This is a genomic window from Halomonas sp. MCCC 1A11062 (assembly GCF_021404355.1).
GTDB lineage: Bacteria > Pseudomonadota > Gammaproteobacteria > Pseudomonadales > Halomonadaceae > Halomonas > Halomonas aerodenitrificans.
Window position 1 is genome coordinate 1 of sequence record NZ_JABFTW010000025.1, and the last position, 55848, is coordinate 55848.

General features: G+C 64.9%; 52 protein-coding genes. 31 read left to right on the forward strand and 21 right to left on the reverse strand.

Annotation, left to right across the window (positions count from 1 at the left end; genetic code table 11):
• Window positions 1-203 precede the first annotated feature (203 nt).
• Both HOP58_RS19365 and HOP58_RS19370 read left to right on the forward strand, forming a co-directional pair.
• Window positions 204-653, forward strand: coding sequence for a GNAT family N-acetyltransferase (locus HOP58_RS19365; RefSeq protein ID WP_010629938.1), 450 nt, complete (start codon window positions 204-206; stop codon window positions 651-653).
• Window positions 654-795: 142 nt separating this feature from the next.
• Window positions 796-1134 (forward strand): zinc ribbon domain-containing protein YjdM, encoded by a 339-nt coding sequence (locus HOP58_RS19370; RefSeq protein ID WP_010629937.1) that lies wholly within the window; start codon window positions 796-798, stop codon window positions 1132-1134.
• Window positions 1135-1250: 116 nt separating this feature from the next.
• On the opposite strand, the gene HOP58_RS19375 is transcribed toward HOP58_RS19370, so the two are convergent.
• From HOP58_RS19375 to HOP58_RS19385, 3 genes are all read right to left on the reverse strand, one after another.
• The gene (locus HOP58_RS19375; RefSeq protein ID WP_010629936.1) at window positions 1251-1490 is read right to left on the reverse strand and encodes a hypothetical protein; all 240 of its coding nucleotides are present in this window, start codon (window positions 1488-1490) and stop codon (window positions 1251-1253) included.
• Window positions 1491-1657: 167 nt separating this feature from the next.
• Window positions 1658-2038, reverse strand: coding sequence for a septal ring lytic transglycosylase RlpA family protein (locus tag HOP58_RS19380; protein WP_026038304.1), 381 nt, complete (start codon window positions 2036-2038; stop codon window positions 1658-1660).
• A gap of 198 nt (window positions 2039-2236) precedes the next feature.
• A complete protein-coding gene (locus HOP58_RS19385) occupies window positions 2237-3127 on the reverse strand; it encodes a diguanylate cyclase (protein ID WP_158409670.1) in 891 nt (296 codons plus the stop codon).
• A gap of 636 nt (window positions 3128-3763) precedes the next feature.
• On the opposite strand from HOP58_RS19385, the gene HOP58_RS19390 reads away from it, so the two are divergent.
• A complete protein-coding gene (locus HOP58_RS19390; RefSeq protein WP_234261263.1) occupies window positions 3764-4156 on the forward strand; it encodes an HIT family protein in 393 nt (130 codons plus the stop codon).
• A 166-nt stretch (window positions 4157-4322) separates the two neighbouring features.
• Entirely contained in the window at window positions 4323-4706 is a 384-nt protein-coding gene (locus HOP58_RS19395; RefSeq protein ID WP_158409669.1) for a nuclear transport factor 2 family protein, read from the forward strand.
• Window positions 4707-4759: 53 nt separating this feature from the next.
• On the opposite strand, the gene HOP58_RS19400 is transcribed toward HOP58_RS19395, so the two are convergent.
• The 8 genes from HOP58_RS19400 to HOP58_RS19435 form a co-directional block, all read right to left on the reverse strand.
• Window positions 4760-6073 (reverse strand): glycerophosphodiester phosphodiesterase family protein, encoded by a 1314-nt coding sequence (locus tag HOP58_RS19400; protein WP_234261264.1) that lies wholly within the window; start codon window positions 6071-6073, stop codon window positions 4760-4762.
• Between the two features lie 86 nt (window positions 6074-6159).
• A complete protein-coding gene (locus HOP58_RS19405) occupies window positions 6160-6768 on the reverse strand; it encodes a LysE family translocator (protein ID WP_010629930.1) in 609 nt (202 codons plus the stop codon).
• Window positions 6769-6842: 74 nt separating this feature from the next.
• Entirely contained in the window at window positions 6843-7700 is an 858-nt protein-coding gene (locus HOP58_RS19410) for an AraC family transcriptional regulator (protein WP_234261265.1), read from the reverse strand.
• 51 nt (window positions 7701-7751) lie between these two features.
• Window positions 7752-7916: a hypothetical protein gene (locus tag HOP58_RS19415; RefSeq protein ID WP_234261266.1), complete on the reverse strand. Its 165-nt coding sequence runs from the start codon at window positions 7914-7916 to the stop codon at window positions 7752-7754.
• A 111-nt stretch (window positions 7917-8027) separates the two neighbouring features.
• Window positions 8028-8327 carry a methyl-accepting chemotaxis protein gene (locus HOP58_RS19420; protein WP_234261267.1) on the reverse strand — a complete coding sequence of 100 codons (300 nt, stop codon included), beginning with the start codon at window positions 8325-8327 and terminating at the stop codon, window positions 8028-8030.
• A gap of 55 nt (window positions 8328-8382) precedes the next feature.
• Complete coding sequence (locus tag HOP58_RS19425; protein ID WP_234252526.1) at window positions 8383-8547, reverse strand: hypothetical protein; 165 nt, start codon at window positions 8545-8547, stop codon at window positions 8383-8385.
• A 171-nt stretch (window positions 8548-8718) separates the two neighbouring features.
• On the reverse strand, window positions 8719-9030 hold the full coding sequence (locus HOP58_RS19430; RefSeq protein WP_234252527.1) for a hypothetical protein: 312 nt from the start codon (window positions 9028-9030) through the stop codon (window positions 8719-8721).
• A gap of 323 nt (window positions 9031-9353) precedes the next feature.
• Entirely contained in the window at window positions 9354-9668 is a 315-nt protein-coding gene (locus tag HOP58_RS19435) for a hypothetical protein (RefSeq protein ID WP_010629926.1), read from the reverse strand.
• Window positions 9669-9900: 232 nt separating this feature from the next.
• On the opposite strand from HOP58_RS19435, the gene HOP58_RS19440 reads away from it, so the two are divergent.
• Window positions 9901-13200, forward strand: a complete 3300-nt coding sequence (locus HOP58_RS19440; protein WP_234261268.1) for an AsmA family protein — start codon at window positions 9901-9903, stop codon at window positions 13198-13200.
• Window positions 13201-13210: 10 nt separating this feature from the next.
• Here the strand turns inward: HOP58_RS19440 and HOP58_RS19445 are convergent, their stop codons facing one another.
• From HOP58_RS19445 to HOP58_RS19455, 3 genes are all read right to left on the reverse strand, one after another.
• Entirely contained in the window at window positions 13211-13552 is a 342-nt protein-coding gene (locus HOP58_RS19445; protein ID WP_010629924.1) for a hypothetical protein, read from the reverse strand.
• Window positions 13553-13650: 98 nt separating this feature from the next.
• A complete protein-coding gene (locus HOP58_RS19450; RefSeq protein ID WP_234261269.1) occupies window positions 13651-15114 on the reverse strand; it encodes a dihydrolipoyl dehydrogenase in 1464 nt (487 codons plus the stop codon).
• 93 nt (window positions 15115-15207) lie between these two features.
• The gene (locus HOP58_RS19455; RefSeq protein WP_010629922.1) at window positions 15208-15396 is read right to left on the reverse strand and encodes a DUF3008 family protein; all 189 of its coding nucleotides are present in this window, start codon (window positions 15394-15396) and stop codon (window positions 15208-15210) included.
• 526 nt (window positions 15397-15922) lie between these two features.
• On the opposite strand from HOP58_RS19455, the gene HOP58_RS19460 reads away from it, so the two are divergent.
• The 7 genes from HOP58_RS19460 (at window position 15923) to HOP58_RS19490 (ending at window position 21488) form a co-directional block, all read left to right on the forward strand.
• Window positions 15923-17230: a bifunctional diguanylate cyclase/phosphodiesterase gene (locus tag HOP58_RS19460; RefSeq protein WP_234261270.1), complete on the forward strand. Its 1308-nt coding sequence runs from the start codon at window positions 15923-15925 to the stop codon at window positions 17228-17230.
• A gap of 109 nt (window positions 17231-17339) precedes the next feature.
• Complete coding sequence (locus tag HOP58_RS19465; protein ID WP_234261271.1) at window positions 17340-17537, forward strand: 4-oxalocrotonate tautomerase family protein; 198 nt, start codon at window positions 17340-17342, stop codon at window positions 17535-17537.
• Window positions 17538-17553: 16 nt separating this feature from the next.
• On the forward strand, window positions 17554-18300 hold the full coding sequence (locus tag HOP58_RS19470; RefSeq protein ID WP_234261272.1) for a creatininase family protein: 747 nt from the start codon (window positions 17554-17556) through the stop codon (window positions 18298-18300).
• 8 nt (window positions 18301-18308) lie between these two features.
• A complete protein-coding gene (locus HOP58_RS19475) occupies window positions 18309-19142 on the forward strand; it encodes an alpha/beta hydrolase (RefSeq protein ID WP_234261273.1) in 834 nt (277 codons plus the stop codon).
• A 271-nt stretch (window positions 19143-19413) separates the two neighbouring features.
• The gene (locus tag HOP58_RS19480) at window positions 19414-19902 is read left to right on the forward strand and encodes a hypothetical protein (RefSeq protein ID WP_234261274.1); all 489 of its coding nucleotides are present in this window, start codon (window positions 19414-19416) and stop codon (window positions 19900-19902) included.
• Window positions 19903-19953: 51 nt separating this feature from the next.
• Complete coding sequence (locus HOP58_RS19485) at window positions 19954-20409, forward strand: phage holin family protein (RefSeq protein WP_010629916.1); 456 nt, start codon at window positions 19954-19956, stop codon at window positions 20407-20409.
• Window positions 20406-21488, forward strand: coding sequence for a DUF3618 domain-containing protein (locus HOP58_RS19490; RefSeq protein ID WP_234261275.1), 1083 nt, complete (start codon window positions 20406-20408; stop codon window positions 21486-21488). Before HOP58_RS19485 ends, HOP58_RS19490 begins: the two co-directional genes overlap by 4 nt.
• Before the next feature lie 86 nt (window positions 21489-21574).
• Here the strand turns inward: HOP58_RS19490 and HOP58_RS19495 are convergent, their stop codons facing one another.
• Window positions 21575-22297: a YebC/PmpR family DNA-binding transcriptional regulator gene (locus HOP58_RS19495; RefSeq protein ID WP_010629914.1), complete on the reverse strand. Its 723-nt coding sequence runs from the start codon at window positions 22295-22297 to the stop codon at window positions 21575-21577.
• Between the two features lie 144 nt (window positions 22298-22441).
• On the opposite strand from HOP58_RS19495, the gene HOP58_RS19500 reads away from it, so the two are divergent.
• Together HOP58_RS19500 and HOP58_RS19505 are read left to right on the forward strand one after the other, a co-directional pair.
• Window positions 22442-23632, forward strand: a complete 1191-nt coding sequence (locus tag HOP58_RS19500) for a Xaa-Pro peptidase family protein (RefSeq protein WP_234261276.1) — start codon at window positions 22442-22444, stop codon at window positions 23630-23632.
• Window positions 23633-23735: 103 nt separating this feature from the next.
• Window positions 23736-23957 carry a hypothetical protein gene (locus HOP58_RS19505; RefSeq protein WP_234261277.1) on the forward strand — a complete coding sequence of 74 codons (222 nt, stop codon included), beginning with the start codon at window positions 23736-23738 and terminating at the stop codon, window positions 23955-23957.
• A 52-nt stretch (window positions 23958-24009) separates the two neighbouring features.
• Here the strand turns inward: HOP58_RS19505 and HOP58_RS19510 are convergent, their stop codons facing one another.
• Together HOP58_RS19510 and soxR are read right to left on the reverse strand one after the other, a co-directional pair.
• Window positions 24010-24633 carry a glutathione S-transferase family protein gene (locus tag HOP58_RS19510; protein WP_234261278.1) on the reverse strand — a complete coding sequence of 208 codons (624 nt, stop codon included), beginning with the start codon at window positions 24631-24633 and terminating at the stop codon, window positions 24010-24012.
• Between the two features lie 74 nt (window positions 24634-24707).
• Window positions 24708-25220, reverse strand: coding sequence for a redox-sensitive transcriptional activator SoxR (gene soxR / locus HOP58_RS19515; protein WP_234252543.1), 513 nt, complete (start codon window positions 25218-25220; stop codon window positions 24708-24710).
• Between the two features lie 256 nt (window positions 25221-25476).
• Here soxR and HOP58_RS19520 point away from each other — a divergent pair, with 256 nt between their 5' ends.
• Window positions 25477-27360, forward strand: coding sequence for an ABC transporter ATP-binding protein (locus HOP58_RS19520; RefSeq protein ID WP_010629909.1), 1884 nt, complete (start codon window positions 25477-25479; stop codon window positions 27358-27360).
• A 37-nt stretch (window positions 27361-27397) separates the two neighbouring features.
• Complete coding sequence (locus HOP58_RS19525) at window positions 27398-27814, forward strand: RidA family protein (RefSeq protein WP_010629908.1); 417 nt, start codon at window positions 27398-27400, stop codon at window positions 27812-27814.
• Between the two features lie 30 nt (window positions 27815-27844).
• Here HOP58_RS19525 and HOP58_RS19530 read toward each other — a convergent pair whose 3' ends face one another.
• The gene (locus tag HOP58_RS19530; RefSeq protein WP_010629907.1) at window positions 27845-28819 is read right to left on the reverse strand and encodes a LysR family transcriptional regulator; all 975 of its coding nucleotides are present in this window, start codon (window positions 28817-28819) and stop codon (window positions 27845-27847) included.
• A gap of 328 nt (window positions 28820-29147) precedes the next feature.
• Between HOP58_RS19530 and HOP58_RS19535 the strand changes: the two genes are divergently transcribed.
• The 7 genes from HOP58_RS19535 (at window position 29148) to aroQ (ending at window position 40384) form a co-directional block, all read left to right on the forward strand.
• Window positions 29148-30356 (forward strand): efflux RND transporter periplasmic adaptor subunit, encoded by a 1209-nt coding sequence (locus HOP58_RS19535; RefSeq protein ID WP_234261279.1) that lies wholly within the window; start codon window positions 29148-29150, stop codon window positions 30354-30356.
• A gap of 90 nt (window positions 30357-30446) precedes the next feature.
• Window positions 30447-33620 carry a multidrug efflux RND transporter permease subunit gene (locus HOP58_RS19540; RefSeq protein ID WP_234261280.1) on the forward strand — a complete coding sequence of 1058 codons (3174 nt, stop codon included), beginning with the start codon at window positions 30447-30449 and terminating at the stop codon, window positions 33618-33620.
• Window positions 33613-35091, forward strand: coding sequence for a TolC family protein (locus tag HOP58_RS19545; protein WP_234261281.1), 1479 nt, complete (start codon window positions 33613-33615; stop codon window positions 35089-35091). The genes HOP58_RS19540 and HOP58_RS19545 overlap by 8 nt, the downstream gene beginning before the upstream one ends.
• 232 nt (window positions 35092-35323) lie before the next feature.
• Window positions 35324-36724 (forward strand): ATP-dependent RNA helicase DbpA, encoded by a 1401-nt coding sequence (gene dbpA / locus HOP58_RS19550; protein ID WP_234261282.1) that lies wholly within the window; start codon window positions 35324-35326, stop codon window positions 36722-36724.
• 27 nt (window positions 36725-36751) lie between these two features.
• Window positions 36752-37654, forward strand: a complete 903-nt coding sequence (locus HOP58_RS19555) for a PA4780 family RIO1-like protein kinase (protein WP_234252551.1) — start codon at window positions 36752-36754, stop codon at window positions 37652-37654.
• A 131-nt stretch (window positions 37655-37785) separates the two neighbouring features.
• Window positions 37786-39558, forward strand: a complete 1773-nt coding sequence (locus HOP58_RS19560) for a sensor domain-containing phosphodiesterase (RefSeq protein ID WP_234261283.1) — start codon at window positions 37786-37788, stop codon at window positions 39556-39558.
• A 286-nt stretch (window positions 39559-39844) separates the two neighbouring features.
• On the forward strand, window positions 39845-40384 hold the full coding sequence (gene aroQ / locus HOP58_RS19565) for a gamma subclass chorismate mutase AroQ (RefSeq protein ID WP_234261284.1): 540 nt from the start codon (window positions 39845-39847) through the stop codon (window positions 40382-40384).
• A gap of 28 nt (window positions 40385-40412) precedes the next feature.
• Here aroQ and HOP58_RS19570 read toward each other — a convergent pair whose 3' ends face one another.
• A complete protein-coding gene (locus tag HOP58_RS19570; RefSeq protein ID WP_234261285.1) occupies window positions 40413-41177 on the reverse strand; it encodes an NAD(P)H-dependent oxidoreductase in 765 nt (254 codons plus the stop codon).
• Between the two features lie 94 nt (window positions 41178-41271).
• Here HOP58_RS19570 and HOP58_RS19575 point away from each other — a divergent pair, with 94 nt between their 5' ends.
• Window positions 41272-42171, forward strand: a complete 900-nt coding sequence (locus HOP58_RS19575; RefSeq protein ID WP_234261286.1) for a LysR family transcriptional regulator — start codon at window positions 41272-41274, stop codon at window positions 42169-42171.
• Here HOP58_RS19575 and HOP58_RS19580 read toward each other — a convergent pair.
• A complete protein-coding gene (locus tag HOP58_RS19580; RefSeq protein ID WP_234261287.1) occupies window positions 42150-44588 on the reverse strand; it encodes a membrane-bound PQQ-dependent dehydrogenase, glucose/quinate/shikimate family in 2439 nt (812 codons plus the stop codon). The two genes, HOP58_RS19575 and HOP58_RS19580, sit on opposite strands and share 22 nt — an antisense overlap.
• 176 nt (window positions 44589-44764) lie before the next feature.
• On the opposite strand from HOP58_RS19580, the gene HOP58_RS19585 reads away from it, so the two are divergent.
• From HOP58_RS19585 to HOP58_RS19600, 4 genes are read left to right on the forward strand one after another with little or no spacing between them, the layout of a single operon-like run.
• Window positions 44765-46702 carry a TonB-dependent receptor gene (locus HOP58_RS19585; RefSeq protein ID WP_234261288.1) on the forward strand — a complete coding sequence of 646 codons (1938 nt, stop codon included), beginning with the start codon at window positions 44765-44767 and terminating at the stop codon, window positions 46700-46702.
• Window position 46703: 1 nt separating this feature from the next.
• Window positions 46704-50675: a cobaltochelatase subunit CobN gene (gene cobN / locus HOP58_RS19590; RefSeq protein ID WP_234261289.1), complete on the forward strand. Its 3972-nt coding sequence runs from the start codon at window positions 46704-46706 to the stop codon at window positions 50673-50675.
• Complete coding sequence (locus tag HOP58_RS19595; RefSeq protein WP_010629892.1) at window positions 50672-51151, forward strand: MotA/TolQ/ExbB proton channel family protein; 480 nt, start codon at window positions 50672-50674, stop codon at window positions 51149-51151. The genes cobN and HOP58_RS19595 overlap by 4 nt, the downstream gene beginning before the upstream one ends.
• Window positions 51148-51441 (forward strand): DUF2149 domain-containing protein, encoded by a 294-nt coding sequence (locus tag HOP58_RS19600; protein WP_010629891.1) that lies wholly within the window; start codon window positions 51148-51150, stop codon window positions 51439-51441. Before HOP58_RS19595 ends, HOP58_RS19600 begins: the two co-directional genes overlap by 4 nt.
• A gap of 10 nt (window positions 51442-51451) precedes the next feature.
• On the opposite strand, the gene HOP58_RS19605 is transcribed toward HOP58_RS19600, so the two are convergent.
• A complete protein-coding gene (locus HOP58_RS19605) occupies window positions 51452-52261 on the reverse strand; it encodes a helix-turn-helix transcriptional regulator (RefSeq protein WP_234261290.1) in 810 nt (269 codons plus the stop codon).
• Between the two features lie 94 nt (window positions 52262-52355).
• Between HOP58_RS19605 and HOP58_RS19610 the strand changes: the two genes are divergently transcribed.
• From HOP58_RS19610 to HOP58_RS19620, 3 genes are all read left to right on the forward strand, one after another.
• Window positions 52356-53558 carry an MFS transporter gene (locus HOP58_RS19610; RefSeq protein ID WP_234261291.1) on the forward strand — a complete coding sequence of 401 codons (1203 nt, stop codon included), beginning with the start codon at window positions 52356-52358 and terminating at the stop codon, window positions 53556-53558.
• A gap of 56 nt (window positions 53559-53614) precedes the next feature.
• Window positions 53615-54394, forward strand: coding sequence for an aminoglycoside adenylyltransferase family protein (locus HOP58_RS19615; RefSeq protein WP_234261292.1), 780 nt, complete (start codon window positions 53615-53617; stop codon window positions 54392-54394).
• Between the two features lie 67 nt (window positions 54395-54461).
• Window positions 54462-55469: an NAD(P)-dependent alcohol dehydrogenase gene (locus HOP58_RS19620; RefSeq protein WP_234261293.1), complete on the forward strand. Its 1008-nt coding sequence runs from the start codon at window positions 54462-54464 to the stop codon at window positions 55467-55469.
• Window positions 55470-55848: the final 379 nt, after the last annotated feature.

Here is a 55848-nt window from a genome sequence, read left to right on the forward strand (position 1 = left end):
CTCTGATTTCCACTGACTGCTCCTGGATCAACATCGCGGCGGCTCAAAAGCCACCATCTTCGCCCAAGGGGGTCAGATTTACCTCGGCGTCAGGGGGTCAGTTTTACATCGGCGGTGACATGCACGAGCGTCATGACGCCAGCGACTTCGAGACCAATACTCAGGACAAGCGTTAGCCCCGATCCTTTTCTTTCGAGAAAACCATGCAATCAAGACGCCTGGAACGGTGTGATCTGGAAGCCTGCGCGGCGCTCTTCGCGCAGGTGTTCTCCACCGCCCCCTGGAACGAGCCCTGGCATGCAGATGGCGCACTGGCGCGGCTCGAACACTTCTTCGAGTCGCCAGGTGCCGTGGGCGTAGTGGGGTTGGGTGAGAGTGAGGAGCTCGAGGGGTTTCTGCTGGGCAACCTCGAACCGTATCTGGATGGCAAGCTGTTCTACCTGCGGGAGATGTGCGTGGCCACGCATCGCCAGGGGCAAGGTATCGGCTCGCAGCTCTATGGGGTGCTCGAGGAAGCGTTGGCCACCAGAGATGTGCGTGCGGTGTACCTGGCCACGGGGCGGGACATCCCCGCGGCCCGCTTCTATCAGCAGCTCGGCTTTCGCTGCAGCGAAGGGATGGCCTTCTATGCCAAGGGTTTCAGGGGAGACTGAGCGCCTCGTCATCACGCCGCGCGAGACGGTTTTGACATGAGGGCGCGATTGGACTCCCCCGGGGAGCTCTGGCAAGCTGCATGCCCTTTTCAATTCGACAGCTTTTGAACCCGACGGTTTTAGACCCTACAGAGAGATCGCCATGAGCGCCTTGCCGAACTGCCCCGCCTGTCAATCCGAATACACCTACGAAGTGGCCGGCATGTACGCCTGCCCCGAGTGCGGCCACGAATGGTCCGTTCAGGTGGAGAGCGAGGCTGGCGACGGCAAGGTGGTGCGCGACGCCAACGGCAATGAGCTGCAGGACGGCGACAGTGTCACCGTGATCAAGGACCTCAAGGTCAAGGGCACTTCCTCGGTGGTCAAGGTGGGCACCAAGGTGAAGGGCATTCGCCTGGTAGAGGGCGATCACGACATCGACTGCAAGATCGACGGCTTCGGGCCGATGAAGCTGAAGTCGGAGTTCGTCAAGAAGGTGTGAGTATCGAAAGCATTACCGGTCATCTGATGGCACCAAGCCACACTGGCAACGGCCAGACAACCGAAAACAGGCCGAAGCGGGGCCGGGGCTCGGCTCCGCTTTTTTATCGTGGCCGATCAGGTGTGGCTGGGGGCGTCCGAAGCTTCCTGAGCGATCAGTGCATCGGCCAGTGCCCGTGAGGCGAGAGCGAACTCCACGCGTGCTGCGCTGAGTGCACTCAGGTCTTTGCAGGTGCCGTCTTGCTCGAGTCGGTCGAGCTGAATCTTGGCCAGGACCAGACGCTTGCAGAGAACCGCATTGCTTGACGCCTCTCCCCGCTCTTCCGACAGCTCGATCTGTGCATTGAGACTGTTCATGTTTTTCCCTACGTCATGCGATAGCAAAAAGCGCTTCGGCTCTTACGGTCGATCGTCGCTTGTTATGAATATCGTCCAAAACTGGGAAAACTGTAATTTTCGGTACATTCACACGAAATGGCTACCGGCCCGACAGGCGCGGTAGAGGTAAGAAGCTGCTGGCAGGATTACTGAATGGTGGTGACCATGACCGGCGCCACGCCCCGGTTCAGCATGCCGAGTTCGCGTGCCGCGCGCTTGGAGAGATCGATGATCCGCCCTTCGACGAAGGGGCCGCGATCGTTGATCAGGACCTCTACCTCTTGCCCGGTATCGGCCCGGGTGACGATCACCTTGGTACCGAGGGGAAGGCTGGGGTGGGCTGCGGTCAGTGCCTGCTGATCGAAGGGTTCACCGCTGGCCGTGGTGGCGCCCTGGAAGCGGTCGCTGTAGAAGGAGGCGATGCCTTCCTCCTGGACCTCAGGCTCGTGGGCAGAAGCGTGGGCTGCGAATACCGCCAACATCCCTGCCAGGCCACAAGCGAGCAACTTCTTTGGTAGAGCTCCCATGGTTTTACCTCGGGTTGATCGTGTTGGCGGTTATCGCTTCCATCGATGAGGTGCTGGTGAGCGTTATGGATAGTACCCGGCGTGGCACCATGAGGCAACCCACCAATTTCGCACTATTGCATGTTTGCAGAAGAAGGCTGCTTGATGGGCGGTGTTTGGCGATGTTGGCTGAAAGAGACAATTGCAGCACTGTGGCGCTCAGGCTCTCTGCTCCTGGCTGGCCCAGGTTGCGCTGCCGTCCGCCGCATGCAGAAGGCGCAGGTGGGGAACGCTGGCAGTTCGGTTGCGACCTGCTTCCTTGGCCATGTAAAGCCCCTCGTCGGCCTGCTGTACGAGGGTGGCGCGGTTGGCATCACGCACGGGCAGCAGTGAAGCGACGCCGATGCTGACGGTGACATGGGCTGCTACGGGAGAGTCGGGGAAAGGCAGGGCGCGCTCCGTCAGCATGGTATGGATGCGTTCGGCCATGAGGTTGGCGCCTTCGAGTGAGGTATGCGGCATCAGAACGACCATCTCCTCGCCACCATAGCGGGCCACCAGATCGCCAGGCCGAGCGGCGGCGGCCTTCAGTACGCTAGCCACTGCGCGCAGGCAGGTGTCGCCATGCTGATGGCCGTAACTGTCGTTGAAGCGCTTGAAGCAGTCGATGTCGATCATCAGCAGGCCGAGCGGCTGGCGTTCGCGTGCCGCCCGGCGCCACTCCAGCTTGAGTACCCGCTCGAATTCACGACGATTGGCAATGCCCAACAGACCGTCGCTGGCGGCTCGATGGGCGAGCTTGGCGTTGTGGGCCTCGAGGCGTTCGCGCTCGCGCAGCAGTCGAGCTTCTCGGGCACGATAGACCCGCTGCATGGGGATCAGGATCAGCGATACCGCCAGCACCATGCCGCTGGTGAAGGCAATGAGTGCCGTACCGGCGTGGAGTCTCTCGGCGATCTGGGTGTCGAGGAAGTGGGCAAGTGCGGGGAAGAGGCTGGCTTGGTCCGGCACCAGGCCTTGGATGGAGAGTGCGGCATCGAACAGCAGAGCAACCGCCAAGGCCAGGCCGGCTAGGCTGGGGGTATTGATCAGCGGAGACTGTGGCTTCATGCGCATGTTCGTCTCATCCCTGACTGCTGATGAAGGTATCTGTGAACAGGGCTCCGTTACTGCTTCGCTGCGAAAAAAAAGGGCCGCAGAGCGGCCCAAGTACGCAGGGAACTAAAGGATAGTGCTAACTCAATCGCAAAGCGTGCCTTCGACCGGTGGAAACCATAAGAGACTCGGCGGATTCCTTCCCGCATCCTGCCATGCCTTGGCAAGGAGCCTCCGGATACGTGGCCTGGATTGCCATTCGGGCCGCAGTATCGCTCTGTCGGTATAATAGCGAAAATAGTGCCATAATTCTTATTATTCATCTATAAACAATGGGTTATGGTTTTTTCTGGAAGGCGGAATACGGGAAGGTTCGGCTTTATGAGTCGACTTTTGCGCCGAAGTGTAGGTATATGGCGACACAAACTGAGCGATGTCATGAAAAAGCAATAAAAACAGCTATTTAAATGTCTCTTTTTGGAGACGGTTGGGCCGGTGTAGCTGGATCGTCAAGCGTCACCTGAGGGTTGACGGCTCGTGGGGGCGAGGGCGGTCGCTGGAAGCGCAATGCAAAGAGATATCGGCTCCATACGCAGGAGACGGGATCTCAAGGTTATGGCATCTTGAGGTTTTCGAACAGGGAGTAGCGAAATGGCGAGTGTCTTTTCCCGCATCATTCGAGGTGAATTGCCGGCTGAGTTCGTCTGGTCCGATGAGCGCTGTGTAGCGATCATGACCCTCAACCCCATGAAGCCAGGTCATCTGCTGGTCATTCCGCGCGAGGAGATCGACCACTGGGATGACATGCCGATAGACTTGAGCGCCCATCTCATGACGGTTTCGCAGAAGCTGGCCAAGGCGCTGAAACGAGCCTTTCCCTGCGAGCGGGTGGGCATGATGATCGTCGGCCTCGAAGTGCCCCATGTGCACCTGCATTTGGTGCCTATCGATGCCATGCAGGATATCCGGGTCGAAGGACTGCCCCAGGCAAGCTCCGAAGAGCTGGCCGAGAATGCCGATCGGATTCGTGGGGCCCTGGTTTGAAATGCGCACCGGGCTTTGTCGAGCGTGTAAGCATTGGCTTACACGCTGCTGCGTCAATGTCTGATACCGCTCCCTGGCCACTGCACTATCATGAATCCTTTGTCTAAGTCCGCCGTGCTTGCGGCGGGCCTTTGCCGGTCCAAGAGGCTGGCTCATGGAGGACAGGGTGCAAGAGATACAGCTGCTGGAGACCCGTCGCCAGTGGTACGCCGCTTACATTGATGGCAACGTCGGTCTGCTGGATCATATCGAGAGCGACGATTTCGTGCTGATCAATGAGGTGGGGCTGCTGGGTAAGCTGGATCAGCTCGGCAGCATTGCCGAGGCGGTGGCGGGTGGCAAGTGGTTCGCCCGCGGTAGTCGGGCCGAGGATGACATCGTCAAGTTGATGCCGTTCGGCGAACTGGTGTCCATCTACGGACAAGGGCGAGTCGTGGGAGATGCGCGAGCTCGCCCGAACCTCTTTTTCAGCGAGCTGTGGCAGAAGCTGGACGGTCAGTGGCGCGTGCTGTCACTGCATTTCACGCGTGCTGCCACGCAGCCGCTTTGAGGCCCGCCCGGCATGACAACGCCGACGGCTCTGCCGCCGGCGTTTCCACTCGTTCAATCTCGCTGAATGCAATTGGCATAGAAGCTCACGGTGGCGGGCCAGTCGGTGAAGATGCCGATAATACCGACGTCCTGCACCAAGGTGTCGAGGGTGATCAGTTTGTCGCCTTCGCGCCGGATGACCTCTTCCGTGGTCTGGTGATACCACTGCCCACCTTCCGCCAGCGGACCGGAGCGTTCCAGCGTCCAGGTGATCAGCTGCAGCCCCGCCTCCTGGGCTCGCTCGGCATACGTTGAGGGCACGATTCTGCTCTCGTTCTCGGTGAACTCCGGGTTGGCCGCCAATAGCATCCAGGTCGGCGGCGCCAGAATGCGCACGCCCCGTTCGGCCAGCTCCTCCATGCTCGGCGACCAGGTCTCGGGATCGGTATGGTCGAAGCCTTCATCGCCATAGCGACCGTCGAGGTAGACCGCCTGCTCGCCGAACTCGGGTTCGTGCTCGATCCAGTAGAGCACGTCATCCAGATTGAAGGACTGGGCGAAGACATCGCTTGGCGGTACGTCCGCCATCTTGTATTCGTCGATCAGCTTCTGGGCGTAGTCTTCCTGACTCATGCCGTTGAAGGGCATCTCCACCTCGGGCTCCTTGAGTTCCGGGGTCATCTTCACTCCCAGATCCTTGAACAGCGCGACGGTGTCGGCGTGGCTCATCAGGGTGCCACGCGTGGCGTAGAGATCGGTACGCCAGGCGGGCGTGCCAGCCAGATACTCCTCGATACTACGCGCTTCCCGATTGGCGCCTTCCATGGTGCCACGCAGCGTGCGGAACTCGGCCAGGGTAATGTCGCTGGTACAGCAGCGAATCTCGGCGGCATTGGTCAGTTCGCCGCTGTCGGGGTCGATCTCAGGCGGAACGCTGCACTTCTCGGCCAGCTTCGTCTCGACGATGTTGGTGGTGTAGTGCAGGTCGCATTGGGCATGGCGGCATACGAGTTCGTTGTCGCCGGTAAAGGTCACGTCGCACTCCACGATACCGGCACCGCCCTGAACGCCGGCCAGGTAGGATTCGAGCGTGTGCTCGGGAAACTGCAGCGGTGCGCCGCGATGGGAAATGACCAGGTCGTCCGGCTGCCAGTCGGTGTGCTGTGCGGCGCACTCCAGCAGTTCGGCCTTGAGCTCGCGCTCGCGTTCGGTCTCCTCGCTCATGTCGTTGACCAGGAACAGCGGCCGTGGGCCGAGCGTCACCTGACTGGCGGCTTCCAGTAGTGCATCGCTCCATGCGGGAACGTTCTCGTCAGTGTTCTGGGCCAACGCCGGGGCGGCGGCCAGCAGGCCCAGGCAGGCCAGGGTGGGGAGTGTCTTGTGCATGACGTATCTCGCTATCTTCCTTGTTGGCGTGGGCCACGGCTGTTGCCGCGACCAGACTTGAGCGTAGCCAGCTGCAACGGCATCTTCTAGCGCTCGGTGAGGGCCAGGCGCACCGCCAGCGCGAGAAAGCCTGCGGCGAAGCCCCGCCGTAGCCAGATGAGCACGCTCGGCCGTGCGATGACCTGCCGGCGTGCGGCGGCGGCACTGGCGCCATACAGCGTAAAGACGGCAAATGTCATCAGCATGAACAGCACGCTGAGTTCGAGCATCTGGGTCAGAGCCGCCTCGTCGGCAACGACGAACTGGGGCAGGAAGGCAAGAAAGAACAGCGTGAGCTTGGGATTGAGCAGGTTTAGCAGCACGCCGGTGCCGATCAATTTTCTGGCCGGCAAGGTGGGCAGAGCTGTCACTGGAAGCGGCTCATCCTCGGCTCTCAGTACGCTCCAGGCGATATATAACAGGTAGGCGATGCCCAGCAGCTTGAGCGCTTGGAAGGCTGTCGCGCTGGTGTGCAGCAGCGAGGCCAGCCCCGTAATGGCGGCGGCGATATGCGGCACTATCCCGAGCGTGCAGCCGAAGGCGGCGATGGTGCCGGCACGTGCGCCGTGGGTCAGACCCGTGGAGAGAGTGTAGAGCACGCCGGTGCCGGGAGAGGCGACGACGACGAGCGAGGTCAGGAGAAATTCCGGGTTCATGGGGCAGGCTCCGATGACGAATCCTCGTCATCGTGACGCTGAAAGACCCTGGCAATCTTGAACGAAATTGCAGCTCAGGACGGCTGCATGGCGCGTCGGTAACGGCCCGGGGGGAGACCGAGCTGGCGATTGAAGGCTCGGCTCATGTGACTCTGGTCAGCAAAGCCCGCAGCTAGGGCTGCCTGGCTTAGGGAGTGGCCGCCAGCGATCAGGTACCTGGCGATCTGCACGCGGCGTTGCACCAGGTAGGCATGCGGGGTGATGCCCAGAGCGCGAGAGAAACTGCGCAGCAACTGGTAACGGCTCAGGCCGGCCATATCGGCCAGTTCACCAAGACTGACAGACAGCTGTGGGGTATCGTCGAGGCGCTGGCGCACCTTGGCGATAGCGCCGGGAATGCGCGACTCGTGGCTGAGGGTACGAGAGCCATGGCGGGAAAAGGCGGCGCCAAGCAGTTTGCAGCTTTGCTCCTCCAAGGCCAGCGTCTCTTCTGGAGTGACTGTGAGCTGATCGAACAGCTCATTCATGAGCCGTCGCAGCAGGGGGTCATTGAGCGCAGGTTGCGTCAGCTCGGCACCTGTCAGGGTGTCACCCACCGCTTGGTGAACCAGAGCCGGATCGAAGTAGAGCATGTGCCAGCCCCGGCATGTGCCGTCGATGGGCGCGCCGTCATGCATTTCGCCCGGATTCACCGTGATGACGTCGCCAGCCAGCGCATCGACCCGGCCGATACCGCTCCAGGAGCGATGACCGCCAGAGACGATGAGTCCGATACCGTACTGATCATGAGAATGACGCGGAAAAGCGCGGCACGAGGCAAGGCTCATGGCTACTAGCCCGGCAAGCCCCGTGACGTACGTGGTCACGTGATGTCGCCTTTCGAGCATATTTCCTCCCGAGACCTTCTGTACCCGTTCGAGGATCTCTTGCATTGCCGCGCCGGCAGCGGCTATCTTCCTGAACGATACCAGCATTCAAGCCGATCAGCTGCTGTATCTCCTTGGTGGCATCGGCGGAGCGCTTGGCCAGCTTGCCAAGCGTGTCTTTTCGCCGCCCGTGGTGGCGGCAGTGCTGGTGGATTGGGTCAATTCGTTGGCCTTGGCAGTGTGAGAGGTGTTGTCTTTCACGGAATTGGCGACCTGCTCCATGCTGGTGGTGGTCTCCTGTAAGCTGGAGGCCTGTTCTTCGGTGCGCTGCGACAGGTCGGTGTTACCTGCAGCGATCTGGCTTGCCCCCGTTGCGATGCTGTCAGCCGATAGCTATATCGAAAGGATGAGTTGACGGAGTTGGTTCTGCATCTTTTCCAGCATTTGCAGCGTTTGGCCGATTTCGTCATGTGAGTCGACGCTTATCACGTTGTCGAGTTTGCCCTCTGCCATGCGTGCGAAGTAGCCCATCATTCGCTTCAGGGGGCGATCGATCGAGCGCGTGATCCACCAGCCCAAGCCACCCGCCAAGAGCAGAGCGACGAGAATGGCAGCGACGCTGATGGCTCTCATCCGTGTGAAGAAAATATAGGAAAAAGTCTTTCTAAGTAGCGTTTGTGCATAGAAAAACATGAGACGCTAGTTTTTAGCATCTCATGAGAAATTGGGGCGGTTTTTAAGAAATTATTTAGTCAGATTCTCTTTCATACTCACTCGTCGGTCCTTCGCAAAGGCGGCCTTCTAAATAGCATGAGATGGCTTCGCAGGCGAGTTTCCAATTGATGGCCTGCTCGGCCCAGGCACGCAGGACTTCGGCGTCGTAAGTGGCGGGGGAGTGGGTGGTGTGCTGCATGAGGCTGTCCTCCCTATGGCTTCCCACCCTCACAGCATAGATGCTTTTTGCTGCATCGCAGCATTAATATTGTAACCGAATCTGTTTCGTGCCGAAAACAAGCGCTACTCCATAAAGCAAAGCACCCCATCCGGACTAGCCGAATGGGGTGAGTTGGCTGCTTCGCGGGGGTCAGCGCTGGACGTTTTCCTCGAACAGCTCGGCTTTGGCCTCACGCATGACGTTCTCGCATGCGGCCTGGTGGGCGAGCTGAGTGAGCAGGCTCTGGGTCACCGCGAACCCCTTGCCCAGGCAGGTATCCACGTCTTCGCGGCTTACTGCGGGAGTGACTTCATATTCGATCTTGATCGTTCTACCGTTACCATCCAGCTTGTCTGCCATGTGGCGAATGAGCCAGGCAAGGCGCTCACGCCAGCCCGTTGTTTCCTCTGCTCCTTCATTGACGCTGAACGTGCACCGCCATTCAGGTTTGTAGACTCGCATGAGTACCTCCTGTGCTGGCTTGATTAGGAATGATCGATCGTGATGTTCGCTCCGCTTCTTTGACCAAAACTACGCTACGAGCATAACAAACTTGTACTCGTCTTTCACGAGCTGTGCCGATTCGCTACGCTTGCATGCTATACGAATCGCACCCCGTCTTCATAGCGAAACAGCTGCTCGGCACGCTAATTAGCTATCGGCGGCACAGGTGAAAACTTGAGTGAGCGCTCGAAGTGGCTGGTCAAGGTGGGGGTGGGGGCTCACGAGAGACAGGAGCGATCCCGCGCTCCTGGCTATCGAGGCCGGGTCATGCGTTGGGCGTCTCAGCGTTGCTGTCGCGCTCCATCGAACAGCTCGGCCTTGGCATCGCGCATGATGTTCTCGCAGGCTGCCTGCTGGGCCAGCTGATTGAGCAGAGAGTGTGTGACTTCGAAGCCCTTGACCAGGCAGGTGTCGATCTCCTCGGCCGTCACCTCAGGTTCGATATGGCATTCGATCGTCACCGTACGGCCCTTGCCGTCGAACCTGTCGGCCCAGCGCCGTAGGCGCCAAGCGAGTCGCTCGCGCCAGCTCGAGGCCGCGCCAGGGGCTTCGTTCACGGTGAAGTTGCAGTGCCACTCCGGCTTGTAGATTTTCATGAGAACCTCCCGTTCCGGCTGGGAACATCCCGCTGTTTCTCCCTGTTTCCGTCCGTGACGGTCGGGACGCCCGTACCTTCAGCATAGAAGCTATGGGCGATTGGGACAGGTAAGCGAGTGTGTAAGCCGGAAAGGCCTCGTGTCATTCCAGGCTGAGATGCGCATTGGACCAATGGCCTCTCTCTGTCCATGGTTAGGGTATCGGCCAATTTCACACTTCATGGATGGAAACGTGAACAAGTTAGCTCGGCGTGTCGTCATCACGACGGGGGCTGTGCTGCTGGTGCTGGTGGGGGCAGTCCTATATCTCGAATCCGCCTGGTTTCGTGGCTGGCTGGAGAGTCAGGCCAGTGAACAGCTGGGGCGCGATGTGGAAATCGGTGGCCATGGCATCGACTGGGGGCTACCGCTGACCCTGCGGCTCGATGACGTGCGCGTTGCCAATGCGCCTTGGGCCGAGGGGCCAATGGCAAGCCTCGATGAGCTGTCGGTAACCCTCGACGTGGGTGCCCTGCTGGGCGGTGAAATCGTACTGGAGCGAGTCGCCGTGGTGCGGCCCGAGGTACGGCTGTTACGTCGCGAAGACGGCACCACCAACATCGACGACCTGATGGAAGAGGAGCCGACCGAGGAGCAGGAGATCGCGCTCTGGCCCGAGGCGTTCAGCATCGACCAGGGCCGCTTGGTCTATCGCGATCAGGGCCAGCGGATCGCTCTCGATGTTGCGTTCGATACGCCCGGTGAGAGCTTCGAGGAATTGAGCGTGGACGTTCGCGGTGAAGGCCATGTTCAGGGTGAGATGGCCATTTTCCAGGGCTTGCTGCATCTCGAGCTAGAGGAGCGCCGCGGCAGCCTCGAAGCCTTCCAGGGCCGCCTCGGCGACAGCCGTCTGCGCGGTGCCCTAGCGCTGGATCTGGGACGTGACGTGCCGCGTCTGATGGCCGATCTGGAAGCCGACACGCTCGATCTGAACCGCTGGACCGAGGCATTGACGGATGGCGCAGCGCCCCTCGAGCGTGAAACGGCAGAGCAGGACCCTCCGCTTGCCCAGCGACTGGAGATACTGCACACCTTCGAGGCCGAGGCCGACTTGACCATCGGCCGACTGCAGATCGGCGAACGGGCTTTTCATGATGTCGCTTTCGAGGCTGCGCTGCGGGATGGTCGGCTCGCCATCGAGCGGATGCAGGCGAGAGAGCCGCTGGATGATGGCAACGAACGGCGGCTGGCACTGCAAGGCCGCGTGCAAGCGGAGGACGATGCCGAGGCCGCGCTGATAGAGCGAGCGCGGCTGCATTACCGGGACACGGCTCAGCAGATCGATCTGGAAGCGATCTTCGAGGCGCCCGACGAGCCCGGCGAGGGGCAGCGCCTCAGGATGCGTGGCGAAGGCCGGCTGCAGGAGGACCCTCTGGACTTCGAGGGTCTGCTGTATCTCGACGTAGAGGCGTTGCGCGGCGGGGTCGAAGGCCTGGAAGCGAACATCGCCGAGAGTCGTTTGGAGGGTAGCTTGGCATTCGACCTGGGGCGCGAGACGCCATGGCTGATGGTCGAGCTGGAAGGCGATGCGCTCGATCTGGATCGCTGGGGTCTGTTCGAGCAGCCTCCTCCAGAGGAGGCGCCTCGAGAGGCAGCGCCGCCAGCAGAGGGGCCGCCAGCAGAGGGAGAGTGGGATCAAGGCCTCGCTCGCGCGCTGGCGGGGCTGGACGAATTCGACGCCGAACTCGATTTGGCTCTCGGGCAGCTTCACTACGCCGGCCAGACCCTGCACGATCTGGCCGCCGAGGCGGCGTTGGAAGACGGGCGGCTTACCATTACCCGGCTGCAGGCACTGCAGCAGCTAGGCGACGAACAGCCGCGCTCGCTCAACGTGCAGGGTTGGCTCGAGGTCGAGGAGCAGCGTCTGGTCGCGGATCTAAAGGCTCAGTTGGAGCAAATCGATCTGACCGCGGCGCTTGCGCCGTTCGGTATCGGCGAGGTGGGCATGCTCGAGGGTGATCTCAACACCCGAATCGTCGATGGCGGGCTGCTGCTCGAGAACACCGCGCTGGATTACCATGCTCCGCATTGGGGGCTGGTGCTCTCATTCCGCGCCGATACCCGCACGGAAGGGGTCGAGGGGCATCGGGTGCATCTGGTCGGCGAAGGCAGCTACGAACAGGAGCCGTTCGCCTTCGACCTGCTGATCGGGCCGCTGCTGGATCTCACCGACCCCGGTACGCCCTACCCCGTCTCCGGTGAGCTGGCCAGCGGCGACACCCGGCTGTGGATCGATGGCAGTGCGGTACAGCCCTTCGCACTGGAGTCGATAGAGGGCAGTGCCCGGCTGGAAGGGCCAAGCCCGGCAGAGCTCACCGACCTCACGGGGATCAACCTGCCGGAGCTGCCGCCTTATCGGGTGTCCGGCTACGTGCGTTATCAGGACGATCTGCTCAATATCGATGGGCTCGAGGGCGGCTTCGGCGACAGCGACGTGAGCGGTGACGTACGCCTGCGCTTCGGTGAGCGCCCTCAACTGTGGGCCACGCTGGTTTCCCAGCGGCTGGAGGCGGACGATCTGCTGCCGATGCTGGGTATCTCGCCGGAAACGGGGCCGGGGGAAACCGCCTCACCCGAGCAGGAACAGTGGGCGGCACAAGAAGAGCGCGCCGAGATGGTGTTTCCCGACCGCGAGTGGGATCTCGAAGCGCTGCGCAACACCGATATCGTGCTCGCCTACGAAGCGGTCGACGTTCAGGCGGAGCACATACCGTTCGAGCAGCTGGCGCTATCCCTGGAGCTGGAGCAGGGCGTGATGACTGTGGAGCCGCTGCAAGTCGGCCTCGGTGGCGGGCAGGTCAGAGCATCCTGGGTGATGGATGCTCGCCAGGCCGCCATCGAGGGGAATCTGCAGCTGGCGATGGATGGGGTCAACCTCAGTGTCCTGCTGGATGAGGCGGGCTTGCCCGAGGTGGCCCGCGACACCCTGGGCGTGATCGGCGGACGCGGCGATTTCCGCTATCGTGGACGCTCCATGCATGAGGCCATGGCCGGGCTCGACGGCGAACTCGAGCTGGCCATGGCCCAGGGCTGGCTCGACATTATTGCCGCCGAGCTGCTGCCGCTCAACGTGGCCAACGCGCTGGTGGCGGCGCTAACGGGTGAAGATCAGGTGCAGCTCGAATGCACCTACGTGCGCTTCGTCGCCGAGCACGGCCTGGCCGACCTGGACGAATTCTTCATGGCCACCGAGATCGCTCACTTCGAGGGGGCGGGCGCCATCAACCTGGAGACGGAGCGCATGGATCTGGCCTTTCAGGGGCACAACATCGACCCGACTCTGTTCACCGGAAACTCACCGGTAGAGCTGCAGGGGTCGTTGCGCGACCCCGAAGTGAACGTGATCACCCAGGAGCTGATTGCCCGTGGTGCGCTCTCACTGCTGGGCGCCATCGTCGCGCCGCCCCTGGCGATCCTGCCATGGGTCGACCCCGGCGGTGGCGAGCAGGTCGGAATGGGCTGTGAACGGGCGCTGGCGGAGTTCCAGGAGTGAAGCCGTTGGCTCACTGCGCCTCGTGCCAGGCCTCGTGACCGCAGCTGAGGCAGTGGAAGAGCGCTTCGAAGCCGCTGCGAGTATCCGCCGAGTGGCGCAGCGTGCCTTTCTGGTAGGTAAAGGAGCGCAGCGAGCAGACCGGGCAGCGGATCTCCTCGTACCGCAGGCGGCGGGGCAGGTCATCCGGTGCCTGTTCCGCTGACGGAGCGCCCGCATCGCGCAAGCCGTCGAGCTCCGCGTACAGGGTTTGCGCCAGGCGCTGAGCCTCTTCCGCCTGCGCGGGAGCGGCCAGCTCGGCCAAGCGTTCGATGCCTCTCTTCAAGGCGGTCAGGCGTGGTGCGATGTCGGCCATTGGGCTCTCCTGCGTCGTAACCCAGTTCTTTTATCAGCATAACCCGGACTTGCGGATATGACAGGTCGTGCCGACGAACTCGCCCGTGCAGCCATTTGTTAGCCACCTGGTCCGTACTCCAGACACCGCTCCCCCATCTCCGGCCCCTGCAACAGCGCTCTGTTGAGATCACGTAGCGCACTGCGCAATCCCTCCTCCAGCACCGGATGGTAATACGGCATTTCGAGCATGCGCTCTACCCCCATCTTCTGCTCCAGCGCCCAGGCAAGCAGATGGGCGAGATGTTCCACGCGTGGGCCGAACAGCTCGGCGCCGAGGAACTGCCCCGAGCCGTGCTCGGCGTACAGGCGCATCATGCCGCGGTTCTGGCGCATCACCACGGCTCGCCCCTGGTCCTCGAAGGAGGCGCCGCCCTCGGCGATGCCGTCACAGCCGAAGCGCTGCCGCGCCTCGTCGCGACTCAGGCCCACCGTGGCCATCTGGGGATCGGTGAAGGCGATCGACAGTGCAGTGCTGCGCCGGCCTGCGCGACGCTCGGGATAACGTCCGGCATTGTGGCCGGCAATGCGCCCCTGCTGATTGGCCTCGTGCAGCAGCGGTAGTTCCTGGCTGGCGTCGCCGGCAATGAACACATGGCTGGCCTCGCCGTCGGCGCGCTGGCACTGCATGGTGAAGCGGTTGTAGAGGGGCACGCCTTCGCCGTTCAACGCCAGACCGGCGTTTTCCAGCGCCAGGTTGTCGAGGTTGGGGCGTCGCCCGGTGGCTGCCAGCAGATAGTCGAAGCGCTCGGTCAGGTGTCGGTCGCTGCCGCGCTCGCGAAAGGTAACTACCACCTGCTCACCGTCGCGCTCGATGGTGTCGACGTCGGCTGCCGGATCGAGATAGAACTCCTCATTGAAGATTCGCTCGGCGTAGTCGCGGATTGCCGGATCCTGGAACGGTCCGAGTGAGCCGCTCTTGCCGAATAAGCGCAGGCGCACGCCCAGGCGGCTCAGCGCCTGACCCAGCTCCAGGCCGACGATGCCGGCGCCGAACACGGCGAGCGACTCAGGCAGCGTTTGCCATTCGAATACTGCATCGCTATCGATCAGGCGGTCGCCGGCTGGTTCGAAGACGCCAGGGGCATGGGGGCGCGAGCCGGTCGCGATGACGATGGTGCGTGCCCGCACGCGCAGGTCATTGCCCACACGCAGCGTGTTGGCATCCTCGAAGCGGGCGTTCCCCACGAGCAGGTTGGCGGGTTCGATCCGACGCATGGAGTCGAGCACGCTGTCGACGAAGGCGTCGCGCTCGTCTCTGACTCGTGCCATGACGGCCCGGTCGTCGATGTCGATGCTGCCGACCCGGATGCCGAAGCCAGCGGCATTCCCAGCTTGATGCGCGCTCTCCGCCGCCGCGATGAGCAGCTTCGAAGGCATGCAGCCCACTCGGGCACAGGTGGTGCCGGGCTCACCGCCTTCGATCAGCACCACCTCGTCGTGATACTGCCGGGCCGCTTGCCACGCGCTCAGGCCAGCGGTGCCGGCCCCGATGATGGCGATCTCGACGTTGCGTTCCTGCATGACCTTCTCTCCCTGGCACGGTTTTCGCTCGAATTGGCTACCTCAAGCCTAGTCGGTGCGTGCCGGTAAGGGTCAATGCAGGCGCTTCTCTACTCAGGACTTGCGGTTGTGGCTGGGCTTGTTCTTCTGGCTGGTAGAAGCCATTTTCTCGAGTTCCGCCTCGTCCATGGACTCGTACATCTGTTTCGATGCGCCTTCGAGTTCACTCACTTTCTTCTCTCCGCGCTTGGCGGCAAGTGCTGCACCGGCAGCCATTTGCTGCGCCTGTGATTTGGCTGGCATGGGCTTGCTCCTTTTCGCCGACCGTAACGTCAATTCAAGCGGTCCGATCCAATGGCACGCTTATCACAGAATTTAGTCGGTGTTTGAGAATCCTTCCGTTTCAACCTGTTACATGTTTCTGCCGTCAGTATTCGAATACGGCGTTCGCTAATCTCGCCACTTGTCCGGTAAATCGTGTCAGCAACTAGGATTGAAGCGTTAATAACTAAAATACGGATACTTGAAGTTGCAAAACTCCTTTGACTGGTCGTGGCGGGCATGATATCTGAACCCTCAAGAAGAATAAGATAGCGACCTGGCGTGAGTGAAGTCGGTATTAAGGAAGCGCTGAACAAATCGACGAGCGAGATGAAGCACAAGGCGCACGGAGCACAGGAACCGGAGCCTATGAGGTATAGGTGAGGATTCCGAGCACCGCGCAACGCAGTGGTTCGTTCGCGCAGGCATTTTGTGCAGTGTTTCCTCAAGGGACCACCGTTGGAAACGTGACGGGTAACCCCGTCGTATGCTGCAAGGAAGGAGTTGCATGCGCCAGCTCGTTTTTCATGGCCGGTCCCAGGGGGCGGCCAGTCAGGTTTGTCACGACGACGTCACCGGCCTGGTCACTCGCCGCTGCGCCGAGCGCCAACTCGCCGCGGCGCTGGTTCAGGCCGCTGAGCGGGAAGCCGGCGTAGCCGTATTGCATGTCGATGTCGATCACCTGAAGGAGATCAACCACTCGCTGGGGCGTCCCGTGGGCGATGCCTGCCTGCGACTCATGGCGCAGCGCATCGTCGAGACCGTCGACAGCCGCGGCAGCGTGAGCCGGATGGACAGCGATGAGCTGATGATCGAGCTGCCGGGGATCGCGAGTCTGGATGACGTGATACCGCTGGTGGAGAGGCTGCTGGAACATATCCGTCGGCCGCTCGAGGTTTCCGGCCAGGTGCTTTTCTCGAGCTGTTGCATCGGCCTTGCCCTCTATCCCGACCACGGCGTTACCGTCACCGAGCTGATGCGCCACGCCAACCTGGCCAGGCGCAAGGCGCAGACCCGGGGCGCTTCGCAGTACTGTGTCTTCTCGCCGAGTCTGCTCGAAGACGACACTGACCGTGTACAACTGCGCTGTGACCTTCGCCATGCCCTGGAGCGGGGAGAAATGGCGTTGGTCTACCGACCCTTGATCTGTGCGCGTAGCGGCCAGGTCGTGGCGATCTCGGCCCAGCCGCGATGGAATTCACCGCGCTTCGGCGTGTTGGAGCTGTCCAAATGGACACCGGCAGCCCGCGACAATGGCCAACTGACCGACATCTGTCATTGGGTGCTGAAGCACGCCTGCCTGCATGCCCGCTCCTGGTACGAAGCCGGCTCTGGCCTCCGGGTATTGGTTGGCGTGCCGGCCGAAGGCATGACGGACGAAGGGCTGATCGAGCGTGTCGAACAGGCTTTGGCCGAGAGCTGCCTGCCCCCAGGGCTGCTCGAGATCGAGCTGACCGAGGGCGGTTTGATGCGCGACCCCCACCACGCCAGCAGGGTGCTCGGAAAGCTTCAGACCATGGGCGTCCGCCTTGCCATCGACGGCTTCGGCAGCGGTCATTCCATTCTCGGTCATCTCGGCCTGTTTCCCCTCGATACGCTCAAACTAGATTCACTGTTCATCAACGACTGCCTCGACAATCCGCGCCATCAGGCGATCATTCGCTCGGTCATCGGTATGGCCCACGAGCTGGGGATCCGCGTGGCGGCGAGCGGGGTCAGCTCGCGCCAGCAGGTGGATTTCCTGCGTGAGCAGGGCTGCGACCTGCTGCAGGGAAGTCTGTGGTCACGCATGGAGTACAGCGACCCGATGGCGTAAGCGTCCTGGGGCTAGCCGGGCAGCGGCGAGGCAAAGGCGAGTTGCGGTAAAGCCGCTTTCGACCGACGATGACATCTCGTTTCCCGAGCCAGCCTTGAAAGGAGCCGCCATGCCTATCGTCACCATTCAGCAATTTCCCCGCGACCTGACCCAGAAACGCGAACTGGCCGAGCGCATCACCCAGGCGTTCGTCGAGGTCTATGGCGTTGCGGAGGAGAGCGTTCAGGTCTTCTACAACGAAGTGGATAGCGAGAACTGGGCCAAGGCGGGCAAGATGGGCTGCGATCGTCAACAGGGACAAGGCTGAGGCCAAGGAGGCATACATGCGACTTCAGCACGCTACCTGGCAGGAGGTCGAGGCCTACCTGGCACGCGAAACCGGCATCATCGTGCCGATCGGCTCCACCGAACAGCATGGCCCCAACGGTCTGGTGGGGACCGACGCCATCTGCCCGGAAACTGTCGCCTGGGAGGTCGGCGAGCGTCACGGCGTGCTAGTCGCGCCGACCCAGAACCTGGGCATGGCCCAGCATCACCTGGCCTTTCCGGGCACCATCAGCCTGCGCCCCAGCACGCTGATCGCCGTGTTGCGTGACACCGTGCAGTCGTTGTCGCGGCATGGCTTCACCCACGTCTTCTTCCTCAACGGCCACGGCGGCAACATCGCCACCATGAGTGCGGCCTTCGCCGAGATCTATGCCGAACGGAGCTTGCAGCAGGCACAAGGCAACGAGCTGCATCTCACCACCTGCAACTGGTTCATCGGACCGCGCGTGCGGGAACTGGCCGAGGCGCTCTACGGTGATGCGGAGGGCACCCATGCCACCGCTTCGGAGGTCGCGCTCTCCTGGTTCGCTCGTCCTGAAGCGGTGAAGCAGGTGGAGATGTCGCCACGTATCGCCCCTCGCGGCAGCGCCCAGTGCGACGCTGACGAATTCCGCCGCCGCTTTCCCGACGGCCGCATGGGCTCGGACCCGAGCCTGGCCAGCGTCGAACACGGCAAGCGTTTCTTCGAAGCCAGCGTGGACGATGTGTGGGAGGCCTACCAGACGTTCAGCGGCCGGGAGTGAGGGTCGATATGCTGCGCGTGGCCTCTACCCTGGTTGGCATCTATGGCCTCGTGGTGCTGTTGGCCTGGTTCTTTCAGGAGCGCCTGCTCTACCTGCCACACGTGGGGCGCGAGCATGTCGCCACGCCGGCCGAGCGCGGGCTGGGGTGGGAGCAGGTCGAGCTGCAGACCGCCGATGGCCTGCTGCTGGATGCCTGGTGGATACCCGTCGAAGATGCTCGCGGCAAGCTGCTGTTCTTCCACGGCAACGCCGGTAACATCTCGCATCGTCTCGACTCGATCCAGCAGTTCCACCGCCTGGGTCTGTCGGTGCTGATTCTCGACTATCGCGGCTACGGCCGTAGCGAAGGACGCCCATCCGAAGAGGGCACGGCGCAGGATGCCAGGGCCGGCTGGCGCTGGCTGACCGAGCAGCAGGGGGCAACTGCCGACGAGATCGTGCTGTTCGGCCGCTCGCTGGGAGCGGCGGTGGCGGCCGAACTGGCGGCCTCGCTGGCGCCGCAGGGGCAGCCGGCAGCGGTGATTCTCGAGTCGCCGTTTCGCTCGGTGCCGGCACTGGGCCAGCAGCTCTATCCCTTCCTGCCGGTACGCTGGCTGGCAACGCTGGATTATCCCACCGAGCGTTATGTCACCCGTATCGAGTCGCCGCTGCTGGTCATCCACAGCCGCGACGACGAAATCATCCCTTTCTCCGAGGGTGAAGCGGTTTATCGGGCGGCCAACGAGCCCAGGGAACTGCTCACCATTCGCGGTGGCCACAACACCGGCTTCGTCGACAGTGAGCCGGAATATTCTGCAGGTATCGATGCTTTTCTCGAGCGTTATACCGACCTGTCACGCTGACTCACCGCTCTGATTTAAAGTTAATGAAAACAGCGTGATAGGTGATCCTGTATGCTGTGGTGACATTAAAACAACGTCATGAAAAGTAACGCTTCTTGTCGTGCGATTGCGCCAGGTAAGTGGCTTGTCGCAGCGCCCGAAGGTGCGAATTGACAGGCTTTCCACGGGTACTATTTTTCGAGTGTCAGCCAAGCAATGAGCCTGCACCGGATTGTTGGCTCAAAGCCCGATTCGCGGGCTGGTCATATCTGACAAAACAGGGAGGTGGCGAATGAGCGATACCCATAGCCGTGCGAGTTCGGACGGCCGCGCAAGCTCGGAGGCAAGCGTGGGCAATGCAAGTGTGGGCAATGGAAGCGGCCAGTCCGGCATTGACCGTGAGGAGATTCGTCAGCAGGCAGCGGAAGTAGGCGATGAGCTGCGCGAAGCTGCCCAGCAGCAGGCGGAGAGTCTGCTTGACCGCCAGAAAGCCGCGGCAGTCGATCAGGCGGAGAGATTCACGACCGTACTGCACAAGATGGCCGACGAGTTCGAGCGCCAGGAGCAACCCTATTTTTCGGGCTGTGTCAGCGAGCTGGCCAAGCGCTCCGACGCCTTTACCCGCAACCTGCGCGAGCGCGACCTGACGACCCTGCTGGAGCAGACCCGCGATTACGGCCGTCAACACCCCGCCCTGTTTCTGGGCGGTGCGGTCGCAGCCGGCTTCATGCTTTCCCGCTTTCTGCGTAGCTCCAGCCAGGACGACATGCGCAACCACTAGCCCTCGGGACAGCCCTCACTTCAGCCGAGTGAACAAGGGAGGCGACACCTCATGGATGTGGAAAACCCCATTGGTGCAAAAAACAGGGTACGGACGGAGGAATCCTCGATCGGCGTTCTCTTCTCCAGCCTGGCGCGGGAAGTGACTGCGCTCGTGCGCAAGGAATCCGAGCTGGCCAAGGTGGAGATGAGCGAGAAGACCCATCAGGCCATGGGTGCCATCGCATCCATCGCCATTGCCGGGGCGGTACTGCTATGCGGCTTTCTGGTCCTGCTGGCCGCCGCGGTGTTCGGGCTCAATACCGTGCTCCCCCCTGAAACCACCCCGTGGCTCTCTGCGCTCATCGTGGGCGGGGTCGTGGTGGTGATCGGACTCATCATGCTGCAGGCGGGGCGCAAGAAGCTCCAGCGCGAAAGCCTGATGCCGACCCGTACGCTGGCCAGTCTGCGGCGCGACAAGGCGCTGGCTCAGCAGCATGAAGAGACGGTGAAGGAGGAGCTGAAATGAGCCAGGAGGGTCGGCGCCGTGCCGACGAGATAGAGAGCGAGATCCACCAGGCGCGGGCGCGTCTGGATGAGACTCTTCATCAACTCGAAGCGAGACTTTCTCCCGAGCAGCTTATGAACATGACCTACGATTATCTCCGTCGTGGCGGAGCCGAGCGGATCATCACGAGCCTGGGGCACCGCCTCAAGGAGACCCCTCTGCCGGTGATGGTGACCGGTATCGGCCTTGGCTGGCTGGTGCTGGCCCAGCGCAAGTCCCACGCGCATCACCACGAGGCGTTGCCGCAGCAGGGCGGCTACCCGGGTGCCACCTTGCCCAGTGCCTCGATGCCCAGTGCTTCGATGGCATCATATGACGGCCGCGAAACCGTCAGCGGGGCTGGCACCACCACCCTGGGACACGACCCGGCGGCGCTGGGGGCCACACCCCAGCACGGCACCGTGGCCGATGACAGCGGCAGCGGCATGACACGCAAGGCGCAGCAGATGGCCGAGAGCATGCGTGAGCGCGCCGAGCACGCTGGCGGCCGGGTCAAGGAGCGCATGCATCATATGAACGACCAGATGCGTGAGCGCGCCGCTCATCTCGACGAGCAGCGTCATGCGGCCATGGACGCCGCCTCGTACCGTACACGCGAGGTTGGCAGCCAGACCATCCACTTCGTGCAGGAGCATCCGCTGGTGGCGGGTGCGCTGGGCGTGGCCGTCGGTGCGGTGCTGGGCAGCCTGTTCGCACCGACACGGGTAGAGAACCGCCACCTGGGCGAGATGCGCGACCGGGCGGTGCAGCGTGCCGAAGAGGCCGGTCAGGAGCAGGCCGAGCGGGCCCAGGAGAAGCTGCACGAAGGCGTGGACCGGGTGAAGGAGGAGCTCCGCGAACACGCGCAGGATGCGTCCCAGAGCCGGGAAAGCCACTCCTCGAACGCAGCCAGCTACTCCTCTAACGCAGCCAGCTATGTAGAGAACCCTTCCAGCGAAGAGCGTTTCGCCAAGGCGGGCTCGACGGCGAAAGGCAGCTCGGCCAGCCGTCAGGGCGAAGCGCAGAAGGGCGGAAGTACCCCGCCCGCCAAGGAGAGCTGAAGCTCCACCCTTTTACGCAGCAGAGCAGTCAGGCAGACAGTGCCTTGCCGCGCTACACCCCAGGGGTGGCGCGGCTTTTTTCATGCCTAGGCGTCGATCTCGGCGTTGTGGAACACGTTCTGTACGTCGTCCAGGTCGTTGAGCGCGTCGAGCAGCTTCTCGAACATGGCCACGTCGTCGCCTGCGATGGCGGTGGTGGTCTGCGGCACGAACTGGATCTCGTCGGTCTCGAACTCCAGCTCACCGAAGGCATCGATCAGCGCCTGCTTGGCCTTGGCGTACTCGGTATGCGGGGCGAAGACGGTGATGTGGCCTTCCTCGTTCTCGATGTCGGTGACGTCGACATCGGCTTCCATCAGGGCCTCCAGCGCCGCTTCCTCGTCGTCGCCGGCGTAGGCGAGGATGGCGCAGTGATCGAACATGTGGCTGACGCTGCCCGGCGTGCCGAGCTTGCTCTTGGCCTTGTTGAAGCAGGCGCGCACGTCGCCGAAGGTGCGGTTGGGATTGTCGGTCAGACAATCGACGATGACCATGCAGTTGCCCGGGCCGAAGCCCTCGTAGCGCGCCGGCGAGTAATCTTCGCCGCCCACGCCGCTGGCCTTGTCCAGCGCCTTCTCGATCACGTGGCTGGGTACCTGGTCCTTCTTGGCGCGTTCCATCAGGCCGCGCAGCGTCAGGTTACCGTTGGGGTCGGTGCCGCCCTGCTTGGCGCAGACGTAGATCTCGCGTCCGTACTTGCTGTACACCTTGGTCTTGGCGGCGGCCGTCTTGGCCATGGATTCCTTGCGGTTCTGAAAGGCCCTGCCCATAGCGTTATCCTGTCGAATCGGGTACGAGGCTGGATTTTACGAAACCGGCCCGGCAGGGAACAGCCCTATTTGGTCTTCGTGGCTCGGGTGTGATGCGGATCATGTCTACACTGTCGGCATTGCACCCTTGGAGGAGGCGTCTCCATGGACCACCTTCAGTACCGTCATGCCCTGGCCGCACAGCGCGAGGCCAGCGAACTGGCCTTTGCCGACAGCGAGTTCGAGGCCCGGCAGACCCGCGTGCGCAACGCCATGGACGAGGCCGGTCTGGATGCGCTGCTGCTGACGGACCCGGCCGACATCTACTACCTGACCGGCTACAACACCTTCGAGGTATCGGTGCACGCTTGCCTGGTCTGCTCACCCGAGCGGCTGACGCTGCAGGTGCCTTCCATCGAGACCGGGCCGGCGGTGGTCACCGCGCGGGTAGACGAACTGCTGGGCTACCGCTGGGAGGGAATCGGCGAGGTAATCGAGCCGCTGGCCGACACCTTGGCGCCGTTTCGCGCCATCGGCCTGGACCTGTACGGGGCAGGGCTGCGACACGGCGTGCTGCGCGAACTCCAGGCGCGGCTGGGCGCCGAGCGTTTTCGCGACGACGGCGGCGAGCTGCTCGACCGCATTCGTATCGTCAAGAGCGAAGCGGAGCTCGGCTGCCTGCGCGAAAGCGCCCGTATCACCTCGCTGGGGCTGAAGGCGGCTGCCCGGGTTGCCGCCATCGGCATGCTGGATGGCGACGTGGCCGCCGAGGGCGCACGCGCCATGCTGGCCGCTGGCAGCGAGTTCATGAGCATGCAGCCCATTGTCACCGTCGGGCCTCGCAGCAGCGTGATTCACCTGAACCACCAGCGCCATCGCATCGCCCCCGGCGAGCCGGTCTTCATGGAGTTCGGCGCCGCCTACCGGCGCTATACCGCACCGATGATGAAGACACTCGTCGCGGGCACGCCCAGTCAGGAGATGCTGATGACGGCGGAACTCTGTCGTGACCTGTTCGAGGCGCTCAGGGTGAAGATGCGCCCCGGCAATACGTTCGACGATGCCGCGCGGGCCGCCGCGGCGGTGCTTGCGCCTCACACCGAACGGGTCTTCTTCTCGGGGGTCTTCGGTTACGCCGTGGGGGCGCAGTTTCCACCCAGCTGGGTGGAGGGGAGCGGTTATATCGCGTGCGGCCAGCAGCGCGAGTTCGAGGCCGACATGGTCTTCCATCTGCCGCTGTGCCTGCGCATACCCGGCCAGTGGGGCATCGGCCTCAGCGACACCGTACGCGTCACGTCGCAGGGGGCCGAGCCCCTGACCGACAACGACTGGCAGCTCGAGAGCGGTGTGCTCTGAACGGGAGAGGCGCCGTACGAGCGCTATACTCAAGGAGGCACACGGCGAGCCAGTCGTTTGGTGTTTCGCCGATGAATGCCTCAACCGAGTGAAGGAGGACGCCATGACTCAGACCGTAACGGCGACCTATCAGGACCTGATGAAGGCAGCGAATGCTTACGACGAGTTGGTTGCGGAGGGCTTCCCGCGGGAAAAGCTCTATTTCGACAAGGAGGCCAGCCAGATCAAGGTGATCGTGCCGGACGACTCCAAGCCCGAAGCGGAAAAGATTCTCAGCCGCCATCAGCCGGACGACCTCTGGGCACGTCCCTACGAAGCCCATTGAGCGCTGAGCTGGATGCGCCGGGCCGGCCAGGCGACTCTCGGCGAGATGATTCTCAGCGGTGGGCTTGGTCCTTGGCCTGGTCATCCAGCTCGCTGGCCCGGCGATACGCGGGGCGGCTGCTGACCCGCGCCCAGTAGTCGGCAAAGGCAGGGCAGGGGCCCAGGCCGCCATATTTCAGTCCCCAACCGATATGCGCACCGAGATAGACGTCCGCGGCGGTGAACTGGGGGCCGGCAATGTACTCGTGTGCGCTGATGGCGATCTCCAATGTATCCAATACGGCTTCGATACTGCCGTAGCCGACCCGGCCCTGCTGATCGACGTTGGGCTCCATGCCCAGGTCGCGATCCGTCATGGCGGCCTCTAGCGGACCGGAGGTAAAGAACAGCCAGCGGTAATAGGGGCCGCGTTCGGCCAGCGGCGGCGCCAGGCCCGCTTCTGGGAAAGCATCGGCCAGATAGGCGCAGATGGCGGCGCACTCGGTCACGACCGTTTCGCCGTGACGTATGGCCGGGACCTTGCCCATGGGATTGATGGCCAGAAAGGCGGGCGACTTCATGGCGGGACCGAATTCGACGACTTCCGTACGATAAGGCGCACCGATCTCCTCCAGCATCCAGCGGGCAATGCGCCCCCGCGACACGGGGTTGGTGTAGAGGATGAGGGAATCCGACATGGCAGCGCTCTCCTTGGGCTCTCCCCAAGATAGCAGTTAGCCGAGTTAATGTAAGCGGACGGTTAAACGCAAGCTCAGACGGGATCGAGCAGGCGCGGCCCGGCACCCTCCTCGGCCAGTTCGTCCTCGGGATTGCGCAGCGGACACTCATCCATCGACAGGCAGCCGCAGCCAATGCAGTGGTCGAGCTGGTCGCGCAGTTGGGTGAGCCGCACGATCCTGTCGTCGAGCGCCTGGCGCCAGCTCGCCGATAGCTTTTGCCAGTCGGCGGCGGTCGGCGCGCGGGATTCCGGCAGTGCCTCGAAGGCAGCGCGAATCTCGCCCAGGGTGATGCCGGTGCGCTGAGCGACCTTGATGATTGCCACGCGGCGCAATACGTCGCGCGAGAAGCGTCGCTGGTTGCCTGCGTTGCGTCGGCTTCTGATCAACCCCTTGGCTTCGTAGAAATGAATGGCGGAAACGGCCAGCCCGCTGCGCTGGGCGACCTCTCCGACGCTGAGTTCGCGATGCAGCAGCGCGGGACCCTTGCGTTTGCCCGACGTCTTTCGGGGTGTGCTCGAAACATCGCAGGGGGTGGAGTCGCTCATCGTCGCAGTGCCTCGTCAGTTATTTCTTTTAAAATAATTTATCAGCTTCATTGATATAAATGATCAGGAAGTTTGATTGTGCATTCTTCCGCGATGCTCGTATGGTTTTCGCTTCCTTTTTTCGTCGTGTCGACCATCAAGACTTCACGAAACTCTTGACCTCAATCTAAGTTTAGGTTTTAGCCTGCTTCCTGTCATTGGATCGAACCCTGCTTGATACAAAGTTTTCTTAAGCATTCTTGACGATGGAGTTGTCATGTTCCGTTACTTCGAGAGATTGGTGAACCCCTACCCTTCAGGGCAGGCCGGTACCCCACCCAAGGGACTGTTCAAGTTCATCCTGCACTTCTCGCGTCCGGTATTGCCGTTGCTGCTGGCCATGTCGCTGGTCACCGCCATGGTCTCGGCGGCCGAGGTGGTGTTCTTCGGCTACATGGGCGAACTGGTGGACTGGCTGGCCAATGCCGAACGCGAAGGCTTCTTCGCCGAGTACGGCTGGCGCCTGGCGGGCATGGCGGCGCTGGTGGTGGTGGGCCTGCCGCTGCTGGTTCTGCTGCAGTCGCTGCTCTCGCACCAGGGCATCTTCGGCAACTACCCGATGCTTGGGCGCTGGCTGGCGCACCGTCACATGCTGAGCCAGAGCCTGGCCTTCTATCAGGACGAATTCGCCGGTCGCGTATCGCAGAAGGTGATGCAGACGGCGCTGGCGATTCGCGAGACGGTCACCAAACTGCTGGGCCTGATGGTCTACGTGATGGTCTACTTCATCGGTGCCATGTGGCTGATGGGCGGTGCCGAACCCTGGCTGATGCTGCCGCTGGTGGCGTGGCTGGTGGGCTACGGCACGATCATGTGGGTCTTCGTGCCGCGGCTGCGCCGGGTCTCCATGGAGCAGGCTGACGCCCGCGCACGCATGACCGGACGTATCGTCGACAGCTACAGCAACATCCAGACCATCAAGCTGTTCGCCGATACCCAGCGCGAGCAGGCCTACGCCCGCGACGCCATGGAGAAGTTTATGGTCACGGTGCATCGGCAGATGCGCCTGGCCACGCTGCTCTCCGTGTCCCTGACGGTACTCAACTCCCTGCTGCTGGCCAGCGTGGCTGCCATTGCCATCGGTGCCTGGTATTTCCAGGCCATGTCACTCGGCGCCATTGCCGTGGCCATCGCCCTGGTCATGCGCATTCGCTTCATGTCCGACTGGATCATGTGGGAGGTGGCGGGGCTGTTCGAGAACATCGGTACGGTGCAGGACGGTATCAATACCATCGCCCGTGAGCCTACGGTGAAGGATCTGCCCGGCGCGGCGGTGCTCAGCGTGCCCCGCGGCGAGATCCGCTTCGAAGCGCTGCGCTTCGGCTACGACCGGCCCGACGGCGCGCAGGCCCGCGTTTTCGACGGCATGAGCCTGACCGTGGCGCCGGGCGAGAAGGTCGGGCTGATCGGCCGCTCCGGCGCCGGCAAGTCGACCCTGGCCAACCTGCTGCTGCGCTTCTACGACCTGGAAAGTGGACGCATCCTGATCGATGGGCAGGACATCGCCGAGGTCAGCCAGGAGTCGCTGCGGCGCAAGATCGGCATGGTGACCCAGGACACCTCGCTGCTGCACCGCTCGGTGCGCGATAACATCCGCTACGGCAGTCCCGAGGCCACCGACGAGCAGGTGCTAGAAGCCGTACGCCGGGCCCATGCAGAGTTCATCTTCGAGCTGGTCGACCACAAGGGGCGGCGCGGCCTGGATGCCCACGTCGGCGAGCGCGGCGTCAAGCTTTCCGGCGGCCAGCGTCAGCGCATCGCCATCGCCCGGGTGCTGCTCAAGAATGCGCCGATCCTAGTGCTCGACGAGGCCACTTCAGCGCTCGATTCCGAAGTCGAAGCGGCCATTCAGGAGCAACTCGACACCCTGATGGTGGGCAAGACGGTCATCGCCATCGCGCACCGGCTGTCGACCATCGCCATGCTCGATCGACTCATCGTCATCGACGAGGGACGCATCGTCGAGAGCGGTACCCATCGGGAGCTGCTGGCGCTCGATGGCCTCTACGCCTCGCTGTGGCGGCGCCAGTCCGGCGGTTTCCTGGGGCTGGACACCGAAGAGAGCGAGCGGCAGGAAAGCCCGTTGAACGCGGAGTCGTGAGCCGGGCACAACCATAGGCAATGAAGGAGGGGTGAACATGCAAGGCGTGGAACGAGAAGCCATCAACCCGCGGGGCGTGCCCAATACCCTGCAGTACGGCTTCAGCCAGGCGGTGATGGTCAAGGGTGGCTACCGTGTGCATCTCTCGGGGCAGGTGGGGGTCGACGCCCACGAGTGCCTGGTCGGCCCCGATCTGGAGGGGCAGACCTTTGCCGCACTGGACAACATTGAGGCGATTCTCGGCACGTTGGGCGGTGACCTGTCCCACGTGGTGATGCTGCGCATCTATATCGCCGAGCCCGCTCGCTACGACCAGGAAGGAGTGGTACAGGCACTGCGCTCGCGCTTTCCCAAGTCGCCACCGGCCTCTTCCTGGGTGATCGTCAGCGGTCTTTCCGAACCGGAATGGCTGATCGAGATAGAGGCCGAGGCGGTGCTGCCGGAACTGCCCTGAAGCGATACCGGAAGCTGCCTGAGCCAGACGCTATGCCAGCGCCTGCTCCTCTTTCGCCGGTGCGGTGTGGGCAGGCGGCTGCCAGGCATCCCCGGCTGGCTCCATGGTGATGCGCATGCGTTCGACCACGAAGTCGACGAAGGTGCGCACCTTGGGCGAGACCAGGCTGCCGCCGGGGAAGACGGCGTTGAGCTCGACCTCGGGGCCCTCCCAGCCTTCGAGAATACGCCGCGGGCGGCGCGACTCGGGGCTCATGCAGGTGACGAACTCGTTGGCCAGCATGATGCCCTGGCCGTCCTCGAGCATGCCGCGCAGGGCGAAGGGGTCGTTGGCGATGGCGATGGGGTCGACCTCCACCTCCACGGCTTGCTGGCTCTCGCTGTGGTGCAGCTGCCAGACGTAGCGTTGGCCGCGCTGCTCCATGGCCTTGGCCAGCACGGGGTGGGCGGCCAGCTCCGCCGGCTCGCGGGGTTCGCCATGTCGCGCGAGGTAGGCCTCGCTGGCATAGACGTAGGAGTGAAAGCGGGCCAGGCGGCGCGCCACCAGGCTGGAGTCGGGCAGAGAACCGACCCGTAGCGCGACATCGATCTGGTTGGCGACCAGATCCAGGCGCTCATTGGAGAGCACCAGCTCGATGCGCACCTGGGGATAGAGCTGCCGGAAGTCCCGCACCAGGATCGAGGTGAACTCGGTGCACATGGTGAAGGGCGCGGTGACCCTGAGCCAGCCGCGGGGGCTCTCTTCGAGATGGTGCACCGCTTTTTCCGCCTCGCCCAGGTCGCGGGCGATGCGGTTGCAGTAATCGAAGTAGATGGCACCCGCCTCGGTCAGGCTCAGATTGCGGGTGGTGCGGTGCAGCAGCCGAGCGCCGAGGCGCCGCTCCAGGTCCTGCACCTTGCGGCTCACCGTGGTCTTGCCAAGACGAAGCTGTTTGGCGGCGGAGCTGAAGCTGCCCTGTTCCACGACCTTGGCAAAGATCAGGGCGTCGTTGAGGTCTTGCAGCATGGTCGTATTCCTGTGCCGTGCGCAGTGCCTGAAGAACCCCGTTTCAGGGTAAGCACCGTGTCAGGGGAAATACTGCAGAAGGGCAAGAACGGTTGCACGGAGACTGTCCCGCCAAAGGGACAGTATTTCCCTGCTGGCCCGACTAATCAAGTGCCCGGTAACACTATAAGGTGGCGGTTTGCGAAGTTTGCCGTCGATTAATCACGCCACCGAACGACATTAATAAGTCAGAAAAGACAGAGGCAAAGAACTAGCGGCAAAGAATAGAGGCCAGGCTGAGTAAATGGCGTGGCGAACTTCGCGTTGGTCAATGGGAGAGGGAGTATCAATGAACGTCCACAAGATGTTCGAGAGTCGAGGGGGCCGGCGCCTGCTCATGGCTACCGCCATGCTTGCCGGTATTGTCGTGCTGACAGGATGCGAGAGCCAGGCCGATACCCAGGCCGGCGCCGAACAAGGGCCGCCACCGCCGCAGGTCAGCGTGGCTCAGGTACTGATCGAAGACGTGGAGTTGTGGGACGCCTTCACCGGCCGTATCGAGGCGGTGGAGACGGTGGACCTGCGACCGCGCGTGTCCGGCTACATTGAGAGCGTCAACTATACCGAGGGTGAGAAGGTCGAGAAGGGCGACGTGCTGTTCGTCATCGACCCGCGTCCCTACCGAGCTGAGCTGGAGCGGGCCGAGGCCGAGCTGCAGCGAGCCCGAGCCCGTGCCGAACTGGCGCGCAGCGAAGCCGCCCGGGCCGAGGCGCTGTCACAGAGCCGCTCGATCTCCCGTGAGGAACTGGACCAGCGGCGTTCAGCGGCGGCCACCGCCGAGGCCGACATTCTCGCCGCCCAGGCCATTGCCCAGACGGCCCGACTCAACATGGAGTTCACCGAAGTGCGTGCGCCCATTTCCGGGCGTGCCGGCAGGGCGCTGGTCACCTCGGGCAATTTGGTTTCCGAAGCCACGCCGCTGACCAGCATCGTCGCCCTGGATCGGGTCCACGTGCACTTCCACAGCGACGAGCGGGCCTACCTGCACTACGACGCCCTGGCGCGCAACGGCGGGCAGTTCAGCCTGCGCGACGGCGGCGTTCCGGTGCGTGTGGGTCTGGCCAGCGACGAGGACTACCCCTACCGCGGCGAGGTCGACTTCATCGACAACCGTCTCGATGCCGACACCGGCACCATCCTGACCCGTGCCGTGCTCGACAACGGCGAGGGGCGCTTTGCTCCCGGCATGTATGCCCGCGTTCAGCTACTGGCGGGCAGCGCTGAGGGAACTCTGCTGATCGACGACAAGGCAGTGCTCACCGACCAGGACCGCAAGTACGTCTACGTGGTCGACGAGGGCCGAGCCATGCGTCGCGACGTGCAGCTCGGGCGCATGGTCGACGGCCTGCGGGTGGTGACGACGGGTCTCGAGCCCAGCGACCAAGTGGTGGTGAACGGTGCCCAGCGGATCTTCTTCCCGGGCATGCCGGTGGCGGCGGAAAGCGTCGACATGCGCGGCTCAGGCGCGGCATCCGGCGAGTACGCTGCCGTGCGCTGAGCCGATCACCGCCCAGCACGACTCCAGATAACCATAACCCCTGACTTGTACGGGGCGGACCGCGCGTCCGTCCCGTAAGGGAGTCTTGTCATGAATTTTGCCAAGTTCTTCGTCGACCGACCGATCTTCGCCGCGGTGCTGTCGATCCTGATCTTCATCGCCGGTGCGATCACCATCCCGCTGCTGCCGGTCAGCGAATACCCCGACGTGGTGCCGCCGACGGTGCAGGTGCGGGCGGTTTATCCCGGCGCCAACCCCAGCGAGATCGCCGACACCGTGGCCACGCCACTGGAGGAGGCCATCACCGGTGTGGAGAACCTGATGTACATGAAGTCGGTGGCCGGCTCCGACGGGGTGCTGGCGCTGACGCTGACCTTCCGTCCCGGCACCGACCCGGACGAGGCCCAGGTGCAGGTGCAGAACCGGGTCAGCCAGGCCTTGGCGCGGCTGCCCGAGGCGGTGCGCCGCCAGGGCGTGACCACCGACAAGCAGTCGCCCGACCTGACCATGGTGCCGCAGCTGATCTCGCCGGACGGGCGCTACGACAGCACCTACCTGCGCAACTACGCAGCGCTGCACGTGCGTGACGAGCTTGCGCGGCTCGAGGGGGTGGGCCAGGCAATGCTGTTCGGTGCCGGGGACTACGCCATGCGGGTGTGGATCGACCCCGACCGCGCCGCCGCCCGCGGGCTCACCGCCGGCGACATCATCGCCGCGATCCGCGAGCAGAACGTGCAGGTCTCGGCCGGCCAGCTCGGTGCGCCGCCGACGCCGCAGTCGTCCGACTTCCTGGTTTCAATCAACGCCCAGGGGCGTCTGACCACTGAGGAGGAGTTCGGCAACATCGTGGTCAGAGCGGGTAGCGGTGGCCAGATCACCTACCTCTCCGACGTCGCACGTGTCGAACTCGGCGCCGCCGAGTATTCACTGCGGGCGCTGCTCGACAACCAGCAGGCGGTGGCCATCGGTATCTTCCAGGCACCGGGCTCCAATGCCATCGCGCTCTCCGACGCGGTGCGCGACAAGATGGAGGAGCTCTCCCAGCACTTCCCCGAAGGGGTGGAGTACACCATCGTCTACGACCCCACGGTGTTCGTGCGCGACTCGATCCAGTCGGTGATCAAGACCCTGCTGGAAGCGGTGCTGCTGGTGGTGCTGGTGGTCACGCTGTTCCTGCAGACCTGGCGCGCCTCGGTGATCCCGCTGCTGGCGGTGCCGGTGTCGATCGTCGGCACCTTCGCCGTGCTCTATCTGCTCGGCTTCTCGATCAATACCCTGACCCTATTCGGCCTGGTGCTGGCCATCGGCATCGTGGTCGACGACGCCATCGTGGTGGTGGAGAACGTCGAGCGCAACATCGAGGAGGGGCTCGCGCCGCTGGCGGCAGCCCACCAGGCCATGCGCGAGGTGAGCGGGCCGATCATCGCCATCTCGGTGGTGCTGTGCGCGGTGTTCATCCCGATGGCCTTCCTCGAGGGCGTCACCGGCCAGTTCTATCGCCAGTTCGCGGTGACCATCGCCATCTCCACGGTGATCTCGGCGATCAACTCGCTGACGCTGTCGCCGGCGCTAGCGGCGCTGCTGCTCAAGCCCCACGACGCGCCCAAGGACCGCCTGTCGCGGCTGATCGACTTCCTGTTCGGCTGGGTGTTCCGTCCCTTCAACCGCTTCTTCAACGCCAGCTCCAAGGGCTACCAGGGCGGCGTGGCGCGCAGCCTGCGTCGACGCGGCGCGGTATTCGCCGTCTACGCGCTGCTGCTGGCGGGTACCGGGGTGATGTTCCAGATGGTGCCGGGCGGCTTCATCCCCACCCAGGACAAGATGTACCTGATCGGCGGCGCCAAGCTGCCCGAGGGCGCATCCCTCGACCGCACCGAAGCGGTGATCCGGCGCATGACAGAGCTGGCGCTCGAAACTGAAGGGGTGACCTCGGCGGTGGCGTTTCCCGGGCTCAACCCGCTGCAGTTCACCAACACGCCCAACACCGGCACGGTGTTCTTCGGCCTCGACCCCTTCGAGTCGCGCTCGCGCAGCGCCAACGAGATCGTCGCCGAGCTCAACGGCAAGTTCGGTGCCATGCAGGAGGCGTTCAGCTTCGCCTTTACCCCGCCGGCTATTCTCGGCATCGGTTCGGGCTCGGGCTTCTCGCTGTTCGTGCAGGACCGCGCCGGGCTCGGCTACGGTGAGCTGCAGCAGGCGGTGGATGGCTTCAGCGGCGCGCTGATGCAGGCGCCGGGCATGGGCTATCCGATCACTTCCTACCAGTCCAACGTGCCGCAGCTCGACCTGCATGTCGATCGGGTCAAGGCCAAGACCCAGGGCGTGGCGCTGACCGACCTGTTCGAGACCCTGCAGGTCTACCTCGGCTCAGTCTACGTCAACGACTTCAACCGCTTCGGGCGTACCTGGCAGGTGATGGCCCAGGCCGACGGCGACTTCCGCATGGACGTGGCTAACATCGAGCGCCTGCGCACCCGCAACGAGCATGGCGAGATGGTGCCCATCGGCAGCATGATCCGGGTCGACCGCACCTTCGGCCCCGACCCGGTGATCCGCTACAACGGCTACCCGGCGGCGGACTTGATGGGCGAGGCCGACCCGCGGGTGTTGTCGTCGAGCCAGGCCATCCAGGTGGTGGAGCAGCTCGCCGCGGGAGTGTTGCCGGCGGGCATGGCATTCGAGTGGACCGATCTGAGCTACCAGCAGGTCAACCAGGGTGGAGCGGCGCTGATCGTGTTCCCGCTGGCCATCCTGCTGGTGTTCCTGGCGCTGGCCGCGCTCTACGAGAGCTGGACGCTGCCGCTGGCGGTGATCCTGATCGTGCCGATGTGCATGCTCTCGGCGCTGATCGGCGTGAAGCTCACCGGCGGTGACAACAACATCTTCGTCCAGGTGGGGCTGGTGGTGTTGATCGGCCTGGCGTGCAAGAACGCCATCCTGATCGTCGAGTTCGCCCGCGAGCTGGAGATGCAGGGCCGCGGCATCGTCGAGGCGGCGCTGGAGGCGTGCCGCCTGCGCCTGCGCCCGATCATCATGACCTCGATCACCTTCACCGCGGCGGTGGTGCCGCTGATGCTGGCCGGCGGTGCCGGTGCCGAGGTGCGCCAGGCGCTAGGTACGGCGGTGTTCGCCGGCATGCTCGGCGTGACCCTGTTCGGCCTGTTCCTGACCCCGGTGTTCTACGTCGCCCTGCGCAAGCTGGTCTCGCGCGGGCAGGCCGAACCCCGTGACGCGCAGCCTGTGGAGGGCGCCTACCATGCCTGATCTGGCCAAACCCATGAGAGTCATGCGACACCTGATGCCGTTGCCGCTCGCCCTGGCATTGGCCGCCTGTGCAGTGGGGCCCAACTACCGCGTGCCGGCGCTGGCCGAGCCTGCCGCCCTGGTGCGCGCCGAGGCCGAGTTGGTGACGCCCGAGGCGGTCGAGCGCGAGTTCTGGCGCGGCTTCAACGACGCGCTGCTGAGCGAGCTGGTCGAGGAGGCCTTCGACGCCAACCACGACCTGCGCATCGCCCTGGCCCGCCACGACCGTAGCCTGGCGCTGCTGCGCCAGTCGCGCCGCGACCTGGGCCCCAGCGTCACCGCCCAGGGCGGCGCTGCGCACCAGCGTGCCAGCGCCGACCAGATGCCCCAGGCGACGCGCTCCCAGCGCGACTTCGAAAGCTACGACGCCAGTGTCGCCGCGCTGTGGGAGCTCGACTTCTTCGGCCGCGTGCGGCGCGCCGTGGAGGCCCAGCAGGCCGAAGCAGAGGCCTCGGGCGCCGATGTGCGCGCCATGCAGGTGGTGGTGGTCGGCGAGCTGGTCGATCAGTACATGCGCCTGCGTGGGCTGCAGGAGCAACTGCGTGTGGCCGAGGCCAACGCCGATTACCAGCGGGAATCGCTGGCCTTGGTCGACGCGCGGCTGGAGGCAGGGCGCGGCACCGAGTTCGACAGCGTGCGCGCTCGGGCGCAGCTCGAAAGCACGCTGTCGCGGATTCCGGCCATTGAAGGCGAGATCGCCGCCATCACTCATCGCCTGGCGGTGCTGACCGGGCGCGAGCCCGGCGCGCTGATCGCCCGGCTGGAGGCGCCGGCACCGCTGCCGGCGCTACACCAGCGAGTGGCGGTGGGTCTGCCCGGCGAGCTGCTGCGCCGCCGTCCCGATATCGCTACCGCCGAGCGCCGCCTGCACGCCGCCACCGCCAGCATCGGCGTGGCCACGGCCGATCTTTACCCGCGCTTCACTCTGAGCGGTCTGCTCGGCACCCAGGCCGCCAGCACAGGCGATCTGTTCGGCCGCGACAGCCAGACCCGACTGGTGGCGCTGGGGGTGGACTGGTCGTTCCTCGATAGCGGCCGGGTGCGGGCGCGCATGGCTGCCGCCGATGCCGACGCCGAGGCCAACCTGGCGCGCTACGAGCAGGCCGTGCTGCTGGCGCTGGAGGAGGCCGAGACGGCGCTTGCCCGCTATGCCCAGTCGCTGCGCGAGCGTGAGCATCTGGCGGCCGCCGCCGAGGCCAGCGCCGAGGCGGCCCGTCAGGCGCGGGTGCGCTTCGAGGTCGGCGTGATCGACTTCCTCGAAGTGATCGACAGCGAGCGTTCACGACTCGAGGCCGAGGACGGCCTGGCCCAGAGCAACGTGCGTGCCGCCACCGCCCTGGTGGGGCTCTACCGCGCCCTGGCCGGCGGCTGGGAAGAGCGCATGGACGCGCCGCGCCAAGCGAATGCCGAACCGGCGCTGACCTCCACTTGAGAGGGCGAGTCGCTGGCTTGCCCGCCTGACGACCAGCCGGCATGGCGCCATGCGCCGTGCCGGCTCCATCTATCCCACGTTCGGTGGTACGTCCCCCAGTAAGCACTCGCTGACCCGGCACTGCCGGTAGCACGATGTCTTCCCCCATTTTCTGCTATGCTGCTCGCCTTCCTTTAGACGAAGCCCGGCATTGGCAGGGGCCTTCGCCATTCATTCTCGCAGGTCCATTTCCGTGTCCGACTCTCCCAACGACGGGGCCTTTGCCTCGCTGCCGCTGGCGCCACAGTTGCTGGCCAATCTCGATTCGCTCGGCTACCACGCCATGACGCCGATCCAGGCCGCGAGCCTGCCGCCGGTGCTGGCCGGTCGCGACGTGATCGCCCAGGCCAGGACCGGCTCGGGCAAGACCGCAGCATTCGGCCTGGGGCTGCTGTCGCGCCTCGATGTCTCGCGCTTTCAGGTTCAGGCGCTGGTGCTCTGTCCGACTCGCGAGCTGGCCGACCAGGTGGCCGGCGAGATCCGGCGGCTAGCGCGCACGCTGCCTAACGTCAAGGTGCTGACCCTGTGCGGCGGCGCTCCCTTCGGCCCGCAGCTGGCCTCGCTGGCCCATGGCGCTCATGTGGTGGTGGGCACGCCCGGTCGTATAGAAGAGCACCTGCGCAAGGGCTCGCTCGATCTCGCTGCGCTCGACGTGCTGGTGCTGGACGAGGCCGATCGCATGCTCGACATGGGCTTTCAGCCCAGCCTGGAGGCGATCGTCGGCGCGACGCCGGCCAGCCGCCAGACCCTGCTGTTCAGCGCTACCTTCAGCGATGAGGTGAGGGGCATCGCCCAGGGGCTGATGCGCGAGCCGACCGAGGTGGCGGTGGCCGAGAGCCATGATGAGAGCACCATTCGCCAGCGCGTCTACCGGGTGGCCGACGAGGCAGAGCGCTTCGCTGCCCTGCGCGGACTGCTGCTGCAGCACCGGCCGCGCTCCAGCGTGGTGTTCTGCAACACCCGGCGCGAGGCCCAGGAGCTTGCCGATGCCCTCTCCGAGGCGGGCTTCAGCGCCCTGGCGCTGCACGGCGACCTGGAGCAGCGCGATCGCGACCGCATCCTGGTACTGTTCGCCAACCACAGCGTCTCCATCCTGGTGGCTACCGACGTGGCGGCCCGGGGGCTGGATATCGCCGCGCTGGATGCGGTATTCAATTACCAGATCGCGCGTGACCTCGAAGCCCACGTGCATCGCGTCGGGCGTACCGGTCGCGCCGGCGGCTCCGGCATCGCCTGCACCCTGGTCAGCGAGAGCGAGGCCTATCGCCTCGAGCGGCTCAACGAGTTTCTCGGCGAAGCGCTGGAGGAAGCGCCACTGCCGCCGCGCAGCGTGCTGGCGCGGGAGCCCTTTCTGCCGGAGATGGCCACGCTGCAGCTCGATGGCGGCAAGAAGCAGAAGGTGCGCCCCGGCGATATTCTCGGCGCCTTGACCGGCGAGGGTGGCATCGAGGGGGCCCAAGTAGGCAAGATCAAGGTGCTGGAGCGTAGCGCCTACGTGGCGGTGCGGCGCGAGGTCGCCAAGGCGGCGCTGGCCCAGCTCGGCACAGGCAAGCTCAAGGGACGCTCGTTTCGCGCCCGGCGTGTCAGCCGCTGATTGCCGCTTTGAACAGTAGGAGGATAGGTGAAGGTACCTAAACGATTGCAGCCGCTGATCGACGACGGCTTGATCGACGCAGTCGAGAGTCAGCTGATGAGCGGCAAGGAAGCCCAGGTCTTCGTGGTGATTTCCCACGGCGAGCGCCGCTGCGCCAAGGTCTTCAAGGAGGCCAAGCAGCGCAGCTTCAAGCAGGCGGTGCAGTACCAGGAGGGGCGTCGCGAACGCAACAGTCGTCGCTCGCGGGCCATGGCCAAGAAGACCCGCTATGGCCAGAAGGAGCAGGAGCAGGCCTGGCTCAACGCCGAGGTGGATGCCCTCTACCGGCTGGCGGCGGCCGATGTGCGGGTGCCGCAGCCCTATGGCTTCATCGACGGCGTGCTGCTGATGGAGATGATCAGCGATGCCGAGGGCCTGACCGCCCCGCGCCTGGACGACGTGACCCTGAGCCCCGAGCAGGCCCGGGAGTACTACGCCAAGATCCTGCGCGACGTGGTCAAGATGCTGTGCGCCGGTCTGGTGCACGGCGACCTTTCCGAATTCAACGTGCTACTGGCCACCGACGGGCCGGTGATCATCGACCTGCCCCAGGCGGTGGACGCCGCCGGTAACAACAGCGCCGAGTGGATGTTCGAGCGCGACGTCGACAACATGCGCCGCTACTTCGGCCGCTTTGCCCCGGAGCTGCTGGCCACCGACTACGGCAAGGAGATCTGGGCGCTCTACGAAGCCGGCGAGCTGCACCCGGAGAGCCAGCTCACGGGTTGCTTCGAGCATGACACCAGCACCGTGGACGTCGGCGAGCTGATGACCGTGATCGACGATGTGCGCGAGGAGGAGGCGTACCGCCAGGGGATGCGCAACCGCGGCGACGAGCCCGGCGTGGAGGAGGCCGCCGAGGAGTGGCAGGAGTCCCAGCGGGAGCGTTGAGCCTGGGAGCTGTACCGTCGAGATTCGGCAGGCTGCGGTTAATCCCAGGCTATAGTGGCGATAGCAGGATTTGACTAGGCTGAAGGAATACCGACGGATAAGGTGCCGGCACGAACTGGCAGGGACCCTCGATGCGCGATGACTTACAACAACCTGGTTACGAGCAGGCACGTCTCTATGCGCTGCGCCAGCTCAACCTGCTGGATACGCCGCCCAGCGAGAGCTTCGACCGCATCACGCGGCTGGCCAGCAAGTTCTTTGGCATGCCCATCGCGGCAGTCTCGCTGACCGATGCCGATCGCCAGTGGTTCAAGTCGCGAGTGGGGGTCGAACACTGGGAAATTCCGCGTTTCAAGGCCTGCTGCGGCGAGGTGGCCGACGAATCCAAAGTGCTGGTCGTTCCCGATCTTCTCGAGTCCTCGACCTACCGGGATAGCATGCTGGCCGACTCCGGCATCCGGTTTTATGCCGGTGCGCCGTTACAGACCCAGGAGGGCTACACTCTGGGCGCGATGTGCGTGCTCGACACCCAGCCCCGCGAGCTTACCGCAGAGGAAGTGGCACTGCTCCAGGACATGGCCGCCATGGTCATGGCCCAGATCGAGCTGCAGCACGCCTTCGGCCGGATCGACCCACTCACCGGATTGCCCAATCGCAGTCAGCTGGCCGAAGACCTCGACGACATGGCGCGTGACGCGCCCGGTCGACGGCATTGCGCGCTGTTTACCGAGGTGCTCGATATCAGCCAGGTGAGTACCTTGAATCGGGTCATGGGGCCGAGCTATGTGGACGAGCTGTCCCGCCTGGCTGCACGAGGCTTGCAGGAGGTGCTGAGCGAGAAGTGCAGACTCTATAGCGTCGGGCCGTGTCAGTTCGTGCATCTGGTGGATGTCTGCAGTGACGAAGAGCTGCTTGAAGGAGCGCTGCGTCTGCGCGAGGCGCTACTCTCCCTGGAGCTGATCAATGAAGCGCCGATTCTGGTGCGCCCGGTGGTGGGCGTCGCCCCGCTGTGTCTGGGCGCGGACATGGCCGCAGACGTGCTGCGCACCGCTCACAGTGCCTGCCAAGATGCACGCCTTACCGAGATGGGGGCAGGAATCTATTCTCAGGCGCTTGATGCCAAACATCGACGTCGCTTCATGCTCCACTCCGATTTTCGGGCCGCCCTGAACGCCCCCGACCAACTGCGTCTGGTGTACCAGCCACGCATCGAGCTGAGTACCAATCGCTGCCTCGGCGTCGAAGCCCTGCTGCGCTGGCGTCATCCCACGCTTGGCGAGGTTTCGCCCGCCGAGTTCATTCCTCTTGTCGAGGATACGCCGCTGGCCCGTCCGCTGACGGCCTGGGTTATCTACACCGCTATTGACCAGGCCCGGGACTGGCATCGGCAGGGGCTAAACATCGGCGTATCGCTCAACGTCTCGGCCTGTAACCTGGACGAAGATGATTTCGCCGAGCGCTTGCTGAGCCAGATGAGCAAAGCCGATCTGCCCGCTTCGGCCATCGAGCTCGAACTGACGGAAACCGCCTTGTTCGACCAGGGGCAGGCTGCCTGGGAACAGCTCGACCACTTGATCGAGGCGGGTATACGCATCGCTATCGACGATTTCGGTACAGGCTACAGCAGTCTGGCCTACCTGCAGGACATCCCCGCCCAGGTCGTCAAGATCGACCGTTCCTTCATCAAGGGGCTCGATGACGCTCCGCGCAGTCGCACGCTGGTCGAGTCGATGCTCAACATGGCTCATAGCCTGGGCTATCGCGTCGTGGCCGAAGGGGTGGAGACGCAGCGCACCTATGACTATCTGGAATCGCTGGGCTGCAATGAAGCGCAGGGGTTCTTGATGTCGCGGCCGCTGGAGGCGCAGGACTTCGAAGCCTGGCTGCTCAAGAGCAAGGCCTGATGGCATGGCGCCGCCCGGCAGCCGCTGCTGCCGGGCGCACTTTTTCAAGCCGGTGAGGGAGCTGGCCGGGCGGCGGCGCGTGTCATGCCCGGTAGCCTGTTGGCAGCCCTCTGCACTCAGTCAACTTTAGTGTCTTGCCAAGGTGAACATTCTGATACAGGAAGAGAGACGAGTTACCTGCCACACTGGCTCGGAACCCAACGAAGCGAGTCGACTCCCGATGCGTTGTCATTCGAAACGAAACCCGACGATACCCGGCGCTTTGCCGCTTCTCCGGATGCTGCTGATGGCTCTGCTGCTGGCAGGCTGCCAGATGCAGCCACCGGAGCCACCCGACGAGGACAAGGCGGCCATCGACCGCATGCTGGTATTGATCGACGAGCGGCTCGACGTGGCGCCGCTGGTGGCCCAGTCCAAGTGGAACAGCGGCGAGCCCATCGAGGCGCCGGAACGCGAGGCGCAGATTCTCGATCAGGTGGCAGAGGATGCCGAAGCGGCCGGCGTCGACGATGCCTTCGCCCGGCGCTTCTTCGACAAGCAGTTCGAGGCCAGCAAACAGGTCCAACGGCGCCTGCACCATCAATGGCTGCAGGAGGGGCGCTCTCCCTTCGCCGATCCGCCCGATCTCGCCGAGGAGGTGCGCCCGGTACTCGACCGCCTGACGCCTCAGCTGATCGAAGCGCTGGCCGACATGCAGCGCATCGCCGAGGTGGAAGGGGCAGGGCGCTACCTCGAGCAGCGCGCCGCGGAGCTGATCCAGGACGACTTCGACGGCGAACCGCGTGACGTGGCGATCGCGCCACTGAGAGAGCGCTTTGCACCATAGTGGCCAGCCGTTCGCGTCATAGTGAACCCTACAGCTGCCAGGCTAGGGGGTGCTCAGCCTTGAGCACCCCCTGTTCGTCCCAGTCGTCCCAGCCGGCGAAGGGGATTGCTGCCTCGCCGTCGAGTCCTTCCAGCCGCCGTGCCCAGGCGGACTTCTCCGCTTCCAAGCGTTCACGGAACGCCGCCTCGTCCTGGTAGCTCAGCCCACCGCCCTGTACCCCGTAGGTGACCTGAGGCGGCAGCACGCTGACGCCCAGGTAGTAGAGCGAGTAGTGGATCGGCCACAGCAGCGCCACGATATGGCCGCTGCGCCCATGCCGGGTGAAGGTCGGCGCCGGGGCGCCGGTGGTCACCGAAAGCATGCCCTTCTTCTCGGGAAAACGGCCGCGGTCGTAGCGCATGCGGCCGCTGTAGAGCCCGCCATAGACGAACACCCGGTCGAACCAGCCCTTGAGCATGGCCGGCTGGGCGTGCCACCACAGCGGAAACTGCAGGATCACCAGATCGGCATGCTCCAGGCGCTCGATTTCACGCTTTACGTCGGCGGGCAAAAAGCCACCCTCGTAGGCGTGGCGCTGTTCGGTGAGGGGCAGGAACGTCTCGGGTTCGGCGCGCTCGACGTAATGGCTTGGCCGCTCCAGCGGATCGAAGCCTTCGGCGTAGAGATCCGAGACCTCGACACGGTAGCCTTGCCGCTGCAGGGTCTCGACGGCGACGTCCTTCAGGGCGCCATTGAACGAGCGCGGTTCGGGGTGGCAGAACACGATCAGGGCATGCCTTTCGGATTTATTCATTCAAGGGCTCCGGTTCGTTGGCTACGCAACATCCCAAAAGGCTATGCTGTGCGCTGGTGAACTGAAATTCCCTAAAGCTGACGATGAAGCTTGCATGAGTGAACAGGTTTTGCACTGGGACGACCTGCGCGTGGTGCAGGCCATCGCCGAGGCGGGCTCGCTGTCCGGCGCCGGACGGCGGTTGGGGGCCAGTCACGCCACGGTGTTCCGCCGCCTGAATGCCATCGAGCGGCGCCTGGGCGTGGCGCTGTTCGAACGCTCGCGCACGGGTTACGCACCGACCCCGGCGGGGGAGGACCTGGCGGCAACCGCCGCTCGCGTGGAAACCGAGGTACTGGGCGCCGAGCGACGCGTGGTGGGGCGTGACCTGCGCCTCTCCGGCACCGTTCGCGTGACCACCACCGATACACTATTGATGGGGCTGCTGTCGCCGATCTTCGCCGGCTTCCAGCACACCCACCCCGAAATCGTGCTCGAAGTGGCGATCTCCAACCAGCTGTTCAACCTCTCCCAGCGCGACGCCGACGTGGCGGTGCGGCCCTCGCCCACGCCACCCGAGCATCTGGTAGGCCGGCGGGTCGGCACCATCGCCCAGGCCGTTTACGCCCGTGCCGATGGCACCGCCGATGCCTGGGTCGGGCCGGACCGCCACCTGGGCTATGCCGCGCTCGACGCCTGGATGGCCGGGCAGGGGGCCAACGAGCGCTGCCGCTATCGCGTCGACACCATGTTCGGCATGCTGGCCGCCGCCCGCGATGGGCTCGGCCGCGCCGTGCTGCCCTGCTATCTCGCCGATGCCGAACCGGCCCTTACCCGACTCGGCGAGCCGATCCCCGAGCTCGCCACCGACCTGTGGCTGCTGACCCATCCCGACCTGCGCCGGGTGGCGCGCATTCGCGCCTTCATGGCCTACGTCGCCGAGGCGCTGAGCGCCTGCCAACCTCGCCTGGCGGGCCGGCCCGGGCGGCCGGCTCACTCCTCGGGCAGTGCATAGGCCATCACACTGTCGCCCAGGCTGGTTTCGGCCTGAAAGGCGCCGCCTGCGGCGATCACCACGTACTGACGTCCCTCGTGCATGTAGGTCATCGGCGTCGCCTGGCCGCCTGCGGGCAAGCGCGCCTCCCACAGCATATCGCCGGTGGTGTTGTTGAAGGCGCGAATGTAGTCGTCCATGGTGGCGCCGATGAAGGTTACGCCGCCGGCCGTCGTGATCGGTCCCGCGCTGGTGGGGGCGCCGACGGTCATCTTCAGTCTCGCCGGGATACCCCAGGGGCCCTGGTCGAAACTGGTGCCGATCGGTCGGGACCACACCAGTTCGCCAGTGGCGAGATCGGTGGCGCTGAGAAAGCCCCAGGGCGGCGCGGCACAGGGCATATCCAGCGGCGATAGCCAGGCGCCACGCTGCGCCGCCACCGGGGCGCCGAGCATGGGTTGTGCTTCCTGATCGATATAGCTGGCATCCTCTTCGCCGATTGGGGCGATATTCTCCATTTCGTCGGCTTCCTCGCGTGGGTAGAGCACCACCCGTGACGGCATGCGGTTGTTGTTGACGATCATCAGCCCGTTGTCGAGATCGAAGGCGGCGCTGCCCCAGTTGATGCCGCCGAGAATGCCCGGGAACTGCAGCATGCCGCCGGGATGGTCGAGGGTCGGTGGAGTGAACATGCCTTCGTAGCGCATGCGCTCGAACTGAATCCGGCAGTAGAGGTGGTCGATGGGGGTGGCCCCCCAGGTGTGGGCGCCGGTGAAGTGCTCCACTTCCTGGCCGGGTATCGAGCCGAAGTTGGGCATGCTCGGCGAGAAGCGCTGCACCTCGGCGGTCCAGTCGCCCTCGATGGCGCCCTGGGGTACCGGGCGCTCCTCGATGGGTAGCAGGGGCTCGCCGGTCTCGCGGTCGAAGACGAACACCTGGCCATACTTGGTCGCCTGTACCACGGCGGGACGGGGCCCGTCGTCGGTAGGGAAGTCGATCAGCGCGGGCTGGGCGCCGAGGTCGTAGTCCCACAGATCGTGGAGCACCGTGGTGAACTTCCAGCGCACTTCACCGCTGTCGGCCTCCACCGCGACTAGCGTCGAGGTGAACTCATCCTCCTCGGGGCTGCGGTCGCCGCCATACTGGTCGTTGGTGGGGTTGCCGGTGGGCAGGTAGACCAGGCCCAGCTCCTCGTCGGCCGATATCGGCGCCCACACGTTGGGGGTACCGCGAGGGTAGAGCTCTCCTTCAGGTGGCTGTCGGTCCGGGGTGGTCCATACCGAGTCCCAGGTCCACTGCCATTCGCCGGTGATGGCATCGTAGGCGCGTACGGCACCGGAAGGCGCGTCGCGGCGCTGGTTGTCGGTGACCTGATGGCCCACCACCACGATTCCGTTCACCACGATCGGCCCAGAGGTGTTGGAGAGCAGTCCCAACGCTTGAGGGTCCATGCGGTCGTTGAGATCCACCGTGCCGTTGTCGCCGAAGCCGTTGCACAGCGAGCCGTCTTCGGCGTTCAGTGCCATCAGGCGGCCGTCCAGCGTGCCCAACAGCAGGCGACGAGGGCACTCCTCAACAGGCTCGGGGGCCTCGAAGTAAGCCACCGAGCGGCAGGTGGTAGAGAAAACGTGCTCCTGGGCTTCTACCGCCACTTGCGGGTCGAAGTGCCACTGCTGCTCGCCCGTGCCTGGATCGAGAGCGAAGACCTGGTTGCTCTGAGTGCAGATGTACAGGCTATTACCGATTTTCAGCGGCGTATTCTGGAAGGCGTAGGGGGCGGCATCGCTGGGCGGTTCGTCGCCGGTATTGAACTCCCAGGCCACCTCCAACTGATCGGCATTGTGCGGTGTGATCCGGTCGGCCGGCGAGAAGCGCTGGGCCAGGTTGGTGCCGCCGTAGGCAACCCAGTCGGTGTCGTCCGGGCCCCCCTGCTGAGGGATCTCCTCGGCCGCCACCGTGGTGGGTGCATCTGGGCCCGAGTCGAAGATGAGCCACAGCACCGCCCCGGCGTAGCCGGCCATGATCAGCACGCCTAGCAGGGGGCCGGCGTAGGGCAGGGCGGGCTGATAGTAACCGCGGCGATACAACACGGGCAGGAGTAACAGGGCGACAGCCAGCAACCCAGCCATGAGACCGGTACGCGCCATCAGGTCGATGTGCCAGACCGGCATCCAGCCCTTCATGGCAATTTCCCACAGCGACCAGAGAAACGTACCCGCTACGGTAGCGGCATAGACCCACACCCCCGCAGGCAAACCCAGCTTGAGCATGACGGCAGCCACCAGCGTGCCGATGCCGGCCAGGAGAAAGTAGAACGTTCCGCCGAGATAGATCAGGTAGGCGCCACCCAGCGACATGGCCAGGCCGAGCAGCAGCAGAACGATGGCGAAAACGGTGACGGCCCAGCCGGCCGCTCCTCGTGAGGTATGCACATCCATGGCGTTACCCGTGGTCAAGGGCGAGAAGGTAGGCCCGATTGAGGGGCTCGCTTAAAGCTAGGCTACATCGAGGGTGGGTGCCATGAATGCAGCCCAACGGATCGGGCGGCATTTGCCATACAGCATTGCTGTTATGTTATAACATTTCTCTTTTGTTAGCATGCAAGGGGAATCCAATGGAACGCCAACGATACGCTTGGCTGGGCGGGAGCCTGGCCTGCCTCCTCGCCTGGTCGCCGGCCTGGGCCGAGACAACGGAAACCGGACAGCCGCGGGTCGGCTCGCTCTCGCCGCTGGTGGTCACCGCCACCCGTAGCGAAATTCGCCGCGAAGAGGCGCCGAGCGGCTACTCCGAAGTCACCCGCGAGGACATCGAGCGCCAGCCGGCCACCACCTTGGCGGAACTGCTGCGCGACGTGCCGGGGCTTGCCATCGACAACGAGCAGGACGGTCGCAGTCAGATCCGCGTGCGCGGCTTCAATCCGGGGCAGACGCTGATCCTGGTCAACGGCCGGCGCCTCAACAACACCGATGAGCTGGTCGGCCACAGCGATTTCCGCATGACGCAGATTCCCACCGCCGCCATCGATCGCATCGAGGTGGTGCGCGGGCCCACCTCGTCGCTCTACGGCGCCGATGCCCTGGGAGGCGTGATCAACGTCATCGTGCGGCCGCCCGAGGACACCTGGGCCGGCAGGGTGCAGTCGCGCCTGGGCAGCGTGCACCCGCGCAGCGGTGGCAGCGAGCGCAACCTGGCCGTGCACGCGGCGGGTCCGCTGAGCGAACGGGTCGGCGCCATGCTGAGCCTGGACTACCTCGACCGCGACGGCGTGCTCAACCCCGACCAGCCGGGGATAGATGAAATCGAGGGACGCGAGGCGCTCTCGGGCATGGGTAGCCTGTTCTTCCGCCCCGGCGAAGGGCACGAGGTCGAGCTGTTCTTCCACGGCAGCGACGACGAGCGGCGCGCCCGGCGGGGCGATGCCGACACCCGTGAACTCGACATCCGGCGCTACAGCACCGGCGCCCGCTATCAGTTCGATGCGCCGACCTGGACCGCCCGGGTGGACGCCTACCGCTCGCGCAGCGACTCCGAGGCGCTGCATCTCGATCGTCGCGATCAGCACACCGACGACATCGTCGACGCCAGCACGACCTACTACTGGGGCGCGGGCCAGGAGCTGACGGTGGGCGCCGACCACCGTCGCGAGCACTTCTCGCGCGACCGCGAGGGCGGGCGCGAGCACGACGACACCGTCAACCATCGCGGCGTGCTGGTGCAGAACCGTGGCCACTTCCTCGACGACCGACTGGTGCTGACCCTGGGCACCCGCTACGACGATCACACCCGCTATACCGGCGAGGTGAGCCCGCGTGCAGGCGCGGTCTACGCGCTCACGCCAAGCACCCGGCTCAAGGCCGACTACGGCCGCGGTTTCAGCGCTCCCGACCTGCGCCGTTCGGCGGCGGATTACGACTTCACCTTCAGCACTCGGCCGCTGCGCATCATCGGCAATCCCGATCTCGAACCCGAACGCAGCGACAGTTACAGCCTGGCGCTGGAGCACGAGGACGAGCGGCATCGCGCTGCCATCACCCTGTTCCGCAACGACATCAAGGACCTCATCGACCTGCGCTGCATCGAGTTCTGCGAACCCGGCAGCCGTCCGCCCGGTGAGGACGAGCTGCGCACCTACATCAACGTCGACCGTGCGCGCACCCAGGGCGTGGAGCTGGAGCTTGGCCGTCAATTCGACGACGGCAGCCTGCTGCGGGCCAACTACACCTACCTCGACGCACGTAACCGCGAAACCGGTGAGACTCTGGAGAACCGCCCGCGGCAGCGCTTCAATCTGCTGGCGGAGACGCCGGTGTGGCAGGGAGCGGCGGCGCACCTGCGCGGCGAGTACATCGGCTCCCAACGGCGCGGCGAGGTGCGCACCCGCGACTACACCCTGCTCCATGTGGGGCTGCGCCAGTCGCTCGGGCATGGCCTGTCGCTGGCTGCCGGCATCGACAACCTGACCGACCAGCGCCTGGCGGAGGTGGACGACGCCTTCATCAACGAGATTCGCGGCCGCTTCTACCACGCCTCGCTGAACTGGGAGTTCTGAGATGTGGGGAGTTCCGAGACGTGCCGGTCTGGCCTTGATCGCGACGGCCGGGCTGCTACTTGCCACGGCGCTGGCGGCCGAGGAGGCGCGCCCGCGCATGCTGCTGCTGGTCAACGACCCCATCCGGCCGGGCCTGCTCGAGGAGCTGGCCCGGCTGGGCGATGCCCAGGGCATCAAGGTCGACACCGGCTTCGTCGAGGCCCTGCCGGAGTCTCCCGATGCGGCAGCGCTGGCGGGTCTCGACCTGGCGGTGGTCTTTGCCCCGAGCCACGAGCTCGCCCGCCCCGAAAGGGTCGAGGCGCTGCGCGAGGCCCTGGCCGAGCGGCAAACCCCGCTGGTGGTCGTGGCGCGTGAGCGAACCGATAGCCACGGCCTGGAGGCCGGGCTCGGCGAACGTATTGCCGCCTACCTGACCGAGGGCGGCGAGCGCAACTTCGCGGCGCTGTTCACCCATATCGCCGGGCCGCTGCTGGGGCTGCACGAGGCCCCGGTGCCGGAGCCCATTCGCTATCCCGATCACGGCATCTACCACCCCGATTACGAGGGATTGGTGTTCGACGACCTGGCGTCCTACCGCGACTGGTACGGCGACTTCGACGAGCGTCCGGTGATCGGCATCGCCCTGCACGACACCCACGTGCGCCATACCCTGACCGGCTGGATCGACGCCACCATTGCGCATATCGAGGCGGCCGGTGCGGTGCCGCTGCCGTTCTACGTGCCGGTGCAGGGCGGCGAGGGGCTCACGGCCATGACCATGGAGGGGGGCGAACCGATCGTCGACGCGCTGCTGTTCTACCGCGTGACCCTGAACCCCGAAGGGCGCCGGGACGATCTGGCGGCCCTGGGCGTACCGGTGCTGCAGGGGCTGATCTACCGCGATGGCGACGAGGCCGCCTGGCGCGACGACCCGGTGGGCTTTCCCCGGGGCAGCACGCCGTTCTACTTCGCCATGGCCGAGATGGCCGGCATCGCCGACCCCAGCGTGGTAGCGGCGGAGCATGCCGTCAGTGGGGAAGTGCTGCCGATCGAGCCCGAGCTCGGCATGCTGGTGCGGCGAGCGCTCAAGGCCGCCGAACTCCGGCGCAAGCCCAATGCAGACAAGCGCCTGGGCCTCTACGTCTACAACTATCCGGCGGGCAGCGAGAACTTCTCCGCCTCGCACCTCAACCTGCCCGCCAGCCTCGCTGCCACCCTGCACGATCTGGCAGAGGCCGGCTACGACGTGGAACGGCCCGACGTTGAGCGGCTCACCGATGCCGGCAAGCGGCTGGTCGGTGCCTACCAGGCCGACGCCGGCCTCGAAGCGCTGCTCGACGACGACCTGGCTGCTCTTTTCCCGCTCGACGACTACCTCGACTGGCTGGATTCCCGCGGCGAGTCCGTGCGGGCACGCACCGAAGCGGAGTGGGGCCCGCCGGAGACGGCACGAACCCTGATCGAGCGTGACGGCGAGCGCTTCTTCGTGGTGCCGCGCCTGGCCCTCGGCAATCTGCTGGTCATGCCCCAGCCGCCGCGGGCGCTGCCGGGCGATCCGGCGCGGGAAGGGGCCTACCACGATACCGACCTGGCGCTGAGCCACGACTACCTGGCCAGCTACGCCTACCTGCATCGTGCTTTCGACGCCGATGCTCTGATCCATTTCGGCACCCACGGTTCGGCGGAGTTCGGCGTGGGCAAGAGCCGCGGCCTGGCGCTGGACGACGACCCCCATGCCCTGCTCGGCGAGCTGCCCCACGTTTATCCCTACATCGTCGACAACCTGGCCGAGGCCACCTTGGCCAAGCGGCGCCTGCGCGCCACCATGGTTTCCCACCAGACCCCGCCTTTCGCCCCTGCGGCGCTCTACCATGAGCTGGTGGACCTGCACCACCTGGTGCACGATTGGGAGACCATGGACGACGGTGCCGCCCGCGAGCGGGTGCGTGACCAAATCATCGAACAGGGGCGCGAGATGGATCTGCACGCCGACCTGGGCTTCGACGATGCCGCCCTGGACGCCGACTTCGAGCATTTCCTGCATGCGCTGCACGACTACATTCACGACCTGGCCCAGCAGAGCGAGCCCATCGGCCTGCACACCTTCGGCCGCACGGCGGAAGACGAGCACCTGGTCGCCACGGTGATGCAGATGCTCGGCGACGAATTCCTCGAACTCGTTGCCGACGACCCCGAAGAGCTGTTCGCCGGTGATTTCGAGACCGCCGTGGTCGACTCCGCCCCCTACCGCCTGCTCGTCGCGCACCTGCTGGAAACGGGAGGCAGTGCTGGCGAGCATGAGGAGGCGCTGGCCGACATGCTCGCCCGCGCAGACGAGTATTTCGAAGCGCTGCGCACCCAGCGCGAGAGCGAGGCGCTGATCGCAGCGCTGGGCGGTGGCTTCGTTATGCCCTCGGTGGGCGGCGACCCCATCCGTAACCCGGATTCGCTGCCTACCGGGCGCAACCTATACGGTTTCGATCCCTCGCGAGTGCCCACCCGCGCCGCCTACGAGACCGGCGCCGAGCTGCTGGAGACGCTGCTCGAGGAGCACCGGGCGGAGCATGGCAAGCCGCCCGAACGGCTGGCCTTCACGCTGTGGTCCATGGAGGTGATGCGCCACCATGGCGTGATCGAAGGGCAGGTGCTGGCCGCCCTGGGGATACGGCCGGTGTGGAATTCGCGCGGTCGTGTGGAGGGCGTCGAGCTGATTCCCGAGGAAGAGCTGGGCCGTCCCCGTGTCGACGTGGTGCTGCAGACCAGCGGGCTCTACCGCGATGCCTTCGCCGGCACCCTCGAGTGGCTGGCGCAGGCCGCTGCCCTGGCGGCGGAGCAAGAGGAGCCGGACAACTCGGTACGGGCCATGACTCTGCGCCTGGAAGAGGAGCTCCGCACTCTGGGACTGGACGTCGAGAGCGTTGCGCGGCTGAGCCGCACCCGGGCCTTTTCCTCGGATATCGGCCAGTACGGGCTGGGGCTCGACGGCGCCGTGGCCGACGTAGACGCCTGGGCCAACGGCGGCGAGCGCGACGACGCCTACCTGGGGCGGGTCTTTCTCGACCGTCTGCAGCATGCCTATGGCCCCGACCCCGAGCATTGGGGCGAAACGGTGGCCGGACTCAACCTGTTCGAGCGCCAGCTCGGCGAGATCGATGCCGCGGTGTTCGCCCGCAGCTCCAACCTCTACGGCCTGCTCACTTCCGACGACCCCTTCCAGTACCTGGGTGGGCTCTCGCTCGGCGCCAGCGTGGCTGGCGGCGAGCGTCCCACGCTCTACATCGGCAACCTGCGCGATGCGGCCAACGGCCGCATGGAGCGTGCCGAGCAGTTCCTCTCAAGGGAGATCCGCACTCGCTACCACCACCCACGCTGGCTCGCCAGCATGGTGGCGGAGGGCTATTCGGGCACCACCAATCTGCAGGCCACCGTCGAGAACCTGTGGGGCTGGCAGGCCACCGCGCCGGAGATGGTGCGCGACGACCAGTGGCAGCGCTTTTTCGAGATTTACGTACAGGACGCCTATGAGCTGGGGCTGGAGGCGTGGTTCGAGACGCACAACCCCGAAGCGCTGACACGCATCGTCGAGCGCATGCTGGACGCCGTACGCACCGCCCACTGGCAGCCCGACGACGCCGCCCTGGAGGCGCTGCTGAGCCATTACCGGGAGTGGACAGGCGCCCACGGCAGCACCGGCAGCACCGGCGGCACCGGCGGCAGCGCGGCGCGGGAAGCGTTCGTCGACTCCAGCCTGGCCGGCTTCGGGATGCAGTCGCCCACGACGGTGGGGGAGGGCGGCGGGCAAACGGAACCGGTGGTGGGCGAGCTTCTTCAGCCGATGAATGAGCCCGCACCGCAGGGCGATGCTACCTCTGCCTGGACATCGCTGCTCTACATCATGGTGCTGCTGCTGCCGTTCCTGCTCGGCGCCCTGCATCAGTGGCGGCGCGGTCGCCACGTCAACGCACTACCTGCCTATCGGGAGACCCCCGCATGACGACACTGGAAATCACCATGTACGAACTGGGCCGGCTGTTCCTGATGCCGGTGCTGATCCTGATCCTGCTGCTGTTCGCCTACGCATTCTACGCCCTTGGCGCCTTTGCGGTGGCCGCCTGGCAGCGGCGCCGCGGCCTGGCGGCCTGTCCGCTGCGCGAGCAACTGGCTCGCCACGGCCGGCTCGACAGCGAGGAACTGGAGCTGGTGATCCTGCGCCGCCTCGAACCGCTGCGGGTGGTGTCGCGTACCGCGCCCATGCTGGGCCTGGTGGCCACCATGATTCCGCTGGGGCCGGCGCTGCTGGCGCTGGGCGACGGCGACCTGGCCACGGTGGGTGAGCAGCTCGTGGTGGCCTTCGCCGCGGTGATCCTGGCGCTGATCACCGCCTCGATCACCTTCTGGATACTCACCGTGCGGCGGCGCTGGCTTCTGGTGGCGCTGAAGCGCATCGAGCGCGAGGAGGCCGGGGCATGAGGCGTTTCCTGGATGCCGAGGAGAGCGACGACCCGATTCTCTCGGTGGTCAACGTCATTGATGTCTTCCTAGTCATCGTGGTGATGCTGCTGATCGTGGTGGCCCAGAGCAGCGCCACGGCGCTCGAGGCCGTGAGTCAGCGTGAAGGGGGCGAGACGGTCGCAGAAACGGCTGAGCGACTGGAGCGCTATGAGCGCAGCGGCGAGATCGGCGAAGGGGAGGGCGTACGTGCCGGCACTACCTACCGCCTGCAGGACGGCTCGCTGGTCTTCGTGCCGGACAGCGACTGAGCGTAAGACCTCAATCATGGCCGGCCGGGCGGGAAAAGTAGCGCCCGGGGCTGGTGCCGAGGCTGCGGCGAAAGGCGGCGATGAAGGCGCTGGGCGATTCGTAACCGACCTCCTGAGACACGACGGTGACCGAGCGCCCTTCCGCCAGCATGGGCAGGGCGGCGAGCAGGCGGGCCTGCTGTCGCCAGGCGGTAAAGCCCATGCCGGTCTGCGCCAGGAAGCGTCGTGCCAGGGTGCGTGACGAGGCACCGACCCTGCCGCCCCAGGTGGTCAGGTCGTCCCGGTTAGCCGGGTCGTCACGCAGGGCGGTGCAGATCCGCCGCAGCGCGGGATCGTCGGGCTCGGGCAGGTGCAGCGGTAGCGTGGGCCCTGCGTGCAGCTCGTCCAGCAGTACCGCGACCAAGCGGGCGCCGGCGCCGTGGGCGGTCGCCTCGGCCGGCAGCTCCATCAAACGCAGTATCAGCTCGCGCAGCAGCGACGAGACGTTCACTACGCGTGGCTGGGCCGATGGCCCTAGCCGCTCATCGAGATAGAGGGTGCGCAGCTTCACAGGCCGGTGCATCAGCAGCGCATGCTCCAGGCGAGCGGGAATCCATACCGCAAGCTGGGGTGGCACCATCCACCATCCCGCTGGGGTCGCTATCGTCATCACGCCCTGGGTGGCGAAGACGAGCTGATGGCGCAGGTGATGATGACGGCCGGTGTCCCAGCCGGCGGGGTAGTCGCAGGCATAGGGCTGTACCGGACCCGAGGCGCTCTCGATGCGCCGCTGCAGGGCTTCGCGTGACAGGGGCGTGGCGTGGGCCAGGGTGTGGGGCATATTGTCCGTTTCGCGATATGTCTTGTCAGAATGGCGAGAGAAGTCGCTTCGCGTCCAGTTTAGCCTGAAAGCTCGGCAACTCTGGAGTCTGGCCATGAACGGCAAACGCGTTCCGCTACTGTTCCTCAACCTGGGGCACGCCTACGCCCACTATTTCATGCTGATCCATCCCACGGTGGCGGTGGCGCTCGAGCGACGCGGCCAGGGCGATTACGCTGCGCTGCTACTACCGGCCACGGCGGGCTTCGTCGCCTTTGCCGCCTTTACCCTGCCGGCGGGCTGGCTGGGCGACCGCTGGAGTCGGCGCGGCATGATAGCCCTGATGTTCCTGGGACTCGGTGCGGCTTCCATGCTCACAGGCTTTGCGAGCGGCCCTTACCAGTTGGCGGCCGGGCTGTTTCTGATGGGTAGCTTCGCGGCCATCTATCATCCCGTCGGCATCGCCATGGTGGCGGAGAGCAGTGATGGCGTCGGTCAGGCGCTGGGGGTGAACGGCGTGTGGGGCAACATGGGCGTCGCAGCGGCGCCGCTGCTGACCGGTGCGATCACGGGCATGCTCGGTTGGCAGGCCGCCTTTTTCATACCCGGGGCGCTGTGCCTGGCGAGTGGCATCGCTTACCTGGCGCTGGTATCGGCTGAAAGCAAGCCGCTTCAGCCGCTACGACCGGCTGGCGATGCCCCGGCAGCGGTGCAGGCCTCAACGGCCATACCGGGCCGGATTCTGGCCTACCTGATCGTCACCGCACTGATGGGCGGCCTCGTGTTTGCCTCCACCACCGTCGCGCTGCCCAAGATCATGGAAGACGCCTTCAGCGGCGGCGGGAATGCCCTGCTCGGTGCCGCCGGGCTGGCCTCGCTGATCTTCGCCTGCGCCTCCATGGCGCAACTCGTCACCGGCAGGGCGGTGGACCGGGTCGCGCCGCGGCAATTGATGCTGCTGCTGGCGTTGTTGCAGGTCCCGCTGTTGCTGCTGATGGTACAGGGTGGGCAATGGCAGATCGTTGCCCTGTCGCTAGGGCTGATGCTGACGGTGTTCGGTGTCATTCCGGTACAGGATGCCATCGTGGCACGCCATACCGCGAGCGCCTGGCGGGCACGGGTCTATGCCGTGAAGTACGTACTGTCGTTGGGGGTCGGTGCCCTGGCCGTGCCGATCGTGGCCTGGGGTTACGAGCCGGCCGCCGGATTCGTCCGGCTCTACATGTTGCTGGCCGCCTGTGCCGTCGGTGTGGCCATGGCGGCCTTGCTGCTGCCGGCCCGACGCTACGCGCAGGCGGCTCTCGGTGATAGCCAGTAACATCGGTTAGCGGAGAGTGGGCTGTTGCGTGGCGCATCAGGAGAATGGAGGACACGATGGAGCTCTCTTCCCAGGCGGCCGGCCAGTCACTACCACAGGAGGCCATGGATGCCTTCGCCATCATCGCTCGCGAGCTGGGCGAGAGCGTGGTCGGCGTCTATCTGTTCGGCTCGGCGCTTGCCGGCGGCCTGCGACCCAATAGCGACGTGGACGTGTTGGTGATCGTCGGCCAGCCGCCCGAGGAGGCGGTGCGCCGACGGCTGGTCGAGGCGCTGATGCGGGTCTCCGGAAGCCCCGCCAACGACGGCTCGCCCAGACCATTGGAAGTGACGCTGCTATGTCGGCAGGTGCTGGTGCCGTGGCACTACCCGCCGGGGAGCGAACTGGTCTACGGCGAGTGGCTGAGGGACGAGTTCGAGCAGGGTCGCATACCGCCGGCGGCAGCCGACCCCGATCTGGCCGTGGTGCTGACCACCGCCAGGCAGTCGAGCCTGGCCCTGTACGGGCCGGAACTCGCAGAACTGGTCGCGCCGATTCCCGAGGCGGACCTACGCCGGGCCATCGCCGATTCGCTGCCTGGCCTGGTGGCGGGGTTGCAGGGCGATGAGCGCAACGTGCTACTGACCCTGGCGCGCATGTGGATGACTCTCGAGACGGGAGAGATCGCTCCCAAGGACGTTGCCGCCACCTGGGCGCTGGAGCGCCTGCCCCCCGAGCATCAGGCCATCATGGCGATGGCGCGGCGCGGCTATCTCGCAGGAGGCAGCGAGGACTGGACACAGCGCAAGCCGCAGGTGAAAGCGCTGGCGGCCTATCTGCAGCGGGCCATCGCTTGACCGAAGGCGGGCCCATTAGGCTAGTCTCTTAGCACGCTCATTTTCTTGGATGGCTAAGGAGTCTGTCATGAAGGTCGTTACCCTGAAGAGCCCCGGCGGGCTGGACCAGTTGCAAGTCGTCGAACGCGAGGCGCCGGGAGAGCCTGGGCCGGGGGAGATCCGCGTGCGGATCCATGCCAGCTCGCTCAACTTCCACGACTATGCTGTGGTCGCCGGGATGATCCCTACCGAAGATGGCCGCATTCCCATGTCCGACGGGGCGGGCGTGGTCGAGGCGGTGGGCGAGGGCGTCGAGGAGTTCGCCGTTGGCGATGCGGTGGTCTCCACCTTCTTCCCCTACTGGCTCGACGGCCCGGCCCGAGTGGCGGACTTCAAGACCACCCCCGGCGATGGCCTCGACGGCTACGCCCGCGAGCAGGTCATTCGCCCGGCCACTTGGTTCACCCACGCGCCCAAGGGTTACAGCCACGAGGAGGCCGCTACCCTCACCACGGCGGGGCTCACTGCCTGGCGGGCGCTGGTGGTGGATGGCAATCTCAAGGCCGGCGATACGGTGCTCACCCTGGGCACCGGTGGCGTTTCCATTTTCGCCCTGCAGTTTGCCAAGGCCATGGGCGCCCGGGTGATTTCGACCTCGTCATCCGACGAGAAGATCGAAACGCTCAAGAAGCTCGGCGCCGACCATACCATCAACTACAAGGCCGAGCCGGAGTGGGGCAAGAAGGTGCAGGCGCTGACTGACGGCCAGGGCGTCGACCACGTGATCGAGGTGGGTGGCCCCGGCACCCTGCCGCAATCCATCGACGCCGTGCGCATCGGCGGTCATATCGCCCTGATCGGCATTCTGACCGGGCGCGGCGGCGAAGTGCCCACCGTCAAGCTGATGGCCAAGCAGGCACGCCTGCAGGGGCTGATCGTCGGCAGCCGCATTCATCAGCAGGAGATGGTGCGCGGCATCGAGGCCTGCGGCGTGCGCCCGATCATCGACAGTCGTTTTTCGCTGGAACAGATCGCCGACGCCTTCCGCCACGAGGAGTCGGGACGTCACTTCGGCAAGATCTGCCTGACCTTCTAGGCTATGCCTGAAAACTGTCTGCGCTTGGCCATACGGCGTTAAAAATCAGCTCAAAGTACTCATTTACACCACGTAAACTCCGTCTTTGGGCTCGCGACATCCATGTCGCTCGCTCTTCGAGCAGCGGAGCTGCCCAAATCGGCTTTCCTGCCGATTTGTCGCTGATTTTTGCCTTGCGACCCACATGGATGTGGGAAGTGCGTTGGCCCGTAAGGAACGGGCCTAGCCCTGACCTTCGCTCGCCGACTTTTCAGACAAAGCCTTGTGTCTCTCCGGGCTTGTTGATTAGCTACCAGCAGGCCTTGGCATCAGGGTGAGCATCCACAGAGCCTGAGGCGCTACAGCCTGGGACTTAGATTATGCCCCCTGATGCCTACTA

Excerpts from the sequence above, each read along its gene's own strand:
- HOP58_RS19520 (WP_010629909.1), top strand. The coding sequence starts at position 25,477 with ATGTTCCGTTACTTCGAGAGATTGGTGAACCCCTACCCTTCAGGGCAG.
- HOP58_RS19390 (WP_234261263.1), top strand. The coding sequence starts at position 3,764 with ATGGCGAGTGTCTTTTCCCGCATCATTCGAGGTGAATTGCCGGCTGAG.
- HOP58_RS19595 (WP_010629892.1), top strand. The coding sequence starts at position 50,672 with ATGACGACACTGGAAATCACCATGTACGAACTGGGCCGGCTGTTCCTG.
- HOP58_RS19490 (WP_234261275.1), top strand. The coding sequence starts at position 20,406 with ATGAGCCAGGAGGGTCGGCGCCGTGCCGACGAGATAGAGAGCGAGATC.
- HOP58_RS19475 (WP_234261273.1), top strand. The coding sequence starts at position 18,309 with ATGCTGCGCGTGGCCTCTACCCTGGTTGGCATCTATGGCCTCGTGGTG.
- HOP58_RS19575 (WP_234261286.1), top strand. The coding sequence starts at position 41,272 with ATGAGTGAACAGGTTTTGCACTGGGACGACCTGCGCGTGGTGCAGGCC.
- HOP58_RS19405 (WP_010629930.1), bottom strand. The coding sequence starts at position 6,768 with ATGAACCCGGAATTTCTCCTGACCTCGCTCGTCGTCGTCGCCTCTCCC.
- HOP58_RS19365 (WP_010629938.1), top strand. The coding sequence starts at position 204 with ATGCAATCAAGACGCCTGGAACGGTGTGATCTGGAAGCCTGCGCGGCG.
- HOP58_RS19560 (WP_234261283.1), top strand. The coding sequence starts at position 37,786 with ATGCGCGATGACTTACAACAACCTGGTTACGAGCAGGCACGTCTCTAT.
- HOP58_RS19435 (WP_010629926.1), bottom strand. The coding sequence starts at position 9,668 with ATGAAAATCTACAAGCCGGAGTGGCACTGCAACTTCACCGTGAACGAA.
- HOP58_RS19610 (WP_234261291.1), top strand. The coding sequence starts at position 52,356 with ATGAACGGCAAACGCGTTCCGCTACTGTTCCTCAACCTGGGGCACGCC.
- HOP58_RS19485 (WP_010629916.1), top strand. The coding sequence starts at position 19,954 with ATGGATGTGGAAAACCCCATTGGTGCAAAAAACAGGGTACGGACGGAG.
- HOP58_RS19605 (WP_234261290.1), bottom strand. The coding sequence starts at position 52,261 with ATGCCCCACACCCTGGCCCACGCCACGCCCCTGTCACGCGAAGCCCTG.
- HOP58_RS19420 (WP_234261267.1), bottom strand. The coding sequence starts at position 8,327 with ATGTTTTTCTATGCACAAACGCTACTTAGAAAGACTTTTTCCTATATT.
- HOP58_RS19510 (WP_234261278.1), bottom strand. The coding sequence starts at position 24,633 with ATGTCGGATTCCCTCATCCTCTACACCAACCCCGTGTCGCGGGGGCGC.
- HOP58_RS19380 (WP_026038304.1), bottom strand. The coding sequence starts at position 2,038 with ATGGGAGCTCTACCAAAGAAGTTGCTCGCTTGTGGCCTGGCAGGGATG.
- HOP58_RS19470 (WP_234261272.1), top strand. The coding sequence starts at position 17,554 with ATGCGACTTCAGCACGCTACCTGGCAGGAGGTCGAGGCCTACCTGGCA.
- HOP58_RS19370 (WP_010629937.1), top strand. The coding sequence starts at position 796 with ATGAGCGCCTTGCCGAACTGCCCCGCCTGTCAATCCGAATACACCTAC.
- HOP58_RS19615 (WP_234261292.1), top strand. The coding sequence starts at position 53,615 with ATGGAGCTCTCTTCCCAGGCGGCCGGCCAGTCACTACCACAGGAGGCC.
- HOP58_RS19375 (WP_010629936.1), bottom strand. The coding sequence starts at position 1,490 with ATGAACAGTCTCAATGCACAGATCGAGCTGTCGGAAGAGCGGGGAGAG.
- aroQ (WP_234261284.1), top strand. The coding sequence starts at position 39,845 with ATGGCTCTGCTGCTGGCAGGCTGCCAGATGCAGCCACCGGAGCCACCC.
- HOP58_RS19535 (WP_234261279.1), top strand. The coding sequence starts at position 29,148 with ATGAACGTCCACAAGATGTTCGAGAGTCGAGGGGGCCGGCGCCTGCTC.
- HOP58_RS19505 (WP_234261277.1), top strand. The coding sequence starts at position 23,736 with ATGACTCAGACCGTAACGGCGACCTATCAGGACCTGATGAAGGCAGCG.
- HOP58_RS19525 (WP_010629908.1), top strand. The coding sequence starts at position 27,398 with ATGCAAGGCGTGGAACGAGAAGCCATCAACCCGCGGGGCGTGCCCAAT.
- HOP58_RS19585 (WP_234261288.1), top strand. The coding sequence starts at position 44,765 with ATGGAACGCCAACGATACGCTTGGCTGGGCGGGAGCCTGGCCTGCCTC.
- HOP58_RS19430 (WP_234252527.1), bottom strand. The coding sequence starts at position 9,030 with ATGCGAGTCTACAAACCTGAATGGCGGTGCACGTTCAGCGTCAATGAA.
- HOP58_RS19450 (WP_234261269.1), bottom strand. The coding sequence starts at position 15,114 with ATGCAGGAACGCAACGTCGAGATCGCCATCATCGGGGCCGGCACCGCT.
- HOP58_RS19400 (WP_234261264.1), bottom strand. The coding sequence starts at position 6,073 with ATGCACAAGACACTCCCCACCCTGGCCTGCCTGGGCCTGCTGGCCGCC.
- HOP58_RS19580 (WP_234261287.1), bottom strand. The coding sequence starts at position 44,588 with ATGGATGTGCATACCTCACGAGGAGCGGCCGGCTGGGCCGTCACCGTT.
- HOP58_RS19480 (WP_234261274.1), top strand. The coding sequence starts at position 19,414 with ATGAGCGATACCCATAGCCGTGCGAGTTCGGACGGCCGCGCAAGCTCG.
- HOP58_RS19425 (WP_234252526.1), bottom strand. The coding sequence starts at position 8,547 with ATGCAGCACACCACCCACTCCCCCGCCACTTACGACGCCGAAGTCCTG.
- HOP58_RS19530 (WP_010629907.1), bottom strand. The coding sequence starts at position 28,819 with ATGCTGCAAGACCTCAACGACGCCCTGATCTTTGCCAAGGTCGTGGAA.
- HOP58_RS19410 (WP_234261265.1), bottom strand. The coding sequence starts at position 7,700 with ATGCAAGAGATCCTCGAACGGGTACAGAAGGTCTCGGGAGGAAATATG.
- HOP58_RS19465 (WP_234261271.1), top strand. The coding sequence starts at position 17,340 with ATGCCTATCGTCACCATTCAGCAATTTCCCCGCGACCTGACCCAGAAA.
- cobN (WP_234261289.1), top strand. The coding sequence starts at position 46,704 with ATGTGGGGAGTTCCGAGACGTGCCGGTCTGGCCTTGATCGCGACGGCC.
- HOP58_RS19570 (WP_234261285.1), bottom strand. The coding sequence starts at position 41,177 with ATGAATAAATCCGAAAGGCATGCCCTGATCGTGTTCTGCCACCCCGAA.
- HOP58_RS19545 (WP_234261281.1), top strand. The coding sequence starts at position 33,613 with ATGCCTGATCTGGCCAAACCCATGAGAGTCATGCGACACCTGATGCCG.
- HOP58_RS19385 (WP_158409670.1), bottom strand. The coding sequence starts at position 3,127 with ATGAAGCCACAGTCTCCGCTGATCAATACCCCCAGCCTAGCCGGCCTG.
- soxR (WP_234252543.1), bottom strand. The coding sequence starts at position 25,220 with ATGAGCGACTCCACCCCCTGCGATGTTTCGAGCACACCCCGAAAGACG.
- HOP58_RS19455 (WP_010629922.1), bottom strand. The coding sequence starts at position 15,396 with ATGCCAGCCAAATCACAGGCGCAGCAAATGGCTGCCGGTGCAGCACTT.
- HOP58_RS19620 (WP_234261293.1), top strand. The coding sequence starts at position 54,462 with ATGAAGGTCGTTACCCTGAAGAGCCCCGGCGGGCTGGACCAGTTGCAA.
- HOP58_RS19460 (WP_234261270.1), top strand. The coding sequence starts at position 15,923 with ATGCGCCAGCTCGTTTTTCATGGCCGGTCCCAGGGGGCGGCCAGTCAG.
- HOP58_RS19500 (WP_234261276.1), top strand. The coding sequence starts at position 22,442 with ATGGACCACCTTCAGTACCGTCATGCCCTGGCCGCACAGCGCGAGGCC.
- HOP58_RS19540 (WP_234261280.1), top strand. The coding sequence starts at position 30,447 with ATGAATTTTGCCAAGTTCTTCGTCGACCGACCGATCTTCGCCGCGGTG.
- HOP58_RS19415 (WP_234261266.1), bottom strand. The coding sequence starts at position 7,916 with ATGGAGCAGGTCGCCAATTCCGTGAAAGACAACACCTCTCACACTGCC.
- HOP58_RS19600 (WP_010629891.1), top strand. The coding sequence starts at position 51,148 with ATGAGGCGTTTCCTGGATGCCGAGGAGAGCGACGACCCGATTCTCTCG.
- HOP58_RS19495 (WP_010629914.1), bottom strand. The coding sequence starts at position 22,297 with ATGGGCAGGGCCTTTCAGAACCGCAAGGAATCCATGGCCAAGACGGCC.
- HOP58_RS19445 (WP_010629924.1), bottom strand. The coding sequence starts at position 13,552 with ATGGCCGACATCGCACCACGCCTGACCGCCTTGAAGAGAGGCATCGAA.